Here is a 55638-nt window from a genome sequence, read left to right as displayed (position 1 = left end):
CCGAGGGACGGGCCCGGTCGCCCGAGGTGAAGAAGCTCGCCGCCGACATCAAGAAGGCACAGGACCCGGAGATCAAGACACTGTCCGGCTGGCTCACTTCCTGGGGTGAGGACGTACCCGCCGAGGGCAGCATGGACCACTCCATGCACGACACAGGCGCGATGATGACGGCCGAGGAGATGACCGAGCTCGAAAACGCTTCGGGTACCGCCTTCGACACCGCCTTCCTCAAGATGATGATCAAGCATCACGAGGGTGCGGTGACCATGGCGAAGGCCGAGCAGGCCGACGGCGTGTCCGCTGCTGCCGTGAAGCTTGCCGGTCGGATCGTCACCGCGCAGAGCACGGAGATCGATCAGATGAACAGGCTCCTCGGAAAGAGCTGACTCACCGGGCCGGGGGCGGGGCAGGGCAGGTGCTGTCCCAGGCCGCCGCCCCGCCCCCGGGCATCTTCGTGTGTGGTGCAGCGCAGCGGCCCGTCGGCTCCCGCGGTGTCGTCGAGGCGGTGAGATCCGGTCGTAACCGGCCACCCCGGCAGGGCGGTTGCCAAGCGGAGCGCCCCCTGCGCGCTCCCGCACCACGACCCGTCGGACAGGCGTCCCAAGAAGTCGCTCTCACCCCCTTTCGTCGCTGCTAACTTCGCGCCAACGCAGCGTGCACAACCCGGGGGAGGCGGCTTCATGGCCGAAGGGGCGCAGGGCGACGGGGCCTACGGAAGGTCCGCGGATCCGGCCGAGGACGCGGCCGAGCATCTCGCCGCGGCGATCGGGACGACTGCCTGGGCGGAGGCGCGGGACGGGGTCCTCGGGCTCGTACCGGACGACGAGCCGGAGGTGAACGAGCGGATCGAGGCCTGGGCTGCCGTCGCGGCACACCGCGAGGGCGAGGAACTGACCCACTTCCTGACGGAGTCGCTGCCGGAGTGGCGGGAGATGATCGAGAGGGCCGTCGCGGATGATCCCGAACGTGCGGAAGAGGCCCGCCGGTTCGCCGATTCCGTACAGTCGCTCCTCCCCTCTCCGGACAGCACGACGACCCAGGTTGCCGTGGCCACAGGGCACGGCACCGTCAACTCCGTACAGAACGGCAACATCTACTACGAGGTCGTACTCGGCCTGGCCCCACGGCCTCCCCGGAAGACGAGCCTCGGCAAGACGGCCGGCATCGCGGTCGCCTCGACGACGGTGGTGGCCGGCGGCGCCCACGTCGTCGCCGACCATCTCGCCACCGAAGCTGTACGGGCTGCGGGCGCCGGAACAGCACCGGGAGCGCCGATCGCCGACCCGGTACAGGCATCCACCGCGGCGACGCAGACCGCCGGATCCACAGCTGCGTCCGGTGCCGGAGCCTCGGCGCCGGGCGCGACACTCGCCGCGAAGGCCACCGCCGTCCTCGGCAAGGCCGGCGCGGCCGTCGGGAAGGCTCTGGCCTTCGGGGGTGCCGGGGCCGTCGGCGTCAGCACGCCCGTGGTGGTGAGCGTGGTCACGGTCGTGGTGGTCGTGACCACCACCGTGATCGTCGTCCTGCCACCCGTCATGAACCGGGCGTCCTGCGACAAGGCCGCCGAGGGCCGCAAGGCCAGCGCGGTCCTGGCGGAGGCCGCCCGGCGCGTGGAACTGACGAGCTTCCGCTACGACGTCACACGCGGCCGGCGCCACGTCACCGGTGCGGCGGACCCGCACGCGCGGACGGCCTGGTTCCGGCAGGGCCTGATCGGTGGCCCGGTCACCAGCGGCACGATCGACCGGGGCAGGGTCGTGCTGCCCATCGGTACAGCCACTCCCTCCGGCACCGGAGCCGGGGCCGGCCCCGATGCCCGGTGGGTGAGGGCGGACGGCGTTTTCATGGACGCCGTCGACCCCGCTGCGTCGGCTCGGGAACTCCGATCGGTGATCCGGGCGCGGCGCGACGGCTGCACCTTTACCGGGGCGCTGGCTCCCGGAGCCGAGCCCGCCGGAAGCGCCCAATCCGCAGGGACAACTGGGACCAGTAGGACCGGTGAGCCCGGTGGGACCCGTGGGACCGGTGGAGCTGCCGAACCCGCGGCGGCCACCTCCGCGCCGAACGCGGAGAGCAACCCCGCCGTGGACTTCCGCGCACGTATCGACGCCCTTGGTCGGCTCGTGCGCCTCACCACCGAGGCGTCCGGCGACAGGTTGCCCACCTCCGCCCGCTACTGGGACTTCGGGCTGACCGTGACCGCGTCCGCGCCGCCGCCGCCGTCCAGCGGTGGGCCGAAGCAGTCCGAGTCCGAGTCCCAATCTGAGTCCGAGACCGAGACCGCCACTCTGACGGGCGCATGGGCCGGAGACTGGTCCACAGGGTTCGGCACAGGAGGATTCACAGCCACCCTGTCCCAGGACGGGGACCGACTCACCGGGGACCTGAAGGTCACCGGAGTGCCCTGCTCCCTGGACGGGTCCCTCGACGGCACGCTCGACGGCGACCGCATCACCTTCGGCAGCGTGAGCAGCGAGAAGAGGATCACGTTCATCGGAAACGTGGACGGCGACACCATGCGCGGCACCTTCAAGACCGACTGTTACGACGCCTCCGGTCCGTGGACCGCGCGACGCTCCGGCTCCTGACAGAGCCCCTGACCGAACTCCCCACCGGGCTCCCCACGACGCTCCCCACCGGGCTCCTGACCGGACTCCGGGCCGAGGAAAGGCACCCACCCACATGATCCCCGAATGGCTGTCCACGCTCACCGCGGCCGGTTCCGCCGCCCTGGTCAACGCCGCTTCCACCGATGCCTGGGACGCCGCCCGCGAGCGCTTCGCCAGGTTGCTGGGCCGCGGCGATCCCGACCGTTCCGAGGCGGCGGCCCGACGTCTGGACGAGCTGCGGCGCATCGCCGACCTGCCCGGCAACGAGCGTGAGCTGGCCGACGCCCGCCACGCCTGGCGCCTGCGCCTCGGGGACCTGCTGGAGGACCACCCGGACGCCGTCGGCGAACTGCGGTCCGCGATCGCCGAGCTACCCCCGCCCAGGCCCGCATCCGCCGCCACGAACCGCCAGGAGAACCGTGCACACGACCACGGCACCGTGAACGCGGTCCTCAACGGCGACCTGACGATCCACCGCCCACGACCAGCGACATCGGACGGCTGAGACGCTCGCGATCGTGTCCTGGCGCCGGGCACCTCCTGCCGGGCCACAAGGTCATCGCTCACCCGGCCCGCAGGCATTCGATCCGGAACAGCGGGAACATGGGACGTATGACAAAGAATGATGACGACTCGCACACGCACCACGCGCCCGGATCCCAGCCGAGCGCCCGTCCCGGTTCCGATGAGCCGCAGACGATCCCGGTGCCGACCCCGCCCGTCGCGCGGGACAGCGGCCCCGCGGACCCGGCTGACCTGGCCGACGAAGATGCCGAGTCGAAGAAGCCCGCCGCCCGCGAAGAGCAGAAGAAGCCCACGTCGCAGGACGACTGACTCCTGCTGGGGATGCGCGGGAAGCCGCCGACACCTGACACGGCCGAGTCGGGCCGGGACCCCTGACGGGGATCTCCGGCCCGACTCGGCCGTGTCAGGCATCAGACGTCAGGTGTCAGGTGTCAGGTGTCAGACAGGTGTCGAGGGTCGGGTGCCCCAGTGGTGGTCATCGCGTCGGATCCTGTGACCGGTCGTTGCTCGGCTGCCGGGTGGTCCATGACGTGAGGATGCGCAGGGCGTCGTGGGAAGGGCTGGCGGGTTCCGCGGTCAGGATCATCAGGCGCTGTCCCGAGCCGTCAGGGCTGGTCCAGGTGTCGCAGTCGAGGGTGAGGTCGCCCACCAGGTGGTGGCGGTAGTGCTTCGTGCCGTAACTGGCGCTGTTGACCCGGTGTTCGGCCCACCATGTACGGAAGTCGGGGTCCTGGAGGGACAGTTCACCGACGAGTTGGGCGAGGTCGGGATCGTCGGGATTACCCGCGGCCTCCATACGCAGTGCGGCGACGGCGTCCCGGGCGTCATGGGCCCAGTCCTGGTGCAGTTGCCGGACCACCGGGTGGGTGAACAGCAGCCGCAGGTAGTTGCGCCGGTTCGCGGGGAGGGCTGCGAAGTCCGTGTAGAGGGCGGTGGCGGCGGGGTTCCAGGCCAGGATGTCCAGGCGTTCGCCGAGGACGAGCGCCGGGGTTTCGGTGAGCTGGTCGAGCAGACGTCGCATGGCCGGACGCAGGCGTTGGGCGGGTCGTCGACGGGGCGGGTGGGCGTCGGCGCGGCCCGCGAGGTCGTACAGGTACTTCTGGTCGTCGTCGAGGCGCAGGGCGCGGGCCAGGGTCGTCAGCACGGGTACGGAGGCCCGGACGCGGCCCTGCTCCAGCCGTGTGTAGTAGTCCACGCTGATGGCGGCGAGCTGGGCGGCCTCCTCGCGGCGCAGTCCGGCGACCCTGCGGGCGGAATCCGTCTCAGGAAGTCCGCACTCCCGCGGTGTCAGCTGGGCCCGGCGGGCTTTGAGGAAGGCGCCCAGCGCCCGGGAGTCGGAGTCTGAAGTCATGCTCCCAAGTGTCGCCGTGCCGCGCCGACCATGGCACATGGGTGAGGGGGCACGTTCTTTCCCAGGCAGAAACCTGGCTCTCCCGTACGTGCGGAGAACGACGGAACGTGGACGTGTGCCCGGCAGGAAGCGGACCCCGAGTCCGTCGCACCGGTGCGTCACGACACGTAATCACCGTCTCAGGGAGTTACTCATGACCAGGACCATCGTCAGCTTCGACAGCGCCGGCATCCCGCTCGCCGGCCACCTCTACACCCCCGACACGCCCGCGTCGGGTCCGTGGCCGGCGCTCGTGGTGGGTCACCCCGGTACCGGCGTGAAGGAACAGACCTCCGGCACGTACGCGCAACGGATGGCCGAGCGCGGGTTCGTCACCCTGGCCTTCGACGCCGCCCACCAGGGCGAGTCCGGCGGTCTGCCTCGTGGTCTGGAGGACCCCGCCCAGCGGGTGGAGGACTTCAAGGCCGCCGTCTCCTACCTCACCACCCGCGCCGAGGTCGACGCCGATCGCATCGGGCTGCTGGGCATCTGCGCCTCCGGCAGCTATTCACTGGCCGCCACCGGCAGTGACCACCGCGTCAAGGCCGTGGCCACCGTCTCCACGGCCGAACCCGCCCGCCAGTTCCGTCTCGGCGCCGACGGCACCCAGGACCCGGCCGTCTTCCAGTCCCTGCTGGACGCCGCGGCGGCGGCTCGCAGTACTGCCGCACGCGGCGAGGACCCCGGCGCGATGACCATGTTCCCGGAGACTGCCGAGCAGGCCCGCGCGCTCGGCGGCGAGCACGGTGTCGAAGGCTTCGAGTACTACTGCACCCCGCGCGGCATGCACGAGCGCTCCGCGAAGACCCTCGCTTGGGAGAGCATCGACAGGATGGCCCTCCACGACGCGTTCTTCCCCATCCCTCTGATCGGCCCCCGCCCCATCCTCCAGATCATCGGCGAACGCGCCGTCACCGCGTGGATGGCCGTCGAGGCCCACCAGCGCGCAACGGGCCCCGCAGAAATCCACTGGATCAAGGACGCGAGCCACGTCGACCTCTACGACAAGAAGGAGTACATAGACCCGGCCATCGACAAACTGACCACCTTCTACACCACCCACCTCACCACCAACTGACTAGCGGCAAAGCCGTGGCCGGCGGCGCCTGGACAGTACGGGGTCGCTGGTGCCCGGTCCGGCCAAGCGCACCGTGCGAGTAGGTCCGCAGGTCCACAGGCGTTCAGGTGGGCGATGACGCGAGGGTCGTTGCGACGCCCCTCTTGTGCAGTCCCTCTGCCAGGTACGCCATCTCCACGAACGTGCCGACCAGCCCCGTTCCCTTGAGGTCGCAGGCCTTCAACCGGGCTTCGCCCAATGACAGGTCGCACATCTCGCGTAGGGCTCGCAACACCGGAACGAGGCTAGCCTCCTCGGTCGCAAGACGAAGTCGAGTGGACCCATGCTCAGCCAGAAGTGTCTGCCTGATCTCTTCCGGAGCCGGGCCCGTTCCCGCCTCGCACCACGACGCGTCGGGGCAGTCCTGGCCCCGCACTTCGACGTCCCAGCGCAACTGTCCGCGATCGATGAACTGCCCGACATTACGGACCAGAACACCACCACAAGTCCCGCAGGGCGAGACGACCTTGGCCCCCTGAGTGGCGGTGAACATTCATCTCCCTGCGACGTCGATCCGCCTGATCCTGCCGCACACGCCGAATCCCTGGCGACTGGATTGTCAGGGATCACGGCAGAGCTGTGCAGCTGGGCTGTAGCAGGAGCAGGAGCAGCACAGTGTTTGCCAAGTAGACCAAGGTTGCGCGCGAGGTCGGCAATGGTCTCGGCGATGTCAGCACCGGGAGTCTCCGCCATCGCGCGGCATTTGGAGTCCGGGCGGACCGAGTGACGCTCCGGCGGCGAGCAGCGAGTATCGATCGACGATGCAGCCCCACGGCGCGCCTCCCCAACCGATGGTTGTCCGTACAACTACCTTGTATATGCGCCGACTTGGCGAAGGGTGTCCGGTGGGCATGAGCCGGACTCCCGACCGTATCGGGCGGCCGATGGTCTGCCCGGCCGTGTCTCAGCAAGGAAAGACAGAACATGAAGATCGGCTTCGCGCTCCCGCAGTTCCACAAGCAGGCTTTCGGTATCTCCCGCATCGCCACGTTCGCCCGTGAGGTCGAGCAGGCCGGTGCCGCGAGCCTGTGGGTCGGCGACCGCAACCTCGCCGCGGTGTCCCCGAAGATCGGCTACGGCGGTCAGGGCGACACCATCCCGGCCGAACTCAACCCGGCCGCCGACCCGTTCGTCCTGCTGGGGGCGGCGGCGAGCGTCACCGAGCACGTTCAGCTCGGTATGCACGTACTGATCGCGCCGCTGTACCCGCCGGTCCAGCTCGCCCGCTCCCTGACCACCCTCGACCTGGTGAGCGAAGGACGTCTGCTGCCCGGGTTCGGTATCGGCTGGTCCCCCGAGGAGTACGAGGCGGCCGGCCTGGACTTCCACCGACGTGGCGCGCGGATGGAGGAACTGCTCGACGTCCTCGACACCATATGGACCTCCGACCCGGCCGAGTACAAGGGCACCCACCTCACCGTGCCGCTGCACCACTCCCCGCTCAAGCCCCACCAGAGCCCGCGTCCGCCCATCTACCTGGGAGCGATGTCCGAGCGCGCCCTGCGCAGGGTCGCCCTTCGTGGTGACGGCTGGCTGCCGCTGTGCGTGGTGCCGAGTTACGTCGACATCGACGGACTCGTCGCGCAGCGCGCCCTCATCGACAGCCAGGCCCAGGAGGCCGGCCGCGACCCGGCGAACATCGGCACGGTCCTCCGCGTCAACATCGACTCCGGTACCCCGACGTCCACCGTCGTCGACACCGTCAAGTCCGTGCACGAGCGCACCGGCATCGACCACTTCATGATCGACTCCCTCTACACCGCCGACACGGTCGAGGACTCGATCGAGCTGGCCGCCGAGATCCTCGCCCTGGCCAACGAAGGCTGAGCCGGGCCCCGTGTCCCCGTACCCGCGGGGGCACGGCATGGCCCCTCCGTGGGCCACGACCTCGCCCGATCGACCGACCGACCGACCGGAGAGTGTGGCTTCACCACGGGGTCGCTACCCGATCCCGGCCGCCGCCTCGCCCTCGAACGGGATGCCCAGGCCGTCGGCCACGGTGGTCAGCGTCGTCCCCAGCGGGAGTGCGATCCGGGTGACCGCGTGGACGTCACCGCGGGTCGCGTCCCGGTTGACGATCAGCACAGGCTTCCCGTCCTGCGCCGCCTGACGGACGAAGCGGAGCCCGGACATCACCGTCAACGAGGAGCCGAGGATCAGCAGAGAGGTCGCCGCACGGACCAGTTCGCGGCACTGCTCGACCCGGGCGACAGGCACGGATTCACCGAAGAACACCACGTCCGGTTTGAGGATGCCCCCGCAACGCGTGCAGGGCACCACCTGGAAGTCCCCGACCTGCTCGTCGGTGAGGTCGGCGTCGCCGTCGGGGTTGATCGCCGCGGCCACCGGTGCGAAGCCCGCGTTCGCTTGCTCCAGCCGGCGGGCGAGTTCGCGGCGCGGGCTGAAGGTGCCGCAGGACAGGCAGACGACCCGGTCCAGACTTCCGTGCAGCTCCACGACGCCCTCGGTGCCCGCGGCCTGGTGGAGGCCGTCGACGTTCTGGGTGATCACGCCGGTGAGCAGGCCGTGCCGCGCGAATGCGGCGACGGCCCGGTGCCCCGCGTTGGGGCGGGCCCGGCCGAAGGTACGCCAGCCGAGGTGGCTGCGCGCCCAGTACCTGCGCCGCGCCGGCGCACCGCCGACGAAGTCCTGGTAGGTCATCGGGGTGTGCCGGCTCAGGCTCCCGCCCTCGCCCCGGTAGTCGGGGATGCCCGATTCCGTGGAGATGCCCGCTCCGCTGAGCACCAGCACCCCGCCGAGGCGCAGCGCGTCGGTGACCGGCTGCGGGTCGGTGGTGCCGGGCGGCAGGTCGTCGGTCGGGGTCCAGCTCAAGGTGGGGCGCATGCGCATGCCACCAGAGTAGGCAACCCCGGCCTCCACCGGATCGGCGGAACGCCTTGCCCGCCGCCCCTCCTGACCTCTCTCGCCCCCACACCGGCAGGACCTTCCGCGCAAGCACACTCCTGATGAACTTTTTCAGACACGTGGTGGCGTAATCCGTCGCCTTCCAGCCATGTGCCGACACGGGCCCCAACTGCGTCCTTTACGTCTCCGTAATCCCCCGGCTGCCGGATGACACGGCTCTGACCAGGGGGGATGCAGGATTCCTTCATTGACGGCGGCCCCGGTGCTCATTAGCGTCGGCGCCATGAACCACCGAGCCCCCGTGGACACCATCGACGACCTGGACCGGCGCATCATCGCCGCGCTCCAGCTCAACGGTCGTGCCCCGTGGAGCGCGGTGGCACGGTGGGTGGACGCCAGCGAGACGACCGCCCAGCGGCGCTACCGGGCCCTGCGCGAGCGCGGACTGCTGCGGGTCGTCGGCACCCTGGAGCTGGACCGGACGCGGGAGGGATCCTCCATGCTCGTCCGGGTGCAGGCCAGGCCCGGCCGTGGTCTCGACGTCGCGGACCGGCTCACCGCCAGTCCGGATGTGCGTTTCGTCGCTGTCGTCACCGGCGCCGCCGACCTGATCGTCGACTTCGTCGCCCGCGACAACGAGGAGATGATGCGGATGCTCTTCACCGATCTGCCCGCGGCCGACCTCATCACCAGCACCGAGGCCGTACCGGTCATCCGCGCGTTCACCTCGGCGTCCATGTGGGACACCGGACTGCTGCCCGCGGAGGCGGCTGCCGACCTGCGGCCCGACACCCTGGCGTCGTCCTGCGACCGCGCCGACTGGGACGTCACACCACAGGCGCTCACCACCCTGGAGCAGGCGGTCGTGGCAGCCCTCAAGGAGGACGGCCGCACCCCGGTCAGCACGTTGGCCAGGAACCTGGATCACACCGAGTCCAGCGTCGCGCGGGCCATGGACCGGCTCATCTCCCGCGGCATCCTCCAGTTCCGCACCCTGGTCGAGCCGGCTCTGATCGGGTACGACGCGGAGTTCATGGTCTGGCTGTCGATCGAGCCCGACCGGCTCGACGCGGCGGGACGGCAGCTCGCCGGGCATCCGGGAACCAAGTTCCTGGGCGCGGCGACCGGACGCTTCAACCTCGTCGGGCACATGGTGCTCCCCCGCCGCGCCGACCTGTTCCGCTACACCAGCGACGTCATCGGGGCGCTGCCCGGCCTGCTGGCCTCCGACGTGACCCTGCACCTCGTCACCATGAAGTACTCCTGGCACCGCATGGTCCGCCCCGCCGCCTGAGCGGGCACCCGCCCGGCCGCGTATCCGCGACCTCTCCCACGCCCCGCTCCCCCACTTTTTCCCGTCCTGTCCCCGACCCCGTGGAGTCACCATGCCCACAGACGACTCCGGCCTGCCCGCGGAGAGCTGGCGCTGGACCGAACCGACCTGGCGCGGCCACCTCGACGCCGTGCGCGCCGGACGACGGCTGGTCCCCGACCGCTGGCCCGGTGGTGCCCGCGTCGCGGTCGCGATCTCCTTCGACTCCGACCACGAGACGATCCCGCTGCGCGACGGCGAGACCAGCCCCGGCCGCCTCGCCCAGGGCGAGTACGGCGCCCGCGTCGGCGCGCCCCGGATCCTCGATCTCCTCGCCCGGTACGGCGTGCCCGCCACGTTCTTCATGCCGGCGGTCTCCGCCCTGGTTCACCCCGAGGAGGCGCGCGCCTACACCCGGGACGGGCACGAGCTGGCCGTCCACGGCTGGATCCACGAGCGCAACATGCTGCTGGGCCGCGACGACGAGCGGGAGCTGACCGCACGCGCCCTGGACACCCTCACCACGCTGACCGGGCAGCGGCCCGTCGGTATCCGCACGCCGTCCTGGGACTTCTCCGACTCGACGCTCGACATCATGCTCGAACTCGGCTTCGCGTACGACTCCTCGCTGATGGCCGACGACGAGCCCTACGAGATCGTCGCCGGGGGCAGGCCCACCGGTCTGGTCGAGATCCCCGTGGACTGGATCCGGGACGACGCGCCGTACTTCACGATGGACCGCTACGGCTCGGTCCGTCCGCACAGCCGTCCGCGCGACGTGCTGGAGATCTGGACCGACGAATTCGACGCCGCGTACCGCGACGGCGGTGTCTTCCAGCTCACCCTGCACCCGCACGTCATCGGGCACCGCTCGCGCCTGGTGGCCCTGCGTGAACTCCTCGACCACATCGCCGCCCATTCCGACGTCTGGTACGCCACGCACGCCCAGCTCGCCGACACGGCCCGTGCCGTGCTGAACAGCGGGATGACAGCCGGAAACGACCAGACGACCGCCCGTTCCGTCCCCGACGCCCCGGAGCAGACGCCATGACCACCGGATCCGCCACACCACCCGCCGGTCCCCTGTCCAAGGGCGGCGACTCCCCCGCCCCGGGCAGACTGAGCGGCGCCCAGCGCAAGGCCATCGTGGCCGGCACCATCGGCAACACCGTCGAGTGGGTCGACTGGGCCCTGTACTCGATCTTCGCGAAGATCATCGCTGACGAGTTCTTCCCCAAGGGCGACGGAGCGGTGGCCCTGCTGTCCACGCTCGCCGTGTTCGCCGTCGGCTTCGTGATGCGTCCGGTCGGTGCCGCCGTCCTCGGGGCCTACGCCGACCGGTACGGCCGTAAGAAGGGCATGACCCTCACGGTCGCGCTGATGGCGGGCGCCGGCTTCCTGATCGCGATCACCCCGAACTACGACACCATCGGCGTCCTCTCGCCGCTGATCCTGCTCCTGGCCCGGCTCGTACAGGGCTTCTCCGCGGGTGGCGAGTTCGGTTCCTCGTCCGCCTTCCTCGTGGAGTCGGCCGCCCGCGGCAGGCGCGCGTTCGCCGGGTCGTGGCAGCAGGTGTCGGTCGCGGGCGGTGTCCTCATCGCCTCGCTCCTCGGCACCCTCACCACCTCGGTGCTGAGCGACGACGCCGTGCACTCCTGGGGCTGGCGCGCCGCGTTCATCTTCGGCGGGCTCCTGGGTCTGGTCGGACTGTGGCTGCGCGTGACGGTCGAGGACACCGAGTCCTTCACCCAGGCACAGGACACCGGCCGCACCCGTACCAACCCCGTCAAAACCATGTTCGTCGAGCACCCGGCCGCGACCCTGCGCGTCGCCGGCATCACGATCGCGGGCACGCTGACCTACTACATCTGGGTCAACTACCTACCCACGTACGCGAATCTGACCACCGGCATCCCGCTGAAGACGGCCCTCCTGTCGCAGACGCTGTGTCTGGTCGTGTTCGTCGTCGCGCTGCCGTTCGTCGGGCTGCTCTCGGACAAGATCGGCCGCAAGCCGACCATGGCGGCCTTCGCCGGCGGCTTCGTCGTCCTGGCCTGGCCGCTGCTGCACCTGCTCAGCGGCAGCTTCCTGAGCCTGTTCCTGGTCCAGCTCGTCGGCATGCTGCTGATCCTCGGCTACTCCGCCAACTGCGCCGTCATCATGGCCGAGCAGTTCCCGGCGGAGGTACGCGCCACCGGCATCGCCCTGCCCTACGCGCTGGCGGTCGCGGTCTTCGGCGGCACGGCCCCCTACCTGACCACCTGGATGCACGAGAACGGCCACAGCGACCTGCTGTGGATCTACGTCTCCGGCGCCGCACTCATCTCCCTCGTCGTGTATCTCACGATGCCGGAGACCAAGGACAAGGAGTTCGACTGATGGCGCATGTGCTCGTCACCGGTGCTTCGGGCGGTATCGGCGGCGCGATCGCCGAGGAGTTCGCCGCACGGGGCGACCTGCTCACGCTCGCCGACCGCGACCCCGAGGCGCTGGAGCGGACCGCGGCACGGCTGGGCGGCAGCGCGGCGACGCACACCGCGGACCTCACCGACGCGGACGCGCCCGCAGCCCTGGTCGAGGCGGCCTGGGCGGCACACGGACCCGTGGACGTCCTGGTCAACGCGGCGGGGGTCTATCCGTCCCTGGACATGGCCCAGGTCGAGGCCGACGCCTGGGACCGGCTGTTCGCCGTGAACCTGCGTGCTCCCGTGCTCGCCACCGCCGCGTTCGCCCGGCTCGCCATGGCGGCCGGACGGCCCGGCGCAATCGTCAACATCTCCTCCGGTTCCGCGCTGCGGGCCCGCCCCGGCGGGGGCCCGTACGCGAGTTCCAAGGCCGCGCTGGAGATGGCCACCCGGGCCGCCGCCCTGGAACTGGGCGAGCACGGCATCCGCGTCAACGCGGTCAGCCCCGGGTTCGTCCAGGTGTCCAGCGACTGCAATCCCGTCTCGGCCGAGTACGCCGCGGCCATCGGCGGCAACCCGCTCGGCCGCCCGGGAAGCCCCCAGGACATCGCCCGCGCGGTGTGCTGGATCGCGGGCCCGGAGGCCTCCTGGATCACCGGGGAGGTCCTGCGCGTGGACGGCGGATCCAGCACGGGCGCACTGCACCTGCCCCGCATCTGGCAGCACGGCGACACCCGCGCCACTCCGCACGCGGCGATCCCGGCCGCCGGCGCCACCGCCTCCACGGAAGGACTCCTCACATGACCGCCCCCTCCCCGCAGCGGGCCGCCTACACCGTCGTCGGCGGGGGCGCGATCGGCGGCACGCTCGCCTTCGCCCTCGCGCGGGCCGGCCACCCGGTGACGGTCATCGACACCGACGCCGCTCACGTGGCCGCGATCCGCGCCCGCGGACTCGTCGTCGCCCACGGCGAGTCCCGTACGAGCGTGCCGGTCCTCGCCGCCACTCCGGACGAGTTCACCGGCACCCTCGGACGGGTCCTGCTGGCCGTGAAGGCACAGGCCACCGGTACGGCGGCGGCGTGGATCGCGCCCCGTCTGGAGCCGGACGGCTATGTCGTCTCGCTCCAGAACGGCTTCAACGAGGGCCTGATCGCCCAGCATGTCGGTGCCCCTCGCACCGTCGCCGCGTTCGTGAACATCTTCGCCGACGTGGTCGAACCGGGTGTCGTCCTCGACGGCGGCGCCGGAGCCCTCGTCGTCGGCGAGCCCGGCGGCGCCCCGGTCAGCCCCCGCGTCCGCGCGGTCGTCGCCGACCTGCAGAGCTGGGGTCCGGCCGTGGCCAGCGACAACGTCGAGGGGTATCTGTGGGCCAAGGCCGGCTTCGGTGCGATGCTCGCCGCCACGGCCCTCGCCGACGCCCCCATGGCCGACCTGATCGACCGGCACCGGCCCGCGATGGCCGGCCTGACCGGTGAGATCTTCGCCGTCTCCGACCGGCTCGGCGTCACCCTGGAAGCCTTCGACGCCTTCGAACCCCTCCCGCTCCGGCAGGGTACGGATCCGGCGGCACGCGACGCCGCCTTCGACCGCCTGAGTGCGTGGCTGCGTACGCAGGCGAAGGACCGCAGCGGCATCTGGCGCGACCTCGCCGTACGCCACCGGCCCGTCGAGGTGACCACCCACTACGCCGACGTCTTCGACCACGCGGCCCGCGAGGGACTTCCCACGCCGCTGCTGCGCACCGTCATGGACGGCCTGCGCTCACTGGAGGGAGCCCCGGACGGGATGTCGGAAGCACGGCTGGAGGAGCTGGACCGCCTCGCCGGGCAGGCGGCACCCGGGCGGCCGGACGGCCCGACCCACCCTGCCCCGGCCGCGATGCCCGGTCGGCTGCCGGAGGTGGAACAGGCCGCGGCGGTCCGGCGCTGGCTCGACGAGCACCGCGAGGACATGGTCGCCGACCTCGACGCGTACACCTCGCAGGGCAGTGCCAGCGACGACCCGGACGACCTCGACGCCTGTCTCGGCTGGCTGCGGGACTGGCTCGACGGGCGCCTGGGCGCACCGGACACCGAGGAGATCCTTCCCCGCGCGCAGGCCGGAGCGGGGGACATCCTTGTACGCCGCTATCCGGCCCGGGACGCCGTCGCCGAGGACGGTCGGCCGGTCCTGCTCCTCGGGCACTACGACACCGTCTGGTCGACCGGCACCCTCGACGACTGGCCCTTCCGGCGGGACGGCGACCACATCAGCGGGCCCGGTGTGTTCGACATGAAGGCCGGTCTCGTACAGGCGGTGTGGGCCCTGCGCGCCCTCGACGCCCTGGGCCTGCCCAGGCCGGCCTGCACCCTGATGCTGAACGGCGACGAGGAGACGGGCAGCCTCGCCTCCCACGAGGCCATCGTCGCCGAGTCGCACGGCAGCAGGCTCGCCATGGTCTTCGAGGCGGCGGCGGACGGCGCGATCAAGACGGCCCGCAAGGGAGTGGGACTGTTCACCCTGACGGTCACCGGCAGTGAGGCCCACGCCGGGCTCGACCCGACCGCCGGGGCGAGCGCGGTGGACGAACTCGCCCACCAGATCCTGCGCCTGGCCGAGCTGCGCGCGCCGGACGCGGGCACCTCGCTCAACGTGGGCGTGGTGGAGGGCGGCACCCGCAGCAACGTCACCGCGGGACGCGCCGTCGGGCGTATCGACATCCGTGTCGCCTCCGCGGCCGAACAGCAGCGGGTCGGCGACGCTCTCGCCGCCCTGCGCCCGGTCGATCCGCGCACCAGCGTGGAGATCACCGGGGACTGGAACCGGCCCGTCTTCGAGCGGACCGAACAGGTCGCGGCGCTCGCGGAGTTGGCCCGCCGGTGCGCGGCGCTGCTCGGGGAGGATCTGCGGGAGGCGTCCGTCGGCGGAGCGAGCGACGGCAACTTCGTTGTCGCCGCGGGGACGCCCGTCCTGGACGGGATCGGGGCGGTCGGCTCGGGCGCCCACGCGCGCTCGGAGAACACCTCGGTGTCCGGCCTGGTCGCACGCTCCGCGCTGGCCGCCACGGTGCTGGGGGCGCTGGCCGCCGGATGACTCTCACTGACACCTGTCCTGCCCCGGCGCGAAGCCCACTCGGCTTCGCGGCGGGGCAGGACCGTCAGTGGCCGCACCGCCGGGTCGTCATCCCGCGGGCGTGATGGCCACGTTGTCGAAGGCGGCCTCGGTGTCGAAGACCCGGACGCCGTTCGCGCCACTGCGGTAGGTGCTGTCGCTGACGGAGATCTTGGGTGTCGTCATGTCGTCGACGAACACCTTGATCGAGGAACCGACGGCACTCACGCGCATCCGGTGGGCCGAGCCGGAGCCGACGGTCGTACGGGCCGTCGCCAACTCGGTCCAGGAACCGTTCGCCCGGCCGAGGACCACCTTGCCGCTCGGGCTGATGCCCGCGTAGTAGCCCGTGTAGCTGTCCCAGCCGACGGACGGCCCGCTCACCCTGAACGTCAGGCCCGCGTCCCCGCCGCCCGAGGTGACGGTGACGTCGGCGTCGTAGGTGAAGTCGGCGAAGTTCGTGTCGAGCAGCGCCTTGCCGCCCAGGTTCCGCCCCACCCGGTACTGTCCGCCGCTGACGGACCATGTCCCGCCGTACGTCTTCCAGCCCAGCGCGTTGCCGTCGGCGAAGTTGTCCTTCACCTGCATCGCGACACGCCGGATGGTGCCGTCGGCGTTGAAGTACAGCCGGTCGTAGGCCAGTTGACGGTGGTTGCCGTCGGTCTCGCTGAGCGGACGGCGGTGGTAGACGATGTACCAGATGTCGGTGCCCGGCACGTTCACCACGGAGTTGTGGCCGGAGCCCTTGGCGACCGCCGGGTCCTGGGCAAGCACCTTGTCGATCTTCCGGAACGGGCCGGTCGGCGAGTCGGACATCGCGTACGACACCGAGTAGTCGGGGCCGGTCCAGCCGCCCTCCGACCACATGAAGTAGTACGTGCCGTTGCGCTTGAACATGTAGGAGCCCTCGGTGAAGTTCTCGGGGGTGATCTCCTTGTAGGTGGACCCGTCGTCGAACGTGCCCAGGCTGGTCATGTCCGGGTTGAGCTTGACGACGTTGGAGTGGTGCCAGCCTCCGTAGTACATGTACGCCTGGCCGTCGTCGTCGATGAACACGTCCTGGTCGATGGGCTGGGCCCCGTTGTGGAACTGCGAGATCAGCGGCTTGCCGAGAGCGTCCTTGTACGGGCCCTCGGGGCGGTCGGCGACGGCCACACCGATGCCGCCCAGCTCGGAGTCGCTCTGGATGTCGTTCGCGCCGAAGTACAGGTAGTACTTGCCGTTCCGTTCGACCGGCGCGGGTGCCCACACCGCGTACTTGGCCCAGGAGACGTCCGCCGTCTTCAGGACGTTGCTGTGCTTGGTCCAGTGGACCAGGTCGGTGGAGGAGAACGCGTCGAGGTGGGTCTGCTCGGCGTAGGGCTTGGACGCCGTGGGGTAGACCCAGAACTTGCCGTCGTAGACCGCGATGTCGGGGTCCGCGTACCAGCCGTCGACGAAGGGGTTGCCCGCCTCGGCGGTCGAGTACTCGGGTGCCGCGACGGCCGTGGTGGGCGAGAACATCGCCACGAGGCCGCCGACCAGCAGCGTGGCACAGGACTTGGCGAGAAACCCGGTCGATCGGACAGTCACGAGAACCTCCGTGGGGGTGAGGCCGGCGATGGCAGACAACGTTGTCGGGAGCTCTGTGCCGAGAAGGTGTTCATGGGGTGGCTGCAAGCAGGTGTTTACATCGTTGCAAGTGGGCTGTAAACCCTTCGCGCACGGATGGTCGACTGACGGGTCGTGGCCGGCCTCGGTCATATGGCCGGGATGAACCGCCCCAACGGGGGCACTCGGGCTCTGCGACACCAACGGGTGCCGCGTTTTCGACAGAGAGAGAAACCCGTGTACATCGGTCTCGGCACCATCGTCGTCATTATCATCATCATCGCCGTCGTCATGATGCTGCGCCGCCGCTGACATGAATTCGGCCTTGACCGCGGTCCGTTGGGCGGGAACGCCGGAACCACGCACTTCCTGGTCGGCGCCGGCCTGCTCGGCCCGGCGCCGACCCTTTCCTTGGATGGCCGGTCGGCCCGGCGGCTGCTACTCGGCGGTCAGCAGCCCGACGCGGACCTCGCCGAGGACGCGAGTCACCAACCGCAACACATGCATCTGCGAGTAGCCCAACTCATGTCACCGATGAGCCGTTTGATCTCGCCGATGATGTCAGGCCGTCAGCGTCGACAGTTCCGCGTTGGCGCGTTCGGTGACGAGGGTCAGGACGCGGCCTGCGGCGGCCAGGTCCTCGGCGGGTATCCCGCCCCAGATGCGGGCGGAGAGGGGGGCGGTCTCCGCGCCGACGGCGGCGAGCAGTTCGCGCCCCGCGTCGGTGGGGCGAAGGTACGCACCCTCGGCGACGAGCAGTTGCTTCGCCAGCAACTCGTCGAGCGTGGCACGGATATCGACCGGATCCGCCTTGAGGGACCCCTGGACCTGGGCGACGAGATCGTCCGGCGCCTGCGGGGTGTCGGCAGTGATGGCGGCGCGCAGAGCGACCTGCTGCTGGAACGTGGCGCCGTACCGGGCCAGTACGTGCTCCAGGACTCCGCGGGCGGCGTAGTGGGCCAGGGCGAGGTCGCGGGCGTTGGCGGCGGGTGCGGTAGCGGTGGACGCGCTGGTGGTCATGTTGTTGTCCCCCCTGTTTTCTCTCGTCAGGTGCTCTCGTCGTTCGCGTTCGGTACGGATGGATCGAGCGGTACGTCGAGCAGGGCCGTCAGCTCGTCGGTGAACGCACGCGTCCGCGGGGCGTCGAGGCCGCCGAGCGGGTCCAGCAGTTGCTGGAGCAGTTGCTGGACCACCGCGATGGCCTGCCGTGTGACGGCCTCCCCCTGCTCGGTGAGCGCCAGTTGTACCGCGCGCGGGTCGCGGGGATCGCGGGTGCGCTCGACCAGTCCGGCCGACTCCAGTGCGCGCGCCAGCTTCGAGACGTACAACGCCTCCAGTCCGGTGTGGTCGGCGAGGCGGCGCTGACTGGGCCGCTCGCCGGTGCGCCGCATGCCGTACAGCGACGCGACCAGCGAGTACTGCGCGTGGGTGAGACCCAGCGGAGCCACCGCGCGGTCGACCGCGACGCGCCACTTGTTGGCGAGTCGCCACACCAAGAAACCGGGTGTGGGGCTCGGCGAACCTTTGCTCATGCCAAATAGAGTACATAGACATAATATCCATGGCTACTATTTTTTTACAGCAGGGTCCTCACCAACAAGGACTGGAGCCGGTCGAGCCGGACGCCCGAAAGGGTGTGACCTGGAGTGAGACTTCGTACCTGGAGTGAGCCTTCAGAGGGCCTTGGCACCCAAGGCGATGTCGAAGCCGGCGCCGTTGCGTGCCACGCCCACCAGGAGGATGCCGGCCCATTCGAGGGCGTGCGTCATGTCGAGTCCTCCCGCGTCGAGGGCCCGCATGTCCAGGCTCTCCAGAAACGCCGCGACACGCGCCTTCGCCTCGGCGTTGTCACCGGCGAAGAACACGTCCACCGGCTTGTCCTCCGCGAGGACACCTTGGAGGATCGAGTTGAACGCCTTCACGACGTGTGCGCCGTCGGGAGCGGTGGCGGCGATCTGCTGGGACACCGAGTTGCCCGGGGTGGTCACCAGCCCACTGACATCGGCGTCGAACGGGTTGGTGATGTCGACGAGGATCTTGTCGGCCAGCGCGTCGCCGTAGTGCGCGACCACTTCGACCGCGCCGGTGTACAGGACGGCCACGATGACGATGTCACCCGCCGGCCTCGCGCCGTACATGCCGGCGGTGGCTCCGCTGCCGACCTGGTCGGCGAGCGCCAGAGCCTTGGCGGCGTCGCGGCTCATGAACTCGACGGTGTGGCCGCGCTTCGCCGCCCGAGTACCGATGGTGGCGGCCATGTTGCCCGAGCCGATGATGCTGATGGTGGACATGATGTGTGTTCCCTTGTTGTGTATGGATCAGTTGTTGCGCATGGGGCAGTTGTTGTGCATGCGTCAGTGAGGCGTGGGCCGACGCTTGCCGACGGGCCTCCCGGGGGGGGAGCCGGGCGCCGCCGCGGATACCCGTCGGCGCGGCGCCGGCTACCAGCAGGGACGTGCTCAGATGACCGTGGTGCCGCCGTCGGCGACCAGTTCCATGCCATTGACGTAACTGGAGTCGTCCGAGGCCAGGAACAGCGCGGCCGACGCGATCTCCTCAGGGCGGCCCATCTCCCGCCGCGGGATGACGGATTCGAACTGCGCCTTCATCTGTTCGTCCATCACCTCTTCCAGGATCGGCGTGGCGACCTGGCCGGGAGTCAGCACGTTCACCCGGATCCTCCTGTCCCTCAGCTCGGCCACCCACACCCGTGCGTAGGCGGGCAGCACGGCCTTGCTCGCCGCGTACACGCCCCAGTCGGGGTAGCCCCGGAGTGATGCGTTCGACCCGGTCATGAGGATCGAGCCTCCGTCGTTGAACAACGGCAGCGCCTTCTGGACCGTGAACAGCGTGCCGCGCGCGTTCAGCGAGAAGGCGGCATCGAACTGCTCCTCGGTGATCTCGCCGAGCTTGCCCTGCCCACCTGTCCCGGCGCTCGCCCACAGCACGTCGATCGCGCCCTTTTCCCGCTTGACCGTCTCGAACAGCCGGTCCAGATCATCGAGGTCGGCCGCATCACCCTGCACGCCGGTCACGTTCCGGCCGATCAGCCTGACGGCCTCGTCCAGCGCGTCCTTCCGCCGGCCCGAAATGAAGACGTGAGCTCCTTCGTCGGCGAACAACTTCGCACCGGCCAGTGCCATCCCGCTCGTCGCGCCCGTGATCACCGCGACCTTGCCATCGAGCTTTCCCACGATGCACTCCATTCATCTGCCGTGCCGAAATTAAGTACACCGATCTGAGTACTTACCGATGACCGTAGCGAACCGCGGCGAGCGGTGCAAGCTATGCACACCGATCGGTACCCACGTGGGTTAGGCTGGGCGTATGACAGAGCTGGAGAAGGGGCCGCGAGGCCTGCGCCGCGGCAGGGGCGCACGTGAGCGCATCCTCGGAGCGTCACAACGACTGTTCCGCGATCAAGGCATCGGCGGCACCGGCATGGACCAGCTCTGCGCGGTCGCCGAGGTGTCCAAGCGCACGCTCTACCAGCACTTCACCGGCAAGGACGACCTGATCGCCGAGTGCCTGCGCCGGTTCGATCCCGACATCCTGCCGGAGGTGTTCGACCGCACCGATCTCACGCCTCGCGAGCGGCTCCTCGCCGCGTTCGACGCACACGCTCCCCTGTGCCCGTACATCGCGGCGGCCGTCGAGATCCCCGACCCGGACCACCCGGCGCGCGTATACGCCCGCGACTACAAGAAGGGCTTCGCCGCCCGGCTCGCCGAGACCGCCCGCGAGGCCGGCGTCGCTGATCCCGAACAGCTCGGCGAACAACTGGCGCTGCTACTGGACGGCGCCTCGGCCCGCAGCCGAGTCCTCAACACGGACGCGTTCGCCACCGCCGCCGCCATCGCTGCCGTCCTCGTCGACAACGCCATCCCGACGACAGCGCCGGCGTCGGCCGGTGCCGGCGCCGGCGAGTAGCGCCGCCAGGATGACGACGCGCGACGCAGGGCTGACGCTCTGGTCAACTCAGCTTGCGGACGCGGCCGTTGCGGAGGGTGCGACGGCCGCGTCCGGGCGCGCCCTGAAGCATTCCTTCGCGCCGCCCGTCGCGGGGCTGAAGCAGACCTGCATCGCCGTCCCGGGGCCGGCCACGCTCATCAGCGTGTGGACGTAGGTGTCCGCCTCGTTGCGGCTCGTGACCCTAGCGCCGTGGCGGGAGCCGTCCCGGCCGCCCGTCCGCAGCTCGATCCGGTCGTTCACCGCCGCGCCCCACATACGGGCCCAACTCGCCCCGCACTCCTCGCTGTAGCGGATCTGGATCCAGGCCCCCGTGGCGGTCTCGTGCTCTGCGAGTGTCGTCGGCTGAGCACCGCATTTCATCGCGATCGGGTCCTTGTCCTGACAGGCAGTGTGACGGCACAGCGCCCCGGTGGTGGAGGGCGGCGTGGGGGACGGAGGCGCCTCCATGCCGTGCGAGGGGGGAAGGTTGATGAGCACGAGCGTTCCCACGACCACCGCGCAGACCGACACCAGGGCGGTGAGGACGGCTACGGGCCGGCGGCTGGTCGGGCGGGTACGGGTGCGGGTGCCCGTGAGGTTGGCGTCGTCCGGGGATGACTCGGTCGGGCCGGTGCCGGGCGGCCCGGTATCGGGCGGGGTTGTCCCGGAGGGGGCGCTGGCGTCCGGTGCCGTCTCGTTCTGCGGCGCCGCCTTCGATCCAGGCGTTCCAGGCGTTCCACGCGCTGCATGCGTCCGGTGCGTCCGGGCGATGTCCAAGAGCGCCAGCGGGTGGTCGGCTGATTCGCCGACCAGACGGCACAGCTCCATGACCGCGCTGCGCGGCGGCAGACTCTTGCCGTTGAGGTAGCGCTCCCAGGACGACTTGCTGAAGGTGGTCACGTTCGCGAGCTGCGCCAGGCTCAGGCCGGTGCGCTGCTTCAACTGCTGCAGCACGACGGCCAGTCGGGCGCCCGGCGGTGAAGGTACAGCCCCTGTCATCCGCGCAGCGCCTTCCAGGAGCGCGGCCCCAGCATCCCGTCGACGACCAGGCCCGAGCGCTGCTGGAACGATTTGACGGCCCGCAGTGTCAGCGGGCCGAACATGCCGTCGATCCCGCCGGGTGAGATGCCCGCCCGGCGCAGCAGACACTGCGCTTCGGCCACGTCGGCGCCCGTGGCCCCGTAGACGATCTCGTCGTTCCGGCCTTCGTTGATGCCTGCCGACCAGAGGCCGTCCACTCGGGCGATGCGGCAGGTGTAGGAGGGTGACGGCGAGGCCGCGGCGGTGGAGGGCGGGGCGGCGACGGTCGCCTGGGTGACGTCGTCGTCGAGGCGCAGCATGAGCAGCAGCGCCGCCGAGAGTGCCACGGCCAGGGCTACGACGCCTGCCGTGAGGGCGATGTGCGGGAAGCGGACGTGAGCTGGTGCGGTGGCAGGGGGCGTCGTGGGCCCGATCAGTGTGACCGAATCCTGTCCATGGTCCTGCCCGTGCCCCTGATCCTGTCCGTGCCTCTCGTCCTGATCCTGGTCCTTGTCCTGTTCCCGCGTCGTGGGCCGCGGCTCTACGGCGGTCTTGGCGCGGCGGCTGTCCCAGGTGTCGGCGGCGACCTCGTGCAGCGCGAGCAGCGGTACGGGGTCGGCGCCCGTGATCCGGGCCAGTGCCTCCAGCGCCTCCCGGGGCGGCAGCGAGGTGCCTCCCAGGTACCGCTCCCACGATCTGGAGCTGTAGCCGGTCTTTGCCGCGAGGTGCCGCATCGTCAGCTCGCCGTGATCCTTCAGCCGACGTAACTCCTCCACCAACTGCCTTTCGCAGGGATCGAGTTCATCGGACAGCGGCTTGTAGCGCGACATGTTTCCCCAAATGCGTTCATGAGCGTGATCAGCGACCCCCTTCGCCGCTTCGCATTCTGCATGAGCCCGTCACATCTGTCACAGGTGTCCCACACAACCGTCCCACCGGACCCTGTCGTCGCAGGTCAGCGGGGTGGTCGTCCCGAGCAACCGCCAACTGCGCCTGAGCCGTGGCCACGAGGCCCCGGCGCCCTGCACCTTTGTCCTCGCCACCTGGTCCCGTCAGTCGAGGCAGGTGCGGATTCCACGACCGAAAGAGGAAAGCATGCGACCGAACGCTCTGGGCACGACCATCGCCGGACTCGTCACCGTTGTCGGCCTCGCCGCCGGCAGTGTGGCGACCGCGGGCACCAGCTTCGCGGCGACCGGGACCACCGCGCACACGGCGGCCGTCTCACAGCCCGCCGCCGTGGCCGCGACGCAGAACTTCGGTCTGACCACGGCCGAGGCCAAGAACGTCCAGAACTTCCTCGCGGACTACTGGGGCTACACGGACACCATCGACGGCCAGCTGGGCACCAACAGCTGGAAGGCCTTCCAGCGCTGCCTCGCGAAGTACTGGGGCTACACGGGCGAGATCGACGGGGACCCCGGCACCAACACCATCAAGGCGCTGCAGCGCCTGCTGAAGGACGACTACGGCTACACGGGTGACATCGACGGCATCGCCGGTGCGGGCACCCGGGCGGCGTTCAAGCGCTTCGCCGCCTGAGAGTCCGAGTGACCCACCCCGGCCCGTCCTGCAACGGCAAGGACGGGCCGGGGTTGCGCGTTCCCGCCTCCCCCACAACCGCGCCGGGCGCCCAGCCCGTGACCGGTGGCGCGTATGCCGTAAGCCGTAAGCCGTAAGCCGTAAGCCGTAAGCCGTAAGCCGACGGTACGTCAGAAGCCCCTCCAGCAACCGAAGGAGAACCTCCCCGCCATGGGAAGACTCGCATTCCTCGTTCGCGCCGAAGACCACAGTCACCCACGCCGGGACACGCGCCGCACCGGGGCGGGGTGGCGGACGCGCGTCGGGACCTTCGCCGCCACCGCGGCCATGGTCTCGGCCGGCCTCGTGATCGGCGCCCAGCCCGCCGCGGCGGCACCGGCCCCGATCAAGCTGACCTCCGCGTCCTGCCCCGCCGAGATCGTGCAGGGCCAGACGAGCGGTTGCGTCACGGAGTTGCAGAACCTCCTCAACGCGCACGGCGCCGGTCTCGTGGTGGACGGTCAGTTCGGGGCGGGCACGCTCTACGCGGTCCGTGAGTACCAGGCCGCCACCGCCATCGCCGTGGACGGCCGGGTGGGCCCGGCGACCAAGAGCAAGCTGTACGCGACCGGAGGCTCGGCGCCCGCCCCCGTCAACCTGAACTCCGCCTCCTGCCCCGCGAACATCGTCCAGGGCGCCCAGGGCGGTTGCGTCACCGAGCTCCAGCGGCTGCTGCGCCACCAGGGGTACGCCGTGGACGTGGACGGCGACTTCGGCGCCGGGACGGCCGGCGCCGTACGCGCCTTCCAGACCTCCCGGGGCCTCACGGCCGACGGACAGGTCGGTACGAACACCAAGCGGGCGCTGTACGACACCGACGAGTCACCGTCGACGAGCCTGGACCTGCGGTCGTCGTCGTGCCCGGAGAACATCGTGGAGGGGCAGAGCGGCGGTTGTGTCGCCACGCTGCAGTCCCTGCTGAACGGCAAGGGTCAGAGCCTCGACGTCGACGCCAGCTTCGGTCCCCAGACCCTGGCGGCCGTGAAGGCGTTCCAGTCCGCGAGCGGCCTCACCGCCGACGGCGCGGTCGGCCCGAACACCAAGGCCGCCCTGTACGCGAACATCGGCGGTGGCGGCGGCAACGGCGCGCCCGCGCCGATCAACCTGAACTCCGCCTCCTGCCCGAACGAGATCGTGCAGGGGCAACGCAGCGGCTGTGTCACCGAGTTGCAGAGCCTGCTCAACCACCACGGTGCCGATCTCGCCGTGGACGGCGACTTCGGTGCGCTCACCGACAGTGCCGTCAGGGACTTCCAGGCCGAGAAGGGGCTGTCGGTCGACGGCCACGCGGGACCGAACACCAAGGCCGCGCTGTACGGCGCGGTCACCCCGCCGTCGTCGCCCCCGCCCGGCGGCGGTTACGGCAAGATCCTCGAAGTGGCGGAGGCCGAGGCCGGCACGGTCGAGGGCAGCGCCCGCGCGAACAGTTACGGCTCGTCCGTGGGTCTTTCGCTCTCCACCAGCAACTACGCCTGGTGCGCGACGTTCGTGAGCTGGGTGGCCAAGCAGACCGGGGCCAGTTCCTACCGCAACTCCTACGTCTCGGGCTGGGTCAAGCAGGCGCGGGCCGGCAACTACCACCTGTCGGTGACGACCAGCCCGCAGCCGGGTGACATCGTGGCGTTCGACTGGGACGGCGGAAGCGACTTCACCGGCGGCAACGAGCACATAGGCATCGTGCGTACGGTGTCCGGATCGTCGTTCACCACCGTCGAGGGCAACACGGGCAACCCCAACGGCGACAACGACGGCGTCTACGTCAGGTCCCGTGCCACGAACAGCGGATACGACGTGGTCTTCATCCGCGTCCGCTGAGCGTGGTCGGCCCCTGCGCGGTCAGGTCTGCTGGGGCACTATCGCCACCGGGCAGTCCGCGTGGTGCAGCAGTGTGTGCCCCACCCGGCCGAGTTGCAGGCCGAAGTGGCCGTGCCTGCGCCGGGCGCCGACGACGACCAGGTCCGCCGCCGACGAGCGCCGCAGGAGCACCTTGCGGGCCGGCCCCTCGGCGGTGGTCTTCCGCACCCGCACCCCCGAGTGGTCCGCGACGCCTTCGTGGACGACCGCGTCGAGCAGCGCCGAGGCCCGTTCCTCGTGGTACCGCTCCGGTACGCCGGCCATGCTCGGATGGTCGGCGCCCTCGTAGGAGGGGCAGCGCCAGGCACGTACGACATCCAGCGTGCACCCGCGTGCCTGCGCCTCGCGGAACGCGAACCGGGCCGCCTCACCGCTCGTCGCCGGATCGCCCGCGCCGAGCAGGATGCGCTCGTGCGTCGCCTCCAGGGCGGCCTTGTCCCCGCGGACCACGATCACCGGACAGTGGGCACGCGCCGCCACCGCCAGACCGACCGAGCCCAGCAGCAGCCCCCTCAGCTCGCCGCGGCCACGTGAGCCCGTGACGAGGGCCGAGGCGTCGCGGGCCGCCTGCAGCAGGGCGGTCGGCGCGTCCTCCGGCACGACCTCCGCGACGACCCGCACGGAGGGATCACGTTGTCGGGCGCGCTCGGCGGCGGAGCCGAGGATGTTCTCGGCGAGTGCCTGGTCCGACGGGCGTCCGGCTCCATCGGTCTGTTCGTCACCTTCGTAGCGTTCCCACAGGCAGGCGTGCACCAGGCGGATCGGCAGGCCGTGGCGGGCCGCCTCGTCCACCGCCCAGTCCATTGCCTGAAGGCTGGACTCCGATCCGTCCACGCCCACCACCAGGGGCAGCTCCATCATGGCCACCACCTTCCATATGATTCAGGACGTTCCACCCGCGGTCAGGACGCCTCCATTCAACTCCCGGGCCGGAATCCGCACTTGAGCCGATCGGTGTGCTTCTTCCGGGCCGAACGGCCCTGACGGACGGGCCGACCGGTTCTCGGCCGTTCCGCCCATCGCCCCACCAGCCGCCGTCCGTCGGCGCCCGCCGCCGCGTGGTCCTACCGCTCCCCCACCGGCGCCCACCACACCAAGGTCGTACCGCCGCCCTCAGGGCTGTCCAGCTGCAACTCTCCGCCCAACTGCCCCGCCCGTTCCGCCATGTTGCGCAGGCCGCTCCGGCGGCCCCCGGGCGCGATGCCCACGCCGTCGTCGGAGACCGTCAGGCGCACCTCGCGGCCGTCGGTCTCCAGAACCACCGCGGCACACGTGGCCCGGGCGTGCCGGGCGATGTTGGTCAGGGCCTCGGAGAGCACGGCCACCACGTGGTCGGCCGTCTCCTTGGCGACCTGGGTGTCCACCAGCCCCTCCATCTGGAGGCCGGGGGTGAAACCGAGCACCGGAGCCGCCTCGCCGACCACACGGACCACACGGGCCCGCAGGCCCGGGGCGGCGGCACCCTCCCGCGCACGCAGGCCGAAGATCGTCGACCTGATGATCTTGATGGTCTCGTCCAGGTCGTCCACCGCCCGCGACACACGTTCCGATGCCTCGTCGTGCTCGATGAAACGGCTGGCGCTCTGCAGGGTCATGCCGGTGGCGAACAGCCGCTGGATCGCCAGGTCGTGGAGGTCGCGGGCGATCCGGTCGCGGTCCTTGAGCACCGCGATCTCCTCGGCGTCCTCACGCCGTTCCGCCAGTTCCATCGCGACCGCTGCCTGCGCGGCGAACCCCTGCAGCGCCCGGGTCTCCTTCTCGGTGAACGCCGGCCCGCCGGACTCGCGCACCAGCAGGACGATCCCGCGCACCCGCTCGCCCGTTCCGATGGGGACGGCCACGGCCGGACCAAGACCGGTGAAACGCGGGGGCCCGGACGCGTCCCGTTCCTCCGCGGAGATGTCGGGACTGGCGACCGAGGCGGCTGCGGAGAACGCCCGGCCGATCAGACCCTCGTCCACCGGCAGCACGAGCCCTCGATGTGCCTCCGCCGCCTCGCCGAAGGCCAGTTCGGCGGTGAGCGAGTCCGTGTTCTCCATGGGCAGGGCGACCACCGTCAGCGCCGCCGAGGTGATGTCCCTCGCCCGCTCCGCGATCAGGCCGAGGACCTCGGCGCGGTCGCTGCCGGACATCAGGCAGTGGGTGATCTCCGCGCTCGCCTGCAGCCAGCGTTCGCGCAGCCGCGACTCCTCGTAGAGGCGGGCGTTGTCGATCGCCACGCCGGCGGCCACCGCCAGGGTCGACAGGACCGACTCGTCCTCCTCGTCGAACTGTGCGCCGCCCTGCTTCTCGGTCAGGTAGAGATTGCCGAAGACCTGCTCCCGCACCCGGATCGGGACACCGACGAAGGTGTTCATCGGTGGGTGATGGGGCGGGAACCCGTACGAGGAAGGGTGCTCCGACAGCTTGACCAGCCGCAGGGGTTCGGGATGCCGGATGAGTTCGCCCAGAATGCCGTGCCCCTCCGGGTAGTGGCCGATCTCGGCGATCTGTTCCTCGCTGATCCCGATCGTGTGGAAGGCCGACAGCCGCTTGCCGTCCGCCCCGATCACCCCGAGGGCCGCGTATCGCGCGTCCACGAGCACGGCCGCGGCCTCCACGATGCTGCGCAGCGCCTGCTCCAGGTCCAGCTCCCGGCCGACGGAGAGCACGGCCTCCAGCAAGCTGTGCACGCGGTCGCGCGTACCGCGTGCGGCGTCCAGTCTGGCCTGCAGTTCTTCCAGCAGCTCGTCCAGCTTCAGCTGCGGCAGTCGTACGCGGGCCCGACGGGACTCCTCGGCGCTTCCCACCGGTCGATCCTCCAGGTCCCCTCGACGCACGGACAGCCGACCGTTCCGGTCGGGTGTCACGGTATCGGTCCGGTGCGGGTCTGCGCGGTCCGGGTCGGGAGAGCGTAGGGATCGGGCCCCGCAGCCGGGTCCGGGGCGGCAACTGCCTTCAGTTCAGGGGCAGTCGGGCCGCGACGTACTCGGTGAGGTCGAGCAGCCGGTTGGTGTAGCCCCATTCGTTGTCGTACCAGCCGAAGACCTTGACCAGTTCGCCGTGGGCCTGGGTCAGCGGGGCGTCCAGGACGCACGAGGCGGGGTCGCCGACGATGTCGCGGGAGACGATCGGGGCGTCGGACACCCGCAGGATGCCCCGCAGCGGACCGTCGGCGGCCTCCCGGAACGCCGTGTTGATCTCGTCCGCCGACGCGGGCCGCTCCAGGACCACGCTCAGGTCGGTCAGCGAACCGTCCTCGACGGGGACGCGTACGGCGATACCGTCGAGTGTGCCCGCCAGTTCCGGCAGGACGAGGCCCACGGCGCGGGCGGCCCCGGTACTGGTGGGGATGATGTTCACGGCGGCGCTGCGGCCCCGGCGGAGGTCCTTGTGCGGACCGTCCAGGACGACCTGGTCGTTTGTGTAGCCGTGGATGGTGGTCATCAGGCCCTTGACGATGCCGAAGTGATCGTTCAGCACCTTCACCATGGGAGCAACGCAGTTGGTGGTGCACGAGGCGTTGGAGACGACGTGATCCCGCCCGGTGTCGTACGTGTTCTCGTTGACGCCCATCACGATCGTGCCGTCGACTCCCTTGCCCGGTACGGACAGCAGCACCTTGCGCGCCCCCGCCTTGAGGTGCAGGCCGGCGTCCTCCTGGGTACGGAAGCGGCCGGTCGACTCGATGACCACGTCCACGCGGAGGTCACCCCAGGCCAGCGCGGCGGGGTCCCGCTCGGCGGTCACGGCGATGCGGTGCCCGTCGACGGTGAGTGAGGTGTCGTCGTGCTCGATGGCGCGGTGCAGCCGTCCGTACGTCGAGTCGAACTCCAGCAGGTGCGCCAGAACCGCCGGCGAGGTGATGTCGTTGACCGCCACGACCTCCACCGGTGTGCCCGCACCCGTCTCCGCGCGCTCAAGCACGCAGCGCAGATAGTTGCGTCCGATGCGGCCGAAGCCGTTGATGCCCACCCGTACGCCCATGTCCCTCGTCCTTCCGGTCCGTCCCGTGTCTGTCTCCGCTGCCAGCGTGCGGGAGGCGGACCGGGCGGGACTTGGGCCGTACGGGGCGAGCCTGGGGGACGTTCGGCCCTGCGGCCCGCCGCTCAACACCCTTACGGGGACTCGGATTCGGACTCGGACTCGGACTCTCGGGCTCGGCCTCTCGGGCCTCAGCGGCCTTCGTTCTTCGGCCTGTCCCGGGTCTGGGCCTGCGCCTGGGTGGCGATGACGGCGGCCTGTATGCGCCGCTCCACACCCAGCTTGGCCAGCAGGCGTGAGATGTGGTTCTTGACCGTCTTCTCCGCGAGGAAGAGCCGCTGACCGATCTGACGGTTGGTCAACCCTTCGCCGATGAGGGCCAGGATCTCCCGCTCCCGCTCGGTGAGGCCGGGCAGCGCGTCCGGCTCCTCCTTCGGCTGGTCCCCCGCGCGCAGACGGGCCATCAGCCTGGCGGTGGCGCTCGGATCGAGCAGCGACTGGCCCGCGGCCACCGTGCGGACGGCCGACACCAGGTCCGCTCCCTTGATCTGCTTCAGGACGTACCCGGAGGCCCCGGCCATGATCGAGTCGAGCAGCGCCTCCTCGTCGTCGAACGAGGTCAGCATGAGGCAGGCGAGATCCGGCATGCGTGAGCGCAGTTCCCGGCACACGGTCACCCCGTCCCCGTCGGGCAGCCGGACATCGAGGACCGCCACCTGGGGCCGCAGTGCCGGAACGCGCACGAGGGCCTGTTCGACGGTCCCGGCCTCGCCGACCACGGTGATGTCCGGCTCGTCGTTCAGCAGGTCGTGCACCCCACGCCGTACCACCTCGTGGTCGTCCAGCAGGAAGACCCGGATGGGGCTGTCGGGGCCCGTCCGTTCGCTGTCGGCCATCGGATGCTTCCTCTCGTACGCCGGACGCCGATGTCCGCACCCGCGCGCGTACCGGCTTCTTCTTCTGCTGCTGGATCCTTCCGGTTCCCGGGACGAACGACCAGGGCCGGTCGGCCCCGATTCCCCAGGCGAACCGATTCTCCACGAGGGTCACACGGGCCGACCGGCCCACCTGAAGGGACATCCAGCACCTCCTCCGCCGCCCCCGGCGGTCCGACGCTGGAGGACGGCACGTCCACAGGGCCGCGGTACCGAGCCGAGGAGCACATGTGATGGTCCGTTACGTGTACGACTTCACCGAAGGCGGTCGTGACATGGCCGACCTGCTCGGTGGCAAGGGAGCGAACCTGGCCGAGATGACCGCGCTGGGCCTTCCGGTGCCGCCGGGGTTCGTCGTCACCACCGAGGCCTGCCGGGCCTTCCTGGCCACCGGCACGGAACCCGAGGGGATGTCCCGGGAGATCTCCCGTCACCTGTCGGTCCTGGAGACCGCCGCCGGGCGGCGCCTGGGGCAGCCGGACGACCCACTGCTGCTGTCCGTCCGCTCCGGCGCCCGTTTCTCGATGCCGGGCATGATGGAGACGGTCCTCGACATCGGGCTGACCGACGCCTCCGTACCGGGACTGGCCAAGGCCTCCGGGAACGAGCGGTTCGCCTGGGACTCGTACCGCAGGCTGGTGCAGATGTTCGGCAGTACGGTCATGGGCGTCGACGCCGAACTGTTCGAGCGGGCCATGACACGGCTCAAGGAGAAACGCGGCGCCCCGGACGATCTGCGGCTGGACGCGAGCGACCTCGCCCAACTCGTGGACACGTACAAGAACCTGATCCATGTCGTGACGGGCGACCACTTCCCGCAGTCGCCCGCCGAGCAGTTGCGCCGGGCGGTGCTCGCGGTCTTCCGCTCGTGGAACGGGGAACGCGCCCGGCTGTACCGGCGGCGCGAGCACATCCCCGACGATCTGGGCACCGCGGTCTCCGTGCAGCGCATGGTGTTCGGCAACCTCGGTCCCGACTCCGGCAGCGGGGTCGCCTTCACCCGTGATCCGGCGACCGGCCGCAGCGGCCCGTACGGCGACTACCTGGCCGACGCCCAGGGCGAGGACGTCGTCGCCGGCATCCGCAACACCGTGCCCCTGGCCGAGCTGGAGAAGCTCGGCCCGACCTCGTACCAGCAGCTGCGCGAGCACCTGCGGACGCTGGAGCACCACTACCGGGACCTGTGCGACATCGAGTTCACCATCGAGCGCGGCACGCTGTGGATGCTGCAGACACGGGTGGGCAAGAGGACCGCCGAGGCCGCCTTCCGTATCGCCGCCGAGTTGGTCGACGAAGGGCTCATCACCCCGGACGAGGGCTTGTCGCGGGTGAGTGGTGACGGGCTCGCCCGGCTGATGTTCCCGCGCTTCGACACCTCCGCCACCGGGGACCCGCTGGCCCACGGCCTGCCCGCCTCGCCGGGCGCGGCGGTGGGCGCGGCGGTGGGCGCGGCGGTGGGCGCGGCGGTCTTCGACTCCGCCGAAGCCCTACGGCGTGCCGGGTCCGGGGAGGAGGTCGTCCTGGTCCGCCAGGAGACGACCCCCGACGATCTGCCCGGCATGGTGGCTGCCCAGGCGGTGCTCACCAGCCGCGGCGGCAAGACGAGCCACGCGGCGGTCGTCGCCCGCGGCATGGGCAAGGTGTGCGTCTGCGGTGCCGAGGAACTCACCGTGGACGCCGAGGCACGGCGCTTCACCACACGCGCCGGCACCGTCGTCGAGGAGGGCACGGTCGTCTCGGTGGACGGCTCCACGGGCGCCGTGTACCCGGGCGCGGCCCCACTGGTCGACTCCGCGGTCATGCGCTACCTGGAGACCGGTGAACGCGGTGAGCGGTCGACCCAGGTCGTCGACGCGGTCGCACGAGCCCTCCAACAGGCGGACGGGACGCGGCGGTTGGAAGTCCGCGCCAATGCCGACACCCCGGAGGACGCCGCCCGAGCCCGCCGGTTCGGCGCCCAGGGTGTCGGCCTGTGCCGCACCGAGCACATGTTCCTCGGCGAGCGCCGCAAGCTGGTCGAGCAGATGATCCTGGCCGACGACAGCGCGCACCGCGAACGGGCGCTGGACGCGCTGCTCCCCCTGCAACGCAAGGACTTCGTCGGCATCCTCGAAGCGATGGACGGTCTGCCGGTCACCATCCGCCTCCTCGACCCGCCGCTGCACGAGTTCCTGCCCGACCGCACCGAACTCGCCGTACACATCGCCACCGCCGAAGCGCACGGCGACTTGCCGGATCCGCACGACACCGAACTGCTCGAGGCCGTGAACCGCATGCACGAGGAGAACCCGATGCTCGGCCTGCGCGGTGTGCGCCTGGGCCTGGTGGTGCCGGGCCTGGTCGCCATGCAGGTACGGGCCATCGCCGAGGCGGTCGTGGAACGTACGCGAGCCGGGGGCTCGCCGGAAGCGGAGATCATGGTGCCGCTGGTGGGCGCCGTCGAGGAACTGCGCATCGAGCGCGACGAGGTGGAACGCGTACTGGCCGAAGTGTCGGCCGGCCGGTGACCTGCCCGGTCGGCACCATGATCGAGCTGCCCCGCGCCGCGCTCACCGCGGGCCGGATCGCCGAGCAGGCGGAGTTCTTCTCTTTCGGTACGAACGACCTCACCCAGACCACCTGGGGTTTCTCCCGCGACGACGTCGAGGCGGCGTTCTTCTCGGCCTACCTCGACAAGGGTGTCTTCGCCGTCTCCCCGTTCGAGACGATCGACCGCGAGGGCGTGGGGCGCCTGGTCGGGATCGCCGTCGCCGAGGGCCGGGCGGCCCGGCCCGACCTGACGATCGGGGTCTGCGGTGAGCACGGCGGCGACCCCGAGTCCGTCCACTTCTTCCACGCGACGGGCCTGGACTACGTCTCCTGCTCGCCGTTCCGGGTACCGGTGGCCCGCCTGGAGGCCGGCCGGGCCGCCCTGTCGGAGACCGAGGTGAGCGACAGCCGATGACGGGCCCGTACCGCCCGGCTCCCCCCTCGGCCGTCCCGGTCCGCCGAGGGGCCGGGCCCGGTCGGCCCGCTCCCCCGGGGCCGGCCGGGCCCGGCCGGGGACCATCGGCACCAGCGACGGGGGTCCGCTCCGAACGAGAGTGGAGACGTGAGCGGCACCGACCCCCGCGGTGCCGCTCCACCCGGCCCCGCCGGCCCCCGCGACGGCACACGACACCGGAGGTGCACGCCATGACCCGACACGGCGCCGGAACCTCCACGTCGCGCACGGCCGCACCAACGCCGTCCTGCTGCCGCACGTCATCCGCCACAACGGCACGCTTCCCGCCGAACTCACGGGCTCGCCCATGTACGAGCACTACGGTCCCATCGGCGTCGACGCCCTGCCGCAACAGGCACTCAACGCCTACGAGGACCAATGCGCGCGCCCGCCAATCCACGGATGCCGATGCTCGACGACATGCGGGAGATCATGCGCGCGGCCTGCTACGGCCGAGCGGACGCGGACGAGGGCCGAACGGCCCTGGCGTGAGGCACCCCGACATCGTTCCAATGACCTGATCACGCACACGCGGTGTGCAACGACCCCCTACGGACATCCGCCATGGCCTTCGACAACGCCGAGCCGGTCGGCTCCGGGCCCCGCCAGAGCATCGAGCTCGACGGCGACGAGGCTCTGCGACTGCTGGGCACCGTGTCCCTCGGAAGGATCGTCTTCACCCGGGACGCGCTGCCCACCATCCGCCCGGTCAACCACGTGCTGGACGGCGGGAACATCGTCATCCGCACCCACGAGGGGGCGGCCCTTACCTCACGCACCCGGCACACCGGCGGCCCGGGAGTGGTCGTCGCCTACGAGGCCGACGCCATCGACCCGGACACGCATCTCGGCTGGAGCGTCGTGGTCACCGGTTTCGCCCACCTGGTGACCGAGTCGTACGAACTCGCCCGCTACCGGGAGCTGTTGCGCCCCTGGGTGGACCGGACGATGGACTACGCGGTCCGTATACACCCCGACCTGATCACCGGTATCCGCCTCACGGCCGTACGAAGCGGGGCAGGCAGGTGAGTGGAGCCCGTCGTGCCGGGCCGTCCCGGGGCCGTGGCCGGGGCGTCGTTCATCAGGTCGGCACGACGAGCACGGGGCAGTGGGAACGGTGCAGCAGAGTGTGCGCCGTCGGATTCAGGTGCGGTCCGACACGGTGGGCGCGCTGGTGGGCGCCGATGACGACGACGTCGGCCGCCCGCGTGGCCTCCAGCAGGGCGCGGCGCAGGACACGCAGCCGGACCCCGCGGCGCTCCGCCTCCTCGAAGGCGTAGGCGGCCACGTCGGGATCCGCGTCACCGGCGAGGCCGAGCAGCACCTCACCGCCGTCCCCGCACCGGCGGTCGCCGCGTACGACCAGCAGCGGGCCGCGCACCTGTGCCGCCAGACGCAGGCTCACGGACCCGAGCAGCATGCCGGTGAGCCCTCCGAACCCGCGGGTCCCGACGACGGTGAGCGCGGCGTCCTCGCTCTCGCGCGTCAACGCCCGTACGGCGCTGCCCCGCACGGCCTCGGTGGTCACCGGCAGGTCGGGGTGCCGTGCGGCGGCCCGGGCCCGGGCCGCCGCGAGTATCGGGCCGGCCTCGTCCAGGTCGGGCACGGCGTACACGATGCGCAGTGCGGCCGCGCGGCGTGCCGCCTCGGCCGCCGCCCGGTCCAGCGCCCGTACGGAGACGAGCGAACCGTCCACTCCGGCGACCACCTGATGGATCCTCACAGTCGTGCCCCCTCTCATGCCGCCCCCTCTCATGTCGTTCCGTGCTCCGGAAGGTGTCGTGTCCCGCCCTTCAGCAGGCCGCCACCCCGTGCTTGCGGAACTGTTCCTGGACGCGCCTGATCAGCTCGGGCTCGGGGCGCGGAGTGTCCCGTAGCGGGAAGGGCAGGCCGAGGGCCTCGTACTTCGCGGCGCCGAGTCGGTGGAACGGCAGGACGTCCACGCGGTCGACCCTGTCGAGGCCGGCGACGAAGCGGGCGAGACCGTCGACGGCCTCCGGTTCGTCCGTCCAGCCGGGGACCAGGACGTACCGGACCCACATGCGGACGCCGAGCCGGTCGAGCCGGGTGGCGAAGTTCAGAGTGGGGGCCAGTTCGCCGCCGGTCAGCTTCCGGTAGGTGTTGACGTCGAAGGACTTGATGTCGAGGAGCACCAGGTCGGTGTCGGCGAGGAGTTCGTCCGTGGCGCGGGCGCCGAGGAATCCCGAGGTGTCGAGCGCGGTGTGCAGCCCGGCCTCCTTGCAGCGGCGCAGCACCTCGGCGGTGAAGGCGGGCTGGAGCAGCGGCTCGCCGCCGGTGAGCGTCACCCCTCCGCCGGCCGCGGTGACGAATGCCCGGTTCTTGTCGATCTCGGCCATGACCTCGTCGACGGTGGCCTGCCGGCCGTCCCGCATGTGCCAGGTGTCGGGGTTGGCGCAGTACAGACAGCGCAGCGGGCAGCCGCTGACGAAGAGCACGAACCGGGTCCCGGGGCCGTCCACGCCGGTGGACAGGTCCCAGGAGTGGATCCGGCCGGTCGTGTTCATCGGGCTTCTCGTGTTCATCGGGCTTCGTGGAAGGTGCGGCTGATCACGTCGAGCTGCTGCTCACGGGTCAGGCGTACGAAGTTGACGGCGTACCCGGAAACCCGGATCGTCAACTCCGGGTACTTGTCCGGGTGTTGCATCGCGTCCTCCAGCGTCACCCGGTCCAGGACGTTGACGTTCATGTGGAAACCGCCGGAGGCGGTGTAGGCGTCGAGGATGCCGACCAGGTGGGCCGCGCGTTCCTCCGGGCGGTGGCCCAGTCCCTCGGGCGTGATCGTCGTGGTCAGCGAGATGCCGTCACGTGCCTGCGCGTAGGGAAGCTTGGCCACCGACAGCGCGGAGGCGGCCACCCCGTGCCGGTCACGCCCGTTCATGGGGTTGGCGCCGGGCGCGAAGGGCGCTCCGGCGCGGCGGCCGTCCGGGGTGTTGCCGGTGCGCTTGCCGTAGACGACGTTCGAGGTGATGGTGAGCACCGACTGGGTGTGTTCGGCGTTCCGGTAGGTCGGGTGTTCGCGCACCTTGGCCATGAAGGACTCGACCAGCCCGACGGCCAGGGCGTCGGCGCGGTCGTCGTTGTTGCCGTAGGCGGGCCAGTCGCCCTCGGTCTCGTAGTCCACGGCCAGTCCGGTGGCGTCGCGGATCACCTTGACCCGGCCGTACCTGACGGCGGACAGGCTGTCGGCGGCGACCGACAGGCCGGCGATGCCGCAAGCCATGAAGCGGTGCACGGGGTGGTCGTGGAGAGCCATCTCGATGCGTTCGTAGGCGTACTTGTCGTGCATGAAGTGGATGACGTTCAGCGTGTTGACGTAGGTGGCCGCCAGCCAGTCCAGCATCCGGTCGTACGCCGCCGACAGTGTCTCGTAGTCCAGGTACTCCCCGGTCAGCGCGGGTGCCCGGGGGCCGATCTGCTCGCCGGTCATCTCGTCCCGGCCGCCGTTGATCGCGTACAGCAGCGCCTTGGCGAGGTCGACGCGCGCGCCGAAGAACTGCATCTGCCTGCCGACCGCCATCGCCGACACGCAGCAGGCGATCGCCGTGTCGTCGCCGGTGCACGGCCGCGTCAGCTCGTCGGACTCGTACTGGACGGCGCTGGTGTCGATGGACACCTGGGCGCAGAACTCCTTGAAGGCGGCCGGGAGCCGGGGCGACCAGAGCACGGTGAGGTTGGGCTCCGGGGCCGGGCCGAGGTTGTAGAGCGTCTGCAGGAAGCGGAAGGAGGTACGGGTGACCAGCGGACGTCCGTCGGTGCCGAGACCGCCGATGGACTCCGTCACCCAGGTCGGATCACCGGAGAACAGCGCGTCGTACTCCGGGGTGCGCAGGAACCGTACGATCCGCAGCTTGACGACGAAGTCGTCGATCAGCTCCTGGGCGCGGGTCTCGTCGATCAGTCCTTCGTCCAGGTCGCGCTGGAGGTAGACGTCCAGGAAGGTGGAGGTGCGGCCGAGTGACATCGCCGCGCCGTTCTGCTCCTTCACCGCGGCCAGGAAACCGAGGTACAGCCACTGCACGGCCTCGTGCGCGGTGGCGGCCGGGCGGGTGACGTCGCAGCCGTACGAGGCCGCCATCTCCGCCAGCTCCCCCAACGCCCTTGTCTGCTCGGCCAGTTCCTCGCGGTCACGGATGACGTCCGGGTCGGAGGGCCGCGCGTCCAGCAGGGCCCGCTCGGCCTTCTTGGCCCCGGTCAGGCGGGTTGTGCCGTACAGCGCCACCCGGCGGTAGTCCCCGATGATGCGGCCACGCCCGTAGGCGTCGGGCAGACCGGTGATGATCCCCGCCCGGCGGGCGGCCCGCATCTCGGGTGTGTAGGCGTCGAAGACACCGTCGTTGTGGGTCTTGCGGTAGGTCCCGAAGACCCGCGCGACGAAGGGGTCCACCTGGTGGCCGTACGCCTTCAGGCCGTTCTCCACCATCCGCAGTCCGCCGTTGGGCATGATCGCCCGCCGCAGGGGCGCGTCGGTCTGCAGGCCGACGATCAGCTCGCGTTCGCGGTCGATGTACCCCGGGCGGTGCGAGGTGATCGTGGAAGGGGTAGCCGGGTCGACGTCCAGGACGCCCTTGCGCCGCTCCTCGGGGAACAGCGCGCTCACCTTGTGCCAGACGGCCAGGGTGCGTTCCGTCGGACCGGCCAGGAACGCCGGACCGCCCTCGTACGGCGTGTAGTTGGCCTGGATGAAGTCGCGTACGTCGATACGGTCCCGCCACAACGTCCCGGCGAAGCCACGCCATGCCTCGTCCCGTCGGCTGTCGGCTTCCACGGCTTTCGCGGTTGCGGTCATCGTCGGTCGTCCCTTCCCTGTTCCACCTGTGCGGGTCTCCCTCTTCACATGCTCGTCCGCCGCGGTCGTCACGGGCAGTGCCGGACAGCGCCGACAGGTGGCCCGTACGGCCCCGGCCGACGGGGCCGGGTGGATTCAGCCGTGCGGGACCACGGCGACGGGGCAGCCGACGTGGTGCAGCACCGCGTGGGCCACGGAGCCGATGTGCGTCCCGAGGTGGCTCTCCCGGATCTTTCGGCCCACGACGACGAGGCAGGCCTCGGACGAGGCGTGGATCAGGGCGCCGGCCGGCCTGCCTTCGGAGACGGTCTCGGTCACGGAGACCTCCGGATACTTCGCGCACCACGGACGCAGCGTCGCGACGACGGCGCGTTCCTGGCCGGCCAGGACTTCCGCCTCGGCGCCCGTGACCGCGCGCAGGTCGCCGCCGTCGGCCGAGGGGACACTGAAGGCGTGGATCACCCGCAGTGCGGTGCCGTGCAGCCGGGCGGCCTCGAAGGCGAACTCGATCAGTTCGTCACAGGGATGCCGGACGTCCAGACCGAGGACGACGTCACGGTACGAAGTCCCGGACTTCTCCGAGGAGTTCTCCCGCGAAGTGCCCTCCTTGCCGGGCGTCGTGGGTTCCTCGTCGGCCGTCGCCCTGCCCGCACGGACGAGCACGACGGGGCGTACGGACCTGGCGACGACCCGCTGGGACACCGAACCGACCATGAACCCCGCGAGACCGCCGAGTCCGCGGGAGCCGAGCACCAGCACCTCGGTGTCGTCGCTCCACGCGAGCAGGGCCCTGACCGGGGAGTCGGACACCAGCTGGGCATCGATGGAGAGGTCGGGGTGCGCGGCCCGCACGCCGGCGACCACCTGGTCCAGGGTCTGCCGGGCCCATTCGTGCTCGCTGTTGCCCATGGGGACGGAGGCGGGCGGGCGAGGGTGCCACTGCCAGGCGTGCACCACCCTCAGCGGGGCTCCGCGGCGCACGGCTTCCCTGGCCGCCCAGTGTGCGGTCGCGAGGCTGTCGACGGAACCGTCGACGCCCGCGGTGACATGGCGAAGCATGCTGCCTACCTCCTTGGTCCGCGCCTGATGCTCTTCCCGTCGAGCTTCGTGCCGGAACGGACCCGTGCGGAGGGTGCCGAAGGACCTCGGCCGAGTACCGGGCGGCCCGGTCATGGGGCCGGGTGGCCCATGGTCCCCGGCCAGGGCGCGGCAGGACGCTGTGAGCGCAAGGACCGCATGCACCCATGGAGGCACGTCATGAACGATTCCGTCACGTCGAGCATGCTGCGGGCCCTCCCCGCCGAACACCGGCAGCGATTGATGGACCTCGCCCGCGAGGTGTCGTTCGAGGCGGGGACCCGCCTCTTCGAGGAGGGCGGACGGGCCGACCGCTTCTGGATCGTGCGCACCGGCACCGTCACGCTCGACATGCGGGTGCCCGGCCGGCGGGCAGCGGTCATCGAGACGCTCGGACACAACCAACTCGCGGGCTGGTCCTGGCTGTTCGCGCCGCACACCTGGCACCTGGGCGCCGAGGCCACCACTCCCCTGCGGGCCTACGAGTTCGACGCCGCGGCCGTACGCGCCCTGTGCCGCAGCGATCCGGAGTTCGGCAGGGCGGTCACCCAGTGGGTCGGTGACGTACTGGCCCACCGGCTGCGCTCGGCCCGCACCCGGCTGCTGGACCTGTACGCCCCCTACGGCAGCGGCAGTCGCGTGTGACGGCTCCCCCGACCGAAGCGTTCAAGGAGGCATCATGCACGGCACGCCGCACGTCGTGAGCGATGTGATGACCCGCACCGTCGCCACGGTGGACCGCGAGACCTCGTTCAAGGAGATCGTGCGGACGATGCAGGAACGGAAGGTCAGCGCCCTGCCCGTCGTGGAGGGCGAGGGACAGGTGGTCGGCGTCGTCTCCGAGGCCGACCTGCTGCCCAAGGAGGAGTTCCGCGACAGCGACCCGGATCGCCATACCCAGTTGCGCAGGCTCTCCGACCTCGCCAAGGCCGGTGCGCTGACCGCCGGGGAGCTGATGACCTCCCCGGCCCTCACCGTTTCCCCCGGCGCGACGCTCGCCCAGGCTGCGCGGACGATGGCACGCGCCCGGGTCAAGAGGCTTCCCGTCGTGGACGAGTCGGGCACGCTGCGGGGCGTCGTCAGCCGCGCCGATCTGCTGAAGGTCTTCCTCCGGGACGACGAGGAGATGGCGGAGGAGGTACGGCGGGAAGTCGTCTCGTACCTGTTCCCGCCGCCCTCGTCCTCCGTGTGGACCGAGGTGCGGGGCGGTGTGGTGAAGCTCAGCGGGCACGTCCGGGACACGTCCCTGGTGCCGGTGGCCGCACGGCTGGCACGGGCCGTCGAGGGCGTCGTGGACGTCGAGTTCGACCTCTCCGCGCACGAGCCTTCCTCATAGCGGCCGGGCCTGCCCCGGCGACGGTGTGACGGTGTCCGGGACGCCGGCGGTCTCGGCGGTCGCGGACTCGCCGGCGGTCGCGGGCTTGGCGGCCGTCGCGGGCTTGGCGGCGCGGACGACGGCGGAGTGCATGCCGTCGGCGACCGGGTGGGTCGGGGTGATCTCGATGTCCGTGAAGCCGGCCGCCTCAAGCCCCTGGCGGTACTCGGCGAAGGACAGGGCTCCGGCGATGCAGCCGACGTGGTCCCCGCGCTCGGCCCACTGCCCGGGGGTGAGGGTGTCGTCGGCGACGACGTCCGAGACGCCCATGCGGCCGCCGGGCCTGAGCACGCGGAAGGTCTCGGCGAAGACGGCGGACTTGTCCGTGGACAGGTTGATCACGCAGTTGGAGATGACGACGTCGATCGTGTCCGCGGGCAGCGGGATCGCCTCGATGGTGCCCTTGAGGAACTCGACGTTCGTCGCGCCCGCCTTCTCGGCGTTGGCCAGGGCCAGGGCCAGCATCTCCTCCGTCATGTCCAGTCCGTACGCCTTGCCGGTCGGGCCCACCCGGCGGGCGGACAGCAGGACGTCGATTCCGCCGCCCGAGCCGAGGTCGAGCACGCGTTCACCCGCGCGCAGGTCGGCGACGGCGGTCGGGTTGCCGCAGCCGAGCGAGGCCGCGACCGCGTCGGCGGGCAGGGTGTCGCGCTCGTCGGCTGCGTACAGGGCCGATCCGAAGGTGTCGTCGACCTCGACCGGCTGTGGTCCGCAACAGCCGGTGCCGCCCTCGGTGGCGCTCCCTGCCGTCGTGACCTTGAGAGCCGTCGCGGCATACCGCTGACGGACGATGTCGCGCAGGTCGGTGGACTGCTCGTTCATGTCTCACTCCCTGGAACTCGCTGTATTGACGTTTGTTGATACAAGCTTGCGCCTTGGATCGAAAGACGTCAACATAGAAGGATGTCGAAACAAGAGCTTGAGGTGATCGGTCAGGACAGCGCCTGCTGCCCCGGCCTGGCCACCGCGCCGCTGGACGAGGACCGCGCGGCCGACCTGGCCAGGTTCTTCAAGGCTCTGGGCGACCCGGTCCGCCTGCGCCTGATGTCGATGATCGCCTCGCGAGGTGAGGGCGATGAAGGCAGCGAGGGCAGTGCAGGTGGCGAGCGCGGCGAGGTCTGCGTGTGCGAGCTGACCCCGGCCTTCGACCTGTCCCAGCCGACGATCTCCCACCACCTCAAGCTGTTGCGACAGGCCGGCCTCATCGACTGCGAGCGTCGCGGGACCTGGGTGTACTACTGGGTTCTGCCCGGCGTACTGGACCGGCTCGCCGCGTTCCTGGCCACCCCGCGGCCCGCCGAAGTCCGCGCGTGAAGGCCCCGCTCGGCCGCCGGGTCGCCGCCGAGGCGATCGGGACCGGGCTGCTGGTGACGGTGGTGGTCGGCTCCGGCATCCAGGCCACCGACCTCTCGCGCGACGTCGGCGTGCAGCTCCTCGCCAACTCCCTGGCCACCGTCTTCGGCCTGTACGCGCTGATCACCGTCTTCGGGCCGGTCTCCGGCGCGCACTTCAACCCGGCCGTCACCCTCGCCGCCTGGTTCACCGGGCGCCGCACCCCGGACGGGCTCACCGCACGGGATGCCGCCGCATACGTGCCCGCACAGATCGCGGGGGCGATCGGCGGCGCGGTCCTGGCCGACGCCATGTTCGGCGAGCCGCTGGCGAAGCTCTCGGCCCACGACCGTTTCGCCGGACCTCTGTGGCTCGGTGAGGTCGTCGCCACGGCCGGGCTGATCCTGCTGGTCCTCGGCCTCGGTCGAACCGGCCGCGCCGCTCTCGCGCCGGCCGCGGTGGCCTCGTACATCGGGGCCGCCTACTGGTTCACCTCCTCGACCTCGTTCGCGAACCCGGCGGTGACCGTCGGCCGGGCCTTCACCGACACCTTCGCCGGGATCGCGCCCACGTCCGTCGCCCCGTTCATCGCCGCACAACTGGTCGGCGCCGTAGTGGGGTTGGGCATCGTGGCCGCCGTCCACGGCCCGCAAAGCTTCCCGGCCGACCGTGAACTCGGCGTCCCGGACAGCGAACCCGAACCCGTCCCCTCCTGACCCCATCCCGAGAAAGCCACCCTCCATGGACACTTCCACCGCACGCCCGTCGGTGCTGTTCGTCTGCGTCCACAACGCCGGCCGCTCCCAGATGGCCGCCGCTTTCCTCACTCATCTCGCGGGTGACCGGATCGAGGTCCGCTCGGCCGGCTCCGCTCCCGCCGACACCGTCAACCAGGCCGTGGTCGACGCGATGGCCGAGGCCGGCATCGACATCTCCGCCGAGCAGCCGAAGGTCCTCACGGCGGAGGCCGTCCGGGCGTCCGACGTCGTGATCACCATGGGGTGCGGCGACGCCTGTCCCGTCTTCCCCGGCAAGCGGTACCTCGACTGGCAGCTCGACGACCCGGCCGGTCAGGGCGTCGACGCCGTCCGTCCCATCCGCGACGCGATCGAGACGCGCGTGCGCGCACTGATCTCCGAAGTGGCACCCGGCGACGTGACACCCGGCTGAGGACCGGCCGTCACCCGCCTTCCCTCGCCCGTCGTGCAGTGGCCCTCAGCCGGTTCTGCGCCCCCACCGCGGCCCGACCCGCGCCCATTCCTCGCCCCACCGCTCGGTCGCCCGGTGCTCGATCCCCAGCCGGACGACGCGTCCGGCGGCGAGGATCACCAGACCGCCGAAGACGGTGGCTCCCGCGCCGGTCAGAATCGCGCGCGCCCGCGCCTCCGCCGGGCCCATGGGCTCGGGCACCAGGCGGCCGTGCCCGTCCGTCCACACCGGCACCGTGGCTCCTGACTTCGTACCGGCCCGCACGCTCGCGCCGTCGGTACGGACGACCCCGTCGCGGTCGGTCCAGCGCACCTGTGCCCGTACCCGGGAGCAGATGTCTCCGGTGGTCCTGTCGACCAGGTCGGCCGGCGCCGTCTCCAGAAGCACGGCGGACACCTCCCGGCGCTCCGCCCGGCTCCGCATCAGCGCGGTCTCGGTGGCCTGCGCGGAGACGGCTCCCGCGACAGCGCCGCCGATCGTCGCCAGCGCCCAGGCGACCAGGACGATCCACGCCTCCACCGCGTCGGTGTGCCGCCGCAGCGGATTCCGCCGCCAGCGCCAGCGCCGTACCAGGATTCTCGTGAGCCGCGTCCTCCGCATCGCTCGTCCCCTCTCGTGGACGGATGAGTTCGAGGAACTGCCGTGCGGAACCGCTCCGAACGTCTCACCTCCGAGGCCGCGGTAGCAGGTGCCTCAGGTCCGCGGAATCCGGGCCGTTCGGGGCCCGGCGAGGCCGTCCGGCCCCTCCTGGACGCGGCACGCCGGGCGGCACGCTGGATCCGCTCGCCGGCCGAGCCCCGCCGGCCCGTCGGCGCGGGGCGGGGAGGAGTTCGCGATGCGATCCGCCGTTCTCGACGTCACCACCCTGGAGAACCTCGTCTCGGCGGCCGTGGCCGCCCCTTCGATCCACAACACCCAGCCGTGGCGCTTCCGGCTGGACCCCGACACCCTGACGCTGGAGATCCGGGCAGCGACGGCACGCGGTCTGCGCCACACCGATCCGACCGGGCGGGGCCTGTACCTGTCCGTAGGGTGCGCCCTCCTCAACCTCCGGATCGCGGTGGCGCACCACGGCTGGGAGCCGGTGTCCCGGCTGCTGCCCCGGCCCGACGAGCCGGACCTGCTGGCGACCGTACGGCCCAGCGGCACCGCCGCCGCGTCCTCCACCCCACGCCTCTACGGGACGCTGTGGCGCCGGCACAGCAGCCGTTTCCCCTTCTCCGGACGGCAGTTGCCGACAGCCGTCCTCACCGAGCTCGCCGAGGCCGCGCACGTCGAGGGAGCTCGCCTGAGCGTTCCCGGTCCCACTGAGAGCGACCGGCTCCTGCGTCTCACCCGTGAGGCGGAGCACCGCAACACGGCCGACCCCGACCGGGCCGCCGAGAGCCGCCGCTGGGTGCACGGGCCGGCCGACGACGCCCTCGGCATACCACCCGCCGCGCTGGGACCGCAGGACTTCCGGGAGCGCCTTCCCATGCGGGACTTCGGCGCGCACCGGCACCCCGACGCACTCACCGCCCGCCCCTTCGAGGAACGGCCGTCGCTCGCCGTGCTGTCCACGGCACACGACCGGCGGGCCGACTGGCTGCGCGCCGGACAGGCGCTCGAACGCGTCCTGCTGGTGGCCACCACGTACGGCGTACGGTCGTCCCTGCTGCACCAGGCCCTGGAGTGGCCGGACCTGCGGGAACAGCTCATGGAAGCTCCCGGCGGCCGGGGCGCGCACGCCCAGATGGTGCTGCGCCTCGGATACGGCCCGCAGGGCCCGCCCTCCCCGCGTCGCACGGCGGACCAGGTACTGGCCGGAGAGCCGCTGTCGATCCCCGTCCCCGGTGCGGGCGGGCCCGTCAGGGATGGGGCACCACGGCCACGGGACAGCCGACATGGTGGATGACGGCGTGGGTGACGGGCCCGGTACGCGGACCCACCGGCCGCTCCGCCAGGCGATGACCGACCACCAGAAGCCCGGCGGCGGAGGCCGCCCGGATCAGCGCGGTCGACGCCTTGTCCTGCGGCACGCACTCCACGACCTCGACTCCGGGGTACTTGTCCCGCCACACCTGAAGCACCGCGGACAGGAATCCGCGCCACTCCCGCCCCTGTTGCGGCTTGTCCGCCAGAGCCACGTCTCCCGGGCCCAGTTCGAACGCGGAGGGTGGCTGCCAGGCGTGGAGGACGCGCAACCGGGCGCCGCGCAGCCGGGCCGCCTCGAAGGCGAACTCGATCACCTCGTCGCTCGGGTCACCGGCATCGAGACCGAGCACCACGTCCCGGTGGCCGATGCGGCCGGAGGCACCTTCACCCGCCGCGCTCCCGTCCTCCGCACCACCTTCCTCCGCGCTGCCTTCCTCCGCGGGAAAGTCCTCGTCCGCCGCCTCCTCCCCCGCGCGTACGAGGACCACGGGGCACGTCGCCTTCGCCACCACCGCGAGGGCCACGGAGCCCACCAGGAATCCGGTGAAGCCGCTGAGCCCGCGCGAGCCGAGTACCAGCAGCTCGGCCCGGTCCGCCGCGCTCAACAGGGCGGCGCTCGCGGGCCCTTCGACCTGTTCGTCCGACAGTCGGACCGCTGGGCAGGTCCTGCGGACGCGTTCCTCCGCCCGGCGCAGGGCACGCCGGGCCAGTTGCCGCTGTGCGGCGTCCGCCGGCTCGCCGTCCGCCCGGCAGGGATGCCAGTTCCTCGCGTGCAGGAGCAGCAAGGGACGTTCGCGGCGTACGGCCTCCCGGGCCGCCCACTCTGCTGCCGCGAAACTCTCCGCGGAGCCGTCGACTCCGGCCATCACGGGCGTGGGCATTCCGCACACCTCCTGTGTCTCGGTCCGCTTCTCACGACCAGCGTCGTCCGGTCTCCGCCCGGCCGACAGGGCCGCCAGGTCTCCGTCGAGGACCGTTCGGCCCCTGCTCAGCCATGCCGTCCGGGCCCAGGGTGGTCCTGAGAGGCGGAGTACACGAAGACTCGGCCGCCGCCCCTTTCGCCGGTCGGGGCGGCGGCCGGTGCGCGAGACCTCGCGTCTCCCCCTCCGCGTGGTGCTCGCGCGGACGTCCTCGCGGCGTCCGGTGCCGGCGGGAGCGGGAGAGCACCGGCCCGACAGGGGCCGCGGGGACCGGCCACGGGTGGGTCAGCCGCTCGTCCGGTCCTGGTCGTGGCCGTCCACGAGCTGGGCCCCGATCCGCGACGCCCACGCCTCTATGGCGGTGAAGTCCCGGAAGTCCCCGCCCTTTCCGGACCGGACGATCATCCCGGCGACGAACCCCTTCGCGCCCTCTTCGAGGCAGCCCCCGAAGGTGATGTGCTCCCTCACGTCCAGTCGGCCCATGGCCCGCCGCACATCGGACACGGGCGGGATGTCCCGCTCCGCGGCCGAGGCGTCGAGCGGCCCGCTGCTGAACAGCCACACCGGCCGTCCGGCCAGCTCCGCACGGTGGCGGCGGAGGAACCGCCGGGCACCACGGTGCCAGCGCCCGGCGTAGAGGCCGCCTCCGACCACCACGGCGTCGTACGCCACGAGGGTCCCCGTCACGGACCGGGCCGGCAGTGGGTCGGCTGCGAGTCCGTCCTTGCGCAGGACCGCGGCGACGGCGTCGGCGATCCGAGCGGTCGATCCGTTCTTCGTTCCGTAGGCGACCAGCACACGCTTGGGCATGGCGGTCCGCCTCCTCTCCGTCCCGCGTCGGTCTCACGTCGGTCTCGTGTCAGATCCTGCGCATCCAGGTGTCGGTGACACCGTGCGGCCCCTGTTCGTCGGGCTGGAACCGGTCGTCGTCCAGTCGGAAGGTGAGCTTGTCGACGACCGCGACCACACCGTCGATCTGGCGCGTCATGGAGACGGCTATCTTCGCCTCGCTCCTGCGTTCCAGGTGACCGGCGAGCGTGACCACTCCTTCGACCACCGACACCTCGACCGTCCGGGGCGCCAGCCACAGCGCCCGTACCACCACCTCGTCGATCACCACCTGGCGGATCTCCCGGTCGGGCCGCAGGAAGACCTGGAGCAGGTCGCGGCGGGTGACGATGCCGACGAGCCGGTCCTCCTCGTCCAGGACGGGCAGTCGTTCCACCCGCCGCCCGGCCATCGTGCGAGCGGCCTCGACGATGGTGTCGTCGGCGTGCACCGTCACGGGCGGGTCGGTCATCAGCTGCCCCGCGGTACGGGCCCGCGCCTTCGCGGCCTGCTTCCTGGCGCCGCGCCTCAGCCGTGAGAGCCGCAGGCGACGCTTGCGCGCGTACGGATCGGGGGTCTGCGCCTGTCGGGCCATCAGGTCGGTCTCGGAGATGACTCCGATGACCTTCTCGTCCTCGTCGACCACGGGCAGACCGCTGATCCGGTGGCCTGCGAGCAGCCGTGCCACCTCCTTGAACGGGGTTCCGTACTCGGCCCGGACGACCTCCGTGGTCATCACGGAGCCGACCTTGTCGTGCTTCATGGTGGTTCCCTCCTCAGCGGAGTCGGCGCAGGTACGGGTCCTGGGGCCTGCGCGGCAGCAGGCGCACACGCGCATCGAGCACGGAGACCGTGTCCGGTGCCGCGAGAACGGGGTTGAAGTCGGCTTCGGCGAGCTGTGGCAGGTCGCTCGCCATGCGGGACAGGCGCAGCAGCACCTGTTCGAGGGCTTCGAGATCGACGGGCCGGCGCCCTTGGCTCCGAAGAGGAGCGAGGCGCAGCGCGGGGTCGTGATCAGATCGTGCACGTCGCGGTCGGTGAGCGGGGCGAGTCGGGCGGCGTGGTCGGCGAGCACCTCCGTGGCCGTTCCCCCGAGGCCGAACAGGACCAGCGGTCCGAAGACCTCGTCCTGGACGACGCCCGCGAGCAGTTCGGTGCCGCGCGAGGCGAGCGGCTGCACGACCACGCCGGTGAGCAGGCCCGCGAACCGTGTCTCGAAGTCCCGGAAGGCGGCGCGCACCTGGGAGTCGCCCTGGAGGTCGAGGTGGACGGCGTGCTGTTCGCTCTTGTGCAGCAGGCCCGGCCAGTGGGCCTTCATGACCACGAGGCCGTCGGGACCGCGCAGCCGCTCGGCGGCGGTCACGGCGTCGTTCTCGGTCTCGGCCCAGGCCCACCGGAGCTGCGGAATGCCGTAACAGGCAAGGAGTTCGGCGCAGGTGCGCGGGTCCAGCCAGCCGCCGTCGGGGTGCGCGGCCAGGAAGGTGTCGGCGACCTCGTGGGCGTGCTCGGTGTCGACTCCGTCGAGGTCCCGGACCGTCCCGGCGGGGCGGCTGAGCCAGGCCGCCCGTCGCGCGGCGTGGGCCAACGCCCGTGCCGCCGCCTGGGGTTCGGCGTAGGAGGGGACGGCGCTGCCGTCCGTGGCGGGCAGCAGCCTGACCGGAAGGTCCTGTTCGAGCCGCACCGCGACGACCGGCGCCGCCCGGTGCCCGGGAACGAGGGTCCGGCCCGCCTGCTGGGCGTCCGGGGTCCGTGGCCGGGTGAGGGCCCTGATCAGATCGTCACCGGTCGCCGCGGCGACCGCCGTCGGGACGAGGGCCAGCAGGACGGCGTCGACACCCGGGGTACGGGTGATCCGCTCGACGCATGCCCGCAGTTGCTCCTCGGTGACGGCGGCGGTCGCGTCGACGGGGTTGCCGGCCGCCGCGCCCTCGGGCAGTGCGGCGAGCAGGTCGTCGACCGCCTCCGGGGTGAACGGTGGCAGGGCGAGCCCCGCTTCCGCGCAGGCGTCGGCCGCCAGGACTCCGGCGCCGCCCGCGTTGGTGACGATCGCGACGCGGGTGCCCGCGGGCAGCGGCTGGGAGTGCATCAGGGCGGCGGCTTCGAGGAGTTCGGCGACCGAATGGGTGGCCGTGATGCCCGCCTGGGTGAACAGGGCCTGCCGCGTCATCGTCCGGGTGGCGGCGGCCGCCGTGTGCGAGGCGGCGGCGCGGCGGCCCGCGTCGGTGCGGCCGGCGTCGACGGTGAGGACGGGCATGCGCCGGGTCACCCGACGCGCGGTGCGCGAGAAGGACCGCGGATTGCCGAAGGACTCCAGATGCAGCAGGGCGAGGTCCGTTCGGCCGTCGCACTCCCACCACTGGAGCATGTCGTTGCCGCTGACGTCGTACTTGTCGCCGAGGGAGGCGAAGGAGGACACCCCGATGCCCAGGCGTGACAGCCCGGCGAGAAGCGCGATGCCCACCCCGCCCGACTGGACGGCCACACCGGCGGTGCCGGGGCGCGGATGGTCGGCGGCGAAGGTGGCATCGAGACGCAGGTCGGGGTCGGTGTTGGACAGACCCAGGCAGTTGGGCCCGACGAGCCGCATTCCGAACGTACGGCATGCCGTCATGAGCGCCTGGGCCTGCACGCTGTCGAGGCCGGCGGAGACCACGAGCAGGGCCCGTACGCCGGCTTTGCCGCACTCCTCGGCGGTGGCCTGGACCGCGGCGGCCGGTACCGCGACGACGACGAGGTCGGGAGTCCTGGGCAGGGCGCTGACCGACGGGTAGGACGGCACGCCGAGAATCGACGTGGCCGACGGGTTCACCGCGAAGAGCCGTCGGGTGAAGCCACCCGCGTGCAGATGGCGCAGGACGGCGCGCCCCACCGATCCGGCCTTGCGCCCGGCACCCGCGACAGCGACGACGGCGGGCCTCAGGAGGGGCTCCAGACTCGCGATGTCGGCGGCGCGCCCACGGGCCTCCACGGCGGTCAGATAGGCGTCGTCCTCGGCGAGCTCGACGGTGCAGCGCACCTCCGGCCCCTCGAAGCGGCGGGCGGTGCGCAGGCCGAGATCGGCGAAGAGCTGGAGAACCTCGTGGTTCTCGCTGAGCGCGTCGGCCGTGAACGCGACGACGCCCTCCGCGCGGGCGGCCGAGACCAGATGCTCCACGAGCAGGGTGCCGATGCCCCGGTGATGGAGGCCGTCGGCGACGGCGATGGAGATCTCGGCCTCGTCGCCACCGCCCTGCGTGTCGTACTCGGCCAGGCCGATCACCTGGCCCCGCGTCTCGGCCAGAAGAGCCCGGTAGCCGGGTCGCGGCGGGGCGCAGGCACGGTCGGCGGCCAGTTCGGCGGAGCGCCGGCTCGCCGCGAAGAAGCGCAGCCGCAGATTGTCCGGGGACATCTCCTCGTACAGCCCCTGCAGCTGGTCGTGATCTCCTGGTGCCACGGGACGGATGCACACGGTGGTGCCGTCCGAGAGCAGGGCGTGGACTTCTGGTCGACTGCGTGCTTCGTCCGTCATCGCGGATCTCCTCAAAGCCTCTGGGCACTTCGAGCATCCAGCGGTCCGGACCGCGCCCCCATGGGCTGTACGGGGTGGGATGAGGGCCGGTCGGCCCCGGGGCCCCGGCCGTGCGGCCGGCCCGGAGGACCCGGCCACGCACGACGACCGGTGGCCGGGGTGCGCGGCCGGTCGTCGGTCAGTAGCGTGCTGTCGTGGTGTCCGACCTCGGGCAGGGTGGTTCCGTCAGATCCGCGAGCAGGGGAGGCGGCATGGCCGACAAGAAGGCGGCGACTCTGCCGCGCAAACCGTACGAGCGTGAACTGCTGCGTCTGCAGACCGAGTTGGTGAAGCTGCAGGAGTGGGTACGGGCGGAGGGCGCCCGGCTCGTGGTCGTCTTCGAGGGACGCGACGCGGCCGGCAAGGGCGGCACGATCAAACGGGTCGCCGAGCATCTCAATCCGCGGGTCGCCCGGATCGTGGCCCTGCCCAAGCCGACCGAGCGGCAGCGCACCCAGTGGTACTTCCAGCGCTACGCCGAGCACCTTCCCGCGGCCGGGGAGATCGTCCTGTTCGACCGCAGCTGGTACAACCGGGCCGGGGTCGAGCACGTCATGGGCTTCTGCACGAAGCAGGAGTACCAGCTCTTCCTGCGCCAGTGTCCGATCTTCGAGCGGATGCTGGTGGAGGAGGGAATCGTGCTGCGCAAGTACTGGTTCTCGGTGAGCGACGCCGTGCAGGAGGACCGGTTCCGGCGCCGGCTCGACGATCCGGTGCGGCGCTGGAAGCTCTCACCGATGGACCTGGAGTCGATCACCCACTGGGAGGCGTACTCACGGGCCAAGGACGAGATGCTGGTCCACACGGACATCGCCGAGGCGCCCTGGTTCGTCGTCGAGAGCGACGACAAGCGCCGGGCCCGCCTCAACATGATCGCCCACCTACTGGGGTCGCTGCCCTACCACGACGTGCCACCGCCGGTACTGGAGCTGCCGAAGCGACCGCCTTCGACGGGCTACGAGCGACCGCCGCGCGATCTGCAGACGTACGTCCCCGACCACGCGGCAACCATCTGAACGAGCGGCCGGTACCGGTGCCGGCCCACGGCCGTGCTCACATCGGCTGATGGCCGGCCGCGTCACCGCCCGGGTCGTCGGCGAGGACGATCGAGGCCCGGATACGCTTGCCGACCGGCTCGCGGTGGATCTCGAAGCTCCGGCTCACCGCCATGACGATCTCCAGACCGTGCTGTCCGATCCGGGCGGGGTTCGGTGGCAGGATCTGCGGCAAGGTGGCGCCGCTGTCCCACACCGTCACGGCGACGGCTCCTTCGCCGGCTTCCAGGGTCATCACGCAGGGACCCGGAGCGTGTTTACGGGCGTTGGTCACCAGCTCGGACACCACCAGCTGAACCATTCCGGTCGCCCGCGAGGACACCAAGACCCCATGCTCGACCTGCAAAGATTCCAAGAATCTACGGGCCACGTCACGGGAATCACCGATCCCCGCAGTGCCCTCGACCACAGCGGTGACCGCTGCGGAAGTGTCCATCAGTCGTTGCCGGCCTTTTTCCTGCTCAGCCAGATTCATACGTTCCGCCTCACTGCCGAAGCGCTCTTACCGGAAGTCGCTTACCCCGGAAACATCACCTCACGTGTGCTCCGGCGAACATTTCCGGCCGAGACCCCGACGTCCATGATCGTTTCCTGCTCCGCCGTACGCGTCAGCCGTGCGCCACGACGGCGACCGGGGCCGTGGCGTGGTGCAGGACGGCGTGCGTGACGGGGCCCGTGTGCGCGCCGAAGGAGCTGCGGCGGATCCGCCGGCCGACGACGAGCAGGGAGGCTTCGCGGGACGCGTCCACCAGGTGCTGGGCCGCGCTGCCGTAGCGGGAGCGTTCGACGACCTCGACGGTGGGGAACTTCAGCCGCCACGGGCGCAGCACCTCGGTGAGGGCCGCGGCCCGCTGCTTGGCCAGCTCCTCATGGAGCCCGAGGTCCGTCGGGAGTCCGTACGCGTAGTAGGGCGGCGGGTTCCAGCCGTGGACGACCCGCAGGCCCGACTGCCGCCGTAGCGCGATGTCGAACGCGAACTCGATCACCGTGTCGTGCGGGCTGTCGGTGTCGAGCCCGAGGAGCACCGGCCGGAAGGGGCTCGCGGCGGAGGGGATGCCGGACAGGTCCATCGTGTGCTCGTCGGCCGCCTGCTCCCCTGCCCGGACCAGGACCACGGGCCGCTCCGTCCGGGCCACGACGGCCAGACCCACGGAACCCAGCAGGAAGCCTCCGATGCCGCTCATCCCCCGGGAGCCGAGGACCAGCAGTTCGGCGTCCTCAGCCGCCCGCATCAGCACGTCGCTGGGACGGCCGGCCAACTGTTCCGCGCTGACGTCCACGCCGGGGTGACGCAGCCGGACGCCTTCGGTGGCCTCGCGCGGAATGCGCTCGGTCCAGTGCTGCTGTGTCTCGGCGCCGACGAGCGGCGCCTGGGCGATGGGTTCGGGGACCGGCTCCCAGACGTGGACGAGCTTGAGCGGCAGGCCCCGCAGCTTCGCCTCGCGGGCGGCCCACTCGACGGCGGCGAGGCTCTCGGCCGATCCGTCGAGACCTGCGACAACTGTGCGGACCATGATGCTGCCTCCTGAGGGGTGAGGTGCTTCCAGCTTTGAGGGAGGGAGGTGTCGTGGCGCGGGGCCCGTTGGTCCCCGGCTCGGGCCGAACGGCCCCTCGACCGGCGGACGCGGCGGGCCCGTGGGGGTCCGCCGCGTCCCTCGCGGTCACCGCAGCCAGCGATGGTCGCGGACCACCGGGATCCGCGCCCAGATCCTGCCCAGACCCCAGGTGGCACCGGCACCGGCCACCGCGAGGGCGATCAGGGCCACGGCGTAGATCACGTGGTAGTCGACGAACGGATTCGTCGACATGCTCGGCGCGCCGTCGGACAGATGCTTCGCCGGCGGCCACTCCGCGATCCACATCAGCGCCATCATCGCGCTCCCGGCCAGCGCGGCCAGCCGCAGTGCGACACCGGCGGTGACGGCGATCCCCACGCCCAGCAGGCCGAGCATGAACAGCCAGTCGGCCCAGGAGGCCCCGGCCCACTCGTGGAACGTGGACTCCATCGGCCCGACGGCCACGCTGCTGAGGAATCCCTTGGTCGGTGAGCCGCCGTCGATCCAGCCCTTGCCGGACGGCGTCGCGTAACCGAAGCCGAACGTCTTGTCCAGGAACGCCCACAGGAAGACGAACCCGGTCAGCAGACGCAGCGACGCGAAGGCGTAGGCACGTGCGGTGTGCGTGTCGGTAAGCATCGACACCGCGTCCCCGGCTGCGGATGGGGTCCGGTTCTTCCGCGACGACCGCAGAGGGAAGCCCGGACTCCGATGAGGGTGCTCGTGCACGGCCATGGTGGTGATCCCTTCGAGGTTGGTCCCGTCGGTTTCTGACACCTCTCACTCTCCGCCCGTGGGGCGCTTCGCACCGGATGCCGAAGGTCCGCGACTGCGCGGCTGAACGTCCCGTTCGGCAGGGCCTGTTGGGCTGCCGAACGCGCCGCTGTCAGCCGCCGTTTGCCTCCGGCCGGCTCGGGCTCGTCGCGAACCGTCGGCCGGTGGGGGTTGATCGCGCAGTTCCCCGCGCCCCTGGGGAGGCGGGGCCGCGCGTTCGTTTGTAGGGCGCGGGTCCTCGTCGGTTGCTCGCGCCGTTCCCCGCGCCCCTCAGGGGGTGGGGCCGGGCGTTCGTTTATAGCGTGCGGGTCCTCGCGGCGTTCCTCGCGCCCCTCAGGGGGTGCGGGGTAGCTGTGCGGTTGTTCGTACGCCCTGGGTTGTGAACGTGTACGTGCCCGACTGGATCTTGTAGACCGCGCGGTCTCCCTCCGTGTGCTGGAAGTTCGCGTCGCGGGGCGCGTCCGGGGACCCGTACCTCGGCCGTGTGTCGCGTGTTGCGTGCCAGACCGCACTGTGCGGGGTAACCGCGTTCCGGGGTACGTCAGGGCCCCTCACGCGCCTACCGGCAGGTCGTCCGCGCCCGCACACTCAAGAGCATGACGAGCATGACGCCTGGGCAGCCCCGTGGGGGAACCGAGTTGGGGCGCTTCCTGCGCGCCCGTCGGGCTCGGATCAGCCCGGTCGAGGCCGGTCTCACCGTCGGCCCGGGCCCGCGCCGCACGCCCGGGCTGCGCCGTGAGGAACTGGCCGGCCTCGCCGGCATCAGCGTCGACTACTGCACGCGTCTGGAGCGCGGCAAGGAGACCAGGCCCAGTGCGTCCGCCGTCGATGCGCTGGCTCGGGCTCTGCGTCTGGGGGAGGACGAGCACGAGCACCTGCGCGGTCTTGCCGTCCTCGCCTCGCGCGCCGCGCCGGAGCCTCCGGCGGCGCCCAGCAGGACCGTACGGCCGGGTGTGAGGCTGCTGCTGGAGAGCCTGCGGCCGCATCCCGCGCACATCGTCGGCCGCACCGGCGACCTGCTCGCCTGGAACCCCGGCGGGCTGCGGCTGCTGACCGGGATCGAGGAGTGGCCGACCCGGCAGCGCAACCTGGCCCGTCACCTCTTCCTCCACCCTGCCGCACGCACTCTCTTCCCCGACTGGGACCACCAGGTCCGCGATTGCGTCGCCCGGCTGCGTGCCCTGGCGGGCACGGACCCCGATGCCCCCGACCTGGCCCGGCTGGCGGGTGAACTCCTGCTCAAGAGCCCGGAGTTCGCCCCCTTGTGGGAGGGCTACGACATCCAGGCTCCTCCGCACGGCCGTAAGACCTTTCGCCACTCCGAGGTCGGGGACCTCACTCTCGGCCACCAGTGCATGGAGGTGGAGGGCACGCCGGGCCATCGGCTCATCACCTATTACGCCGAGCCGGGCACCCCTGACCATGACGCCCTCGTCCTCCTCGACCTGCTCGGCTCGCAGCCGACCTCGCATGCGTCGAACCCGCGCTCGCAGGACGAACCCACGTCGTCCGGCCCTTGAGCCCACGCGGCAGCACCCGTGTCGACGACAAGGCAGCCGGACGCGGCACTCGGAGGGTTCGTCAGGACTGTCGACGTGGCTGCTGTTCGATCTGCGGATCCGGCTGCGGATCGGGCTGCTCCGCCGAGCGTTCCGTTGCCATGTCGAGCAGGAGCATGGCGTCGTGGTCGGGAGTGCCGGGATCGGCCGCGTAGGCGCTCAGTCGCAGGCCAGGGGTGCCCTCAAGGTGCATGCTCTGGGCGCTGAGGGTGAGGTCACCGACCTGGGGGTGATGGAAGGTCTTGTGGACCTTCTTGCGTCCGGCCACCTCGTAGCGCTCCCACAACGTGGCGAAGTCCGGACTCTTGAGCAGGAGTTCGCCCACCAGGCCGGTGAGGTCGGAGGCATCCGGGTCGGTGCCGGCCAGGGCGCGCAACCGGGCGACGCAGCCGCGGACCTGGTGGTCCCAGTCGGGGAAGAGCGTGCGCGCGGTGGGGTGGAGGAAGAGGTAGCGGGCGAGGTTGCGCTGGGTGGCGGGCCAGTCGGCGAGGCC

General features: G+C 71.2%; 49 protein-coding genes and 4 pseudogenes (2 of these 53 running past the window's edge). 25 read left to right on the top strand and 28 right to left on the bottom strand.

Annotation, left to right across the window (positions count from 1 at the left end; translation table 11 throughout):
* The 4 genes from ACFVH5_RS10395 to ACFVH5_RS10380 form a co-directional block, all read left to right on the top strand.
* On the top strand, positions 1 to 386 hold the 3' portion of the coding sequence (locus ACFVH5_RS10395) for a DUF305 domain-containing protein (RefSeq protein WP_385833130.1). It extends 280 nt beyond the left edge of the window; only the last 386 of its 666 coding nucleotides appear in the window; the start codon falls outside the window, past its left edge; its stop codon occupies positions 384 to 386.
* Between the two features lie 294 nt (positions 387 to 680).
* Positions 681 to 2588 carry a hypothetical protein gene (locus tag ACFVH5_RS10390; RefSeq protein WP_385833129.1) on the top strand — a complete coding sequence of 636 codons (1908 nt, stop codon included), beginning with the start codon at positions 681 to 683 and terminating at the stop codon, positions 2586 to 2588.
* 94 nt (positions 2589 to 2682) lie between these two features.
* Positions 2683 to 3114 (top strand): hypothetical protein, encoded by a 432-nt coding sequence (locus ACFVH5_RS10385; RefSeq protein WP_385833128.1) that lies wholly within the window; start codon positions 2683 to 2685, stop codon positions 3112 to 3114.
* 107 nt (positions 3115 to 3221) lie between these two features.
* Positions 3222 to 3443, top strand: coding sequence for a hypothetical protein (locus ACFVH5_RS10380; RefSeq protein WP_385833127.1), 222 nt, complete (start codon positions 3222 to 3224; stop codon positions 3441 to 3443).
* 166 nt (positions 3444 to 3609) lie between these two features.
* Here the strand turns inward: ACFVH5_RS10380 and ACFVH5_RS10375 are convergent, their stop codons facing one another.
* Positions 3610 to 4485 (bottom strand): helix-turn-helix domain-containing protein, encoded by an 876-nt coding sequence (locus tag ACFVH5_RS10375; protein WP_385833126.1) that lies wholly within the window; start codon positions 4483 to 4485, stop codon positions 3610 to 3612.
* Positions 4486 to 4678: 193 nt separating this feature from the next.
* Here ACFVH5_RS10375 and ACFVH5_RS10370 point away from each other — a divergent pair, with 193 nt between their 5' ends.
* Entirely contained in the window at positions 4679 to 5602 is a 924-nt protein-coding gene (locus ACFVH5_RS10370) for an alpha/beta hydrolase (RefSeq protein WP_385833125.1), read from the top strand.
* Between the two features lie 103 nt (positions 5603 to 5705).
* Here ACFVH5_RS10370 and ACFVH5_RS10365 read toward each other — a convergent pair whose 3' ends face one another.
* Positions 5706 to 6134 (bottom strand): hypothetical protein, encoded by a 429-nt coding sequence (locus tag ACFVH5_RS10365; RefSeq protein WP_385833124.1) that lies wholly within the window; start codon positions 6132 to 6134, stop codon positions 5706 to 5708.
* A gap of 431 nt (positions 6135 to 6565) precedes the next feature.
* Between ACFVH5_RS10365 and ACFVH5_RS10360 the strand changes: the two genes are divergently transcribed.
* A complete protein-coding gene (locus tag ACFVH5_RS10360; protein ID WP_385833123.1) occupies positions 6566 to 7468 on the top strand; it encodes a TIGR03619 family F420-dependent LLM class oxidoreductase in 903 nt (300 codons plus the stop codon).
* Between the two features lie 114 nt (positions 7469 to 7582).
* Here ACFVH5_RS10360 and ACFVH5_RS10355 read toward each other — a convergent pair whose 3' ends face one another.
* Positions 7583 to 8491 carry an NAD-dependent protein deacetylase gene (locus tag ACFVH5_RS10355; protein ID WP_385833122.1) on the bottom strand — a complete coding sequence of 303 codons (909 nt, stop codon included), beginning with the start codon at positions 8489 to 8491 and terminating at the stop codon, positions 7583 to 7585.
* A gap of 298 nt (positions 8492 to 8789) precedes the next feature.
* Between ACFVH5_RS10355 and ACFVH5_RS10350 the strand changes: the two genes are divergently transcribed.
* The 5 genes from ACFVH5_RS10350 to ACFVH5_RS10330 all read left to right on the top strand — a co-directional run bounded on the left by ACFVH5_RS10350 (position 8790) and on the right by ACFVH5_RS10330 (position 15297).
* The gene (locus ACFVH5_RS10350; RefSeq protein WP_385833121.1) at positions 8790 to 9800 is read left to right on the top strand and encodes an Lrp/AsnC family transcriptional regulator; all 1011 of its coding nucleotides are present in this window, start codon (positions 8790 to 8792) and stop codon (positions 9798 to 9800) included.
* A 91-nt stretch (positions 9801 to 9891) separates the two neighbouring features.
* Positions 9892 to 10869 carry a polysaccharide deacetylase gene (locus ACFVH5_RS10345; protein ID WP_385833120.1) on the top strand — a complete coding sequence of 326 codons (978 nt, stop codon included), beginning with the start codon at positions 9892 to 9894 and terminating at the stop codon, positions 10867 to 10869.
* Complete coding sequence (locus ACFVH5_RS10340) at positions 10866 to 12197, top strand: MFS transporter (RefSeq protein WP_385833119.1); 1332 nt, start codon at positions 10866 to 10868, stop codon at positions 12195 to 12197. Before ACFVH5_RS10345 ends, ACFVH5_RS10340 begins: the two co-directional genes overlap by 4 nt.
* On the top strand, positions 12197 to 13027 hold the full coding sequence (locus ACFVH5_RS10335) for an SDR family NAD(P)-dependent oxidoreductase (protein ID WP_385833118.1): 831 nt from the start codon (positions 12197 to 12199) through the stop codon (positions 13025 to 13027). Before ACFVH5_RS10340 ends, ACFVH5_RS10335 begins: the two co-directional genes overlap by 1 nt.
* A complete protein-coding gene (locus tag ACFVH5_RS10330) occupies positions 13024 to 15297 on the top strand; it encodes a M20/M25/M40 family metallo-hydrolase (protein ID WP_385833117.1) in 2274 nt (757 codons plus the stop codon). The genes ACFVH5_RS10335 and ACFVH5_RS10330 overlap by 4 nt, the downstream gene beginning before the upstream one ends.
* 87 nt (positions 15298 to 15384) lie before the next feature.
* Here the strand turns inward: ACFVH5_RS10330 and ACFVH5_RS10325 are convergent, their stop codons facing one another.
* The 5 genes from ACFVH5_RS10325 to ACFVH5_RS10305 all read right to left on the bottom strand — a co-directional run bounded on the left by ACFVH5_RS10325 (position 15385) and on the right by ACFVH5_RS10305 (position 20099).
* Positions 15385 to 16887, bottom strand: coding sequence for a family 43 glycosylhydrolase (locus ACFVH5_RS10325; protein WP_385833116.1), 1503 nt, complete (start codon positions 16885 to 16887; stop codon positions 15385 to 15387).
* A 579-nt stretch (positions 16888 to 17466) separates the two neighbouring features.
* Complete coding sequence (locus ACFVH5_RS10320) at positions 17467 to 17925, bottom strand: MarR family transcriptional regulator (protein WP_385833115.1); 459 nt, start codon at positions 17923 to 17925, stop codon at positions 17467 to 17469.
* A 26-nt stretch (positions 17926 to 17951) separates the two neighbouring features.
* Positions 17952 to 18437: a MarR family winged helix-turn-helix transcriptional regulator gene (locus tag ACFVH5_RS10315; RefSeq protein WP_385833114.1), complete on the bottom strand. Its 486-nt coding sequence runs from the start codon at positions 18435 to 18437 to the stop codon at positions 17952 to 17954.
* Between the two features lie 141 nt (positions 18438 to 18578).
* Complete coding sequence (locus ACFVH5_RS10310) at positions 18579 to 19196, bottom strand: NADPH-dependent F420 reductase (RefSeq protein WP_385833113.1); 618 nt, start codon at positions 19194 to 19196, stop codon at positions 18579 to 18581.
* A gap of 168 nt (positions 19197 to 19364) precedes the next feature.
* Complete coding sequence (locus ACFVH5_RS10305) at positions 19365 to 20099, bottom strand: SDR family NAD(P)-dependent oxidoreductase (RefSeq protein ID WP_385833112.1); 735 nt, start codon at positions 20097 to 20099, stop codon at positions 19365 to 19367.
* A gap of 133 nt (positions 20100 to 20232) precedes the next feature.
* Here ACFVH5_RS10305 and ACFVH5_RS10300 point away from each other — a divergent pair, with 133 nt between their 5' ends.
* Complete coding sequence (locus ACFVH5_RS10300; RefSeq protein WP_385833111.1) at positions 20233 to 20835, top strand: TetR/AcrR family transcriptional regulator; 603 nt, start codon at positions 20233 to 20235, stop codon at positions 20833 to 20835.
* A 48-nt stretch (positions 20836 to 20883) separates the two neighbouring features.
* Here ACFVH5_RS10300 and ACFVH5_RS10295 read toward each other — a convergent pair whose 3' ends face one another.
* Entirely contained in the window at positions 20884 to 21855 is a 972-nt protein-coding gene (locus ACFVH5_RS10295; protein WP_385833110.1) for a helix-turn-helix domain-containing protein, read from the bottom strand.
* Entirely contained in the window at positions 21852 to 22706 is an 855-nt protein-coding gene (locus tag ACFVH5_RS10290) for a peptidoglycan-binding protein (RefSeq protein WP_385833109.1), read from the bottom strand. Before ACFVH5_RS10290 ends, ACFVH5_RS10295 begins: the two co-directional genes overlap by 4 nt.
* Positions 22707 to 22971: 265 nt before the next feature.
* Between ACFVH5_RS10290 and ACFVH5_RS10285 the strand changes: the two genes are divergently transcribed.
* A complete protein-coding gene (locus ACFVH5_RS10285) occupies positions 22972 to 23418 on the top strand; it encodes a peptidoglycan-binding protein (RefSeq protein ID WP_384797608.1) in 447 nt (148 codons plus the stop codon).
* Positions 23419 to 23628: 210 nt separating this feature from the next.
* Positions 23629 to 25272 (top strand): peptidoglycan-binding protein, encoded by a 1644-nt coding sequence (locus ACFVH5_RS10280; protein WP_385833108.1) that lies wholly within the window; start codon positions 23629 to 23631, stop codon positions 25270 to 25272.
* 21 nt (positions 25273 to 25293) lie between these two features.
* On the opposite strand, the gene ACFVH5_RS10275 is transcribed toward ACFVH5_RS10280, so the two are convergent.
* The 4 genes from ACFVH5_RS10275 to ACFVH5_RS10260 all read right to left on the bottom strand — a co-directional run bounded on the left by ACFVH5_RS10275 (position 25294) and on the right by ACFVH5_RS10260 (position 30170).
* Positions 25294 to 26169, bottom strand: coding sequence for a universal stress protein (locus tag ACFVH5_RS10275; RefSeq protein WP_385833137.1), 876 nt, complete (start codon positions 26167 to 26169; stop codon positions 25294 to 25296).
* A 206-nt stretch (positions 26170 to 26375) separates the two neighbouring features.
* Positions 26376 to 28100, bottom strand: a complete 1725-nt coding sequence (locus ACFVH5_RS10270) for a GAF domain-containing protein (RefSeq protein WP_385833107.1) — start codon at positions 28098 to 28100, stop codon at positions 26376 to 26378.
* A 148-nt stretch (positions 28101 to 28248) separates the two neighbouring features.
* Positions 28249 to 29277 (bottom strand): type I glyceraldehyde-3-phosphate dehydrogenase, encoded by a 1029-nt coding sequence (gap, locus tag ACFVH5_RS10265; protein ID WP_385833106.1) that lies wholly within the window; start codon positions 29275 to 29277, stop codon positions 28249 to 28251.
* Positions 29278 to 29465: 188 nt separating this feature from the next.
* The gene (locus tag ACFVH5_RS10260) at positions 29466 to 30170 is read right to left on the bottom strand and encodes a response regulator (RefSeq protein WP_385833105.1); all 705 of its coding nucleotides are present in this window, start codon (positions 30168 to 30170) and stop codon (positions 29466 to 29468) included.
* Between the two features lie 272 nt (positions 30171 to 30442).
* Between ACFVH5_RS10260 and ppdK the strand changes: the two are divergent.
* The 3 genes and pseudogenes from ppdK to ACFVH5_RS10245 all read left to right on the top strand — a co-directional run bounded on the left by ppdK (position 30443) and on the right by ACFVH5_RS10245 (position 34221).
* Positions 30443 to 33153, top strand: a pseudogene (gene ppdK, locus ACFVH5_RS10255) (pyruvate, phosphate dikinase).
* 256 nt (positions 33154 to 33409) lie between these two features.
* Positions 33410 to 33684, top strand: a pseudogene (locus ACFVH5_RS10250) (bifunctional acetaldehyde-CoA/alcohol dehydrogenase); the annotation flags it as partial.
* Positions 33685 to 33756: 72 nt separating this feature from the next.
* Positions 33757 to 34221 (top strand): pyridoxamine 5'-phosphate oxidase family protein, encoded by a 465-nt coding sequence (locus tag ACFVH5_RS10245; RefSeq protein WP_385833104.1) that lies wholly within the window; start codon positions 33757 to 33759, stop codon positions 34219 to 34221.
* Positions 34222 to 34273: 52 nt separating this feature from the next.
* On the opposite strand, the gene ACFVH5_RS10240 is transcribed toward ACFVH5_RS10245, so the two are convergent.
* From ACFVH5_RS10240 to ACFVH5_RS10225, 4 genes are all read right to left on the bottom strand, one after another.
* Positions 34274 to 34915: a universal stress protein gene (locus ACFVH5_RS10240; protein WP_385833103.1), complete on the bottom strand. Its 642-nt coding sequence runs from the start codon at positions 34913 to 34915 to the stop codon at positions 34274 to 34276.
* 70 nt (positions 34916 to 34985) lie between these two features.
* Positions 34986 to 35735: a pyruvate formate-lyase-activating protein gene (gene pflA / locus ACFVH5_RS10235; RefSeq protein WP_385833102.1), complete on the bottom strand. Its 750-nt coding sequence runs from the start codon at positions 35733 to 35735 to the stop codon at positions 34986 to 34988.
* Positions 35732 to 37999: a formate C-acetyltransferase gene (gene pflB / locus ACFVH5_RS10230; RefSeq protein WP_385833101.1), complete on the bottom strand. Its 2268-nt coding sequence runs from the start codon at positions 37997 to 37999 to the stop codon at positions 35732 to 35734. The genes pflA and pflB overlap by 4 nt, the downstream gene beginning before the upstream one ends.
* Positions 38000 to 38134: 135 nt before the next feature.
* A complete protein-coding gene (locus tag ACFVH5_RS10225) occupies positions 38135 to 39058 on the bottom strand; it encodes a universal stress protein (RefSeq protein ID WP_385833100.1) in 924 nt (307 codons plus the stop codon).
* Positions 39059 to 39256: 198 nt separating this feature from the next.
* On the opposite strand from ACFVH5_RS10225, the gene ACFVH5_RS10220 reads away from it, so the two are divergent.
* Both ACFVH5_RS10220 and ACFVH5_RS10215 read left to right on the top strand, forming a co-directional pair.
* Complete coding sequence (locus ACFVH5_RS10220; protein WP_384797582.1) at positions 39257 to 39721, top strand: cyclic nucleotide-binding domain-containing protein; 465 nt, start codon at positions 39257 to 39259, stop codon at positions 39719 to 39721.
* Between the two features lie 34 nt (positions 39722 to 39755).
* Positions 39756 to 40412 (top strand): CBS domain-containing protein, encoded by a 657-nt coding sequence (locus tag ACFVH5_RS10215; RefSeq protein ID WP_385833099.1) that lies wholly within the window; start codon positions 39756 to 39758, stop codon positions 40410 to 40412.
* On the opposite strand, the gene arsM is transcribed toward ACFVH5_RS10215, so the two are convergent.
* The gene (gene arsM, locus ACFVH5_RS10210; protein ID WP_385833098.1) at positions 40407 to 41273 is read right to left on the bottom strand and encodes an arsenite methyltransferase; all 867 of its coding nucleotides are present in this window, start codon (positions 41271 to 41273) and stop codon (positions 40407 to 40409) included. The two genes, ACFVH5_RS10215 and arsM, sit on opposite strands and share 6 nt — an antisense overlap.
* An 81-nt stretch (positions 41274 to 41354) precedes the next feature.
* Here arsM and ACFVH5_RS10205 point away from each other — a divergent pair, with 81 nt between their 5' ends.
* From ACFVH5_RS10205 to ACFVH5_RS10195, 3 genes are read left to right on the top strand one after another with little or no spacing between them, the layout of a single operon-like run.
* The gene (locus tag ACFVH5_RS10205) at positions 41355 to 41765 is read left to right on the top strand and encodes an ArsR/SmtB family transcription factor (RefSeq protein ID WP_385833097.1); all 411 of its coding nucleotides are present in this window, start codon (positions 41355 to 41357) and stop codon (positions 41763 to 41765) included.
* Positions 41762 to 42499, top strand: a complete 738-nt coding sequence (locus ACFVH5_RS10200) for an aquaporin (protein ID WP_385833096.1) — start codon at positions 41762 to 41764, stop codon at positions 42497 to 42499. Before ACFVH5_RS10205 ends, ACFVH5_RS10200 begins: the two co-directional genes overlap by 4 nt.
* 25 nt (positions 42500 to 42524) lie before the next feature.
* Positions 42525 to 42953, top strand: coding sequence for an arsenate reductase ArsC (locus ACFVH5_RS10195; protein ID WP_385833095.1), 429 nt, complete (start codon positions 42525 to 42527; stop codon positions 42951 to 42953).
* Between the two features lie 45 nt (positions 42954 to 42998).
* Here ACFVH5_RS10195 and ACFVH5_RS10190 read toward each other — a convergent pair whose 3' ends face one another.
* Positions 42999 to 43592, bottom strand: coding sequence for a hypothetical protein (locus tag ACFVH5_RS10190; protein WP_385833094.1), 594 nt, complete (start codon positions 43590 to 43592; stop codon positions 42999 to 43001).
* A 235-nt stretch (positions 43593 to 43827) separates the two neighbouring features.
* On the opposite strand from ACFVH5_RS10190, the gene ACFVH5_RS10185 reads away from it, so the two are divergent.
* Positions 43828 to 44886: an Acg family FMN-binding oxidoreductase gene (locus tag ACFVH5_RS10185; protein WP_385833093.1), complete on the top strand. Its 1059-nt coding sequence runs from the start codon at positions 43828 to 43830 to the stop codon at positions 44884 to 44886.
* On the opposite strand, the gene ACFVH5_RS10180 is transcribed toward ACFVH5_RS10185, so the two are convergent.
* The 4 genes and pseudogenes from ACFVH5_RS10180 to ACFVH5_RS10165 all read right to left on the bottom strand — a co-directional run bounded on the left by ACFVH5_RS10180 (position 44840) and on the right by ACFVH5_RS10165 (position 50162).
* Positions 44840 to 45787 carry a universal stress protein gene (locus ACFVH5_RS10180; protein ID WP_385833092.1) on the bottom strand — a complete coding sequence of 316 codons (948 nt, stop codon included), beginning with the start codon at positions 45785 to 45787 and terminating at the stop codon, positions 44840 to 44842. The two genes, ACFVH5_RS10185 and ACFVH5_RS10180, sit on opposite strands and share 47 nt — an antisense overlap.
* Before the next feature lie 324 nt (positions 45788 to 46111).
* The gene (locus ACFVH5_RS10175; protein WP_385833091.1) at positions 46112 to 46636 is read right to left on the bottom strand and encodes a flavodoxin domain-containing protein; all 525 of its coding nucleotides are present in this window, start codon (positions 46634 to 46636) and stop codon (positions 46112 to 46114) included.
* A 49-nt stretch (positions 46637 to 46685) separates the two neighbouring features.
* Positions 46686 to 47390, bottom strand: a pseudogene (locus ACFVH5_RS10170) (CBS domain-containing protein); the annotation flags it as partial.
* Between the two features lie 40 nt (positions 47391 to 47430).
* Positions 47431 to 50162, bottom strand: a pseudogene (locus ACFVH5_RS10165) (GNAT family N-acetyltransferase).
* 251 nt (positions 50163 to 50413) lie between these two features.
* Between ACFVH5_RS10165 and ppk2 the strand changes: the two are divergent.
* Positions 50414 to 51217: a polyphosphate kinase 2 gene (ppk2, locus tag ACFVH5_RS10160; protein ID WP_385833090.1), complete on the top strand. Its 804-nt coding sequence runs from the start codon at positions 50414 to 50416 to the stop codon at positions 51215 to 51217.
* Positions 51218 to 51254: 37 nt separating this feature from the next.
* Here ppk2 and ACFVH5_RS10155 read toward each other — a convergent pair whose 3' ends face one another.
* From ACFVH5_RS10155 to ACFVH5_RS10145, 3 genes are all read right to left on the bottom strand, one after another.
* On the bottom strand, positions 51255 to 51731 hold the full coding sequence (locus ACFVH5_RS10155) for an ATP-binding protein (protein WP_385833089.1): 477 nt from the start codon (positions 51729 to 51731) through the stop codon (positions 51255 to 51257).
* 133 nt (positions 51732 to 51864) lie between these two features.
* Positions 51865 to 52770 carry a universal stress protein gene (locus ACFVH5_RS10150; RefSeq protein WP_385833088.1) on the bottom strand — a complete coding sequence of 302 codons (906 nt, stop codon included), beginning with the start codon at positions 52768 to 52770 and terminating at the stop codon, positions 51865 to 51867.
* Between the two features lie 147 nt (positions 52771 to 52917).
* Complete coding sequence (locus ACFVH5_RS10145; RefSeq protein ID WP_385833136.1) at positions 52918 to 53547, bottom strand: hypothetical protein; 630 nt, start codon at positions 53545 to 53547, stop codon at positions 52918 to 52920.
* Between the two features lie 644 nt (positions 53548 to 54191).
* Between ACFVH5_RS10145 and ACFVH5_RS10140 the strand changes: the two genes are divergently transcribed.
* On the top strand, positions 54192 to 55106 hold the full coding sequence (locus ACFVH5_RS10140) for a helix-turn-helix transcriptional regulator (protein ID WP_385833135.1): 915 nt from the start codon (positions 54192 to 54194) through the stop codon (positions 55104 to 55106).
* 61 nt (positions 55107 to 55167) lie between these two features.
* Here ACFVH5_RS10140 and ACFVH5_RS10135 read toward each other — a convergent pair whose 3' ends face one another.
* A protein-coding gene (locus ACFVH5_RS10135) for a helix-turn-helix transcriptional regulator (protein WP_385833087.1) crosses the window boundary here: on the bottom strand, positions 55168 to 55638 show its 3' portion. 459 nt of this gene lie beyond the right edge of the window; the window shows 471 of its 930 coding nt (coding positions 460-930); the start codon falls outside the window, past its right edge; it ends in the stop codon at positions 55168 to 55170.

It is taken from the genome of Streptomyces sp. NPDC127119, assembly GCF_042677425.1.
GTDB lineage: Bacteria > Actinomycetota > Actinomycetes > Streptomycetales > Streptomycetaceae > Streptomyces.
The sequence above is the reverse complement of the archived record's forward strand: the minus strand, read 5'-3'. Positions and strand labels throughout refer to the sequence as shown.

Excerpts from the sequence above, each read along its gene's own strand:
- ACFVH5_RS10145 (WP_385833136.1), bottom strand. The coding sequence starts at position 53,547 with ATGGCCGTGCACGAGCACCCTCATCGGAGTCCGGGCTTCCCTCTGCGG.
- ACFVH5_RS10195 (WP_385833095.1), top strand. The coding sequence starts at position 42,525 with ATGGACACTTCCACCGCACGCCCGTCGGTGCTGTTCGTCTGCGTCCAC.
- ACFVH5_RS10350 (WP_385833121.1), top strand. The coding sequence starts at position 8,790 with ATGAACCACCGAGCCCCCGTGGACACCATCGACGACCTGGACCGGCGC.
- ACFVH5_RS10150 (WP_385833088.1), bottom strand. The coding sequence starts at position 52,770 with ATGGTCCGCACAGTTGTCGCAGGTCTCGACGGATCGGCCGAGAGCCTC.
- ACFVH5_RS10390 (WP_385833129.1), top strand. The coding sequence starts at position 681 with ATGGCCGAAGGGGCGCAGGGCGACGGGGCCTACGGAAGGTCCGCGGAT.
- ppk2 (WP_385833090.1), top strand. The coding sequence starts at position 50,414 with ATGGCCGACAAGAAGGCGGCGACTCTGCCGCGCAAACCGTACGAGCGT.
- ACFVH5_RS10315 (WP_385833114.1), bottom strand. The coding sequence starts at position 18,437 with ATGAGCAAAGGTTCGCCGAGCCCCACACCCGGTTTCTTGGTGTGGCGA.
- ACFVH5_RS10295 (WP_385833110.1), bottom strand. The coding sequence starts at position 21,855 with ATGACAGGGGCTGTACCTTCACCGCCGGGCGCCCGACTGGCCGTCGTG.
- ACFVH5_RS10355 (WP_385833122.1), bottom strand. The coding sequence starts at position 8,491 with ATGCGCATGCGCCCCACCTTGAGCTGGACCCCGACCGACGACCTGCCG.
- ACFVH5_RS10140 (WP_385833135.1), top strand. The coding sequence starts at position 54,192 with ATGACGCCTGGGCAGCCCCGTGGGGGAACCGAGTTGGGGCGCTTCCTG.
- ACFVH5_RS10155 (WP_385833089.1), bottom strand. The coding sequence starts at position 51,731 with ATGAATCTGGCTGAGCAGGAAAAAGGCCGGCAACGACTGATGGACACT.
- ACFVH5_RS10335 (WP_385833118.1), top strand. The coding sequence starts at position 12,197 with ATGGCGCATGTGCTCGTCACCGGTGCTTCGGGCGGTATCGGCGGCGCG.
- ACFVH5_RS10375 (WP_385833126.1), bottom strand. The coding sequence starts at position 4,485 with ATGACTTCAGACTCCGACTCCCGGGCGCTGGGCGCCTTCCTCAAAGCC.
- ACFVH5_RS10370 (WP_385833125.1), top strand. The coding sequence starts at position 4,679 with ATGACCAGGACCATCGTCAGCTTCGACAGCGCCGGCATCCCGCTCGCC.
- ACFVH5_RS10340 (WP_385833119.1), top strand. The coding sequence starts at position 10,866 with ATGACCACCGGATCCGCCACACCACCCGCCGGTCCCCTGTCCAAGGGC.
- ACFVH5_RS10225 (WP_385833100.1), bottom strand. The coding sequence starts at position 39,058 with ATGCTTCGCCATGTCACCGCGGGCGTCGACGGTTCCGTCGACAGCCTC.
- pflA (WP_385833102.1), bottom strand. The coding sequence starts at position 35,735 with ATGAACACGAGAAGCCCGATGAACACGACCGGCCGGATCCACTCCTGG.
- ACFVH5_RS10205 (WP_385833097.1), top strand. The coding sequence starts at position 41,355 with ATGTCGAAACAAGAGCTTGAGGTGATCGGTCAGGACAGCGCCTGCTGC.
- ACFVH5_RS10245 (WP_385833104.1), top strand. The coding sequence starts at position 33,757 with ATGGCCTTCGACAACGCCGAGCCGGTCGGCTCCGGGCCCCGCCAGAGC.
- ACFVH5_RS10220 (WP_384797582.1), top strand. The coding sequence starts at position 39,257 with ATGAACGATTCCGTCACGTCGAGCATGCTGCGGGCCCTCCCCGCCGAA.
- gap (WP_385833106.1), bottom strand. The coding sequence starts at position 29,277 with ATGGGCGTACGGGTGGGCATCAACGGCTTCGGCCGCATCGGACGCAAC.
- ACFVH5_RS10280 (WP_385833108.1), top strand. The coding sequence starts at position 23,629 with ATGGGAAGACTCGCATTCCTCGTTCGCGCCGAAGACCACAGTCACCCA.
- ACFVH5_RS10175 (WP_385833091.1), bottom strand. The coding sequence starts at position 46,636 with ATGCCCAAGCGTGTGCTGGTCGCCTACGGAACGAAGAACGGATCGACC.
- ACFVH5_RS10185 (WP_385833093.1), top strand. The coding sequence starts at position 43,828 with ATGCGATCCGCCGTTCTCGACGTCACCACCCTGGAGAACCTCGTCTCG.
- ACFVH5_RS10215 (WP_385833099.1), top strand. The coding sequence starts at position 39,756 with ATGCACGGCACGCCGCACGTCGTGAGCGATGTGATGACCCGCACCGTC.
- ACFVH5_RS10180 (WP_385833092.1), bottom strand. The coding sequence starts at position 45,787 with ATGCCCACGCCCGTGATGGCCGGAGTCGACGGCTCCGCGGAGAGTTTC.
- ACFVH5_RS10310 (WP_385833113.1), bottom strand. The coding sequence starts at position 19,196 with ATGTCCACCATCAGCATCATCGGCTCGGGCAACATGGCCGCCACCATC.
- ACFVH5_RS10330 (WP_385833117.1), top strand. The coding sequence starts at position 13,024 with ATGACCGCCCCCTCCCCGCAGCGGGCCGCCTACACCGTCGTCGGCGGG.
- ACFVH5_RS10360 (WP_385833123.1), top strand. The coding sequence starts at position 6,566 with ATGAAGATCGGCTTCGCGCTCCCGCAGTTCCACAAGCAGGCTTTCGGT.
- ACFVH5_RS10365 (WP_385833124.1), bottom strand. The coding sequence starts at position 6,134 with ATGTTCACCGCCACTCAGGGGGCCAAGGTCGTCTCGCCCTGCGGGACT.
- pflB (WP_385833101.1), bottom strand. The coding sequence starts at position 37,999 with ATGACCGCAACCGCGAAAGCCGTGGAAGCCGACAGCCGACGGGACGAG.
- ACFVH5_RS10345 (WP_385833120.1), top strand. The coding sequence starts at position 9,892 with ATGCCCACAGACGACTCCGGCCTGCCCGCGGAGAGCTGGCGCTGGACC.
- ACFVH5_RS10275 (WP_385833137.1), bottom strand. The coding sequence starts at position 26,169 with ATGGAGCTGCCCCTGGTGGTGGGCGTGGACGGATCGGAGTCCAGCCTT.
- ACFVH5_RS10190 (WP_385833094.1), bottom strand. The coding sequence starts at position 43,592 with ATGCGGAGGACGCGGCTCACGAGAATCCTGGTACGGCGCTGGCGCTGG.
- ACFVH5_RS10380 (WP_385833127.1), top strand. The coding sequence starts at position 3,222 with ATGACAAAGAATGATGACGACTCGCACACGCACCACGCGCCCGGATCC.
- ACFVH5_RS10285 (WP_384797608.1), top strand. The coding sequence starts at position 22,972 with ATGCGACCGAACGCTCTGGGCACGACCATCGCCGGACTCGTCACCGTT.
- ACFVH5_RS10320 (WP_385833115.1), bottom strand. The coding sequence starts at position 17,925 with ATGACCACCAGCGCGTCCACCGCTACCGCACCCGCCGCCAACGCCCGC.
- ACFVH5_RS10260 (WP_385833105.1), bottom strand. The coding sequence starts at position 30,170 with ATGGCCGACAGCGAACGGACGGGCCCCGACAGCCCCATCCGGGTCTTC.
- arsM (WP_385833098.1), bottom strand. The coding sequence starts at position 41,273 with ATGAACGAGCAGTCCACCGACCTGCGCGACATCGTCCGTCAGCGGTAT.
- ACFVH5_RS10385 (WP_385833128.1), top strand. The coding sequence starts at position 2,683 with ATGATCCCCGAATGGCTGTCCACGCTCACCGCGGCCGGTTCCGCCGCC.
- ACFVH5_RS10300 (WP_385833111.1), top strand. The coding sequence starts at position 20,233 with ATGACAGAGCTGGAGAAGGGGCCGCGAGGCCTGCGCCGCGGCAGGGGC.
- ACFVH5_RS10290 (WP_385833109.1), bottom strand. The coding sequence starts at position 22,706 with ATGTCGCGCTACAAGCCGCTGTCCGATGAACTCGATCCCTGCGAAAGG.